Source organism: Acinetobacter sp. YH12117 (genome assembly GCF_013418865.1).
GTDB classification, from domain to species: Bacteria; Pseudomonadota; Gammaproteobacteria; order Pseudomonadales; family Moraxellaceae; genus Acinetobacter; species Acinetobacter indicus.
Map to the genome: position 1 here is coordinate 1 of NZ_VPBF01000016.1, position 57,671 is coordinate 57,671.

At 46.8% G+C, this 57,671-nt stretch carries 49 protein-coding genes, 4 tRNA genes and 1 pseudogene (1 of these 54 running past the window's edge); 17 read left to right on the forward strand and 37 right to left on the reverse strand.

The genetic code is table 11. The features are described from left to right. Positions 1-399 (forward strand): RNA-guided endonuclease TnpB family protein (locus FTU55_RS07490; protein WP_180046667.1); only part of this gene is annotated, 399 nt, incomplete at its 5' end. Positions 400-659: 260 nt separating this feature from the next. On the opposite strand, the gene FTU55_RS07495 is transcribed toward FTU55_RS07490, so the two are convergent. From FTU55_RS07495 to rnr, 4 genes are all read right to left on the reverse strand, one after another. Beyond that, positions 660-1,076, reverse strand: coding sequence for a hypothetical protein (locus FTU55_RS07495; protein WP_160232303.1), 417 nt, complete (start codon positions 1,074-1,076; stop codon positions 660-662). A 22-nt stretch (positions 1,077-1,098) separates the two neighbouring features. Further along, the gene (locus FTU55_RS07500; RefSeq protein ID WP_171065117.1) at positions 1,099-1,308 is read right to left on the reverse strand and encodes a YheV family putative zinc ribbon protein; all 210 of its coding nucleotides are present in this window, start codon (positions 1,306-1,308) and stop codon (positions 1,099-1,101) included. A gap of 40 nt (positions 1,309-1,348) precedes the next feature. Beyond that, positions 1,349-3,388, reverse strand: a complete 2,040-nt coding sequence (locus FTU55_RS07505) for a M3 family metallopeptidase (protein WP_168390912.1) — start codon at positions 3,386-3,388, stop codon at positions 1,349-1,351. A gap of 135 nt (positions 3,389-3,523) precedes the next feature. Further along, positions 3,524-5,956 carry a ribonuclease R gene (rnr, locus tag FTU55_RS07510; RefSeq protein WP_104483961.1) on the reverse strand — a complete coding sequence of 811 codons (2,433 nt, stop codon included), beginning with the start codon at positions 5,954-5,956 and terminating at the stop codon, positions 3,524-3,526. Between the two features lie 265 nt (positions 5,957-6,221). Here rnr and FTU55_RS07515 point away from each other — a divergent pair. The 4 genes from FTU55_RS07515 to FTU55_RS07530 all read left to right on the forward strand — a co-directional run bounded on the left by FTU55_RS07515 (position 6,222) and on the right by FTU55_RS07530 (position 6,835). After that, positions 6,222-6,311: transfer RNA gene (locus FTU55_RS07515), tRNA-Ser, on the forward strand. A 13-nt stretch (positions 6,312-6,324) separates the two neighbouring features. After that, positions 6,325-6,401: transfer RNA gene (locus FTU55_RS07520), tRNA-Arg, on the forward strand. Between the two features lie 49 nt (positions 6,402-6,450). Then, positions 6,451-6,527 (forward strand) — tRNA-Arg (locus FTU55_RS07525). 231 nt (positions 6,528-6,758) lie between these two features. Beyond that, positions 6,759-6,835 (forward strand) — tRNA-Arg (locus tag FTU55_RS07530). Between the two features lie 77 nt (positions 6,836-6,912). Here FTU55_RS07530 and FTU55_RS07535 read toward each other — a convergent pair. Continuing rightward, on the reverse strand, positions 6,913-8,211 hold the full coding sequence (locus tag FTU55_RS07535; RefSeq protein ID WP_180046669.1) for an SRPBCC family protein: 1,299 nt from the start codon (positions 8,209-8,211) through the stop codon (positions 6,913-6,915). Positions 8,212-8,383: 172 nt separating this feature from the next. Between FTU55_RS07535 and FTU55_RS07540 the strand changes: the two genes are divergently transcribed. Both FTU55_RS07540 and FTU55_RS07545 read left to right on the forward strand, forming a co-directional pair. Further along, complete coding sequence (locus tag FTU55_RS07540; protein WP_005180217.1) at positions 8,384-8,881, forward strand: YcxB family protein; 498 nt, start codon at positions 8,384-8,386, stop codon at positions 8,879-8,881. A gap of 36 nt (positions 8,882-8,917) precedes the next feature. Further along, the gene (locus FTU55_RS07545) at positions 8,918-9,559 is read left to right on the forward strand and encodes a fumarylacetoacetate hydrolase family protein (protein WP_180046671.1); all 642 of its coding nucleotides are present in this window, start codon (positions 8,918-8,920) and stop codon (positions 9,557-9,559) included. A gap of 69 nt (positions 9,560-9,628) precedes the next feature. Here FTU55_RS07545 and msrA read toward each other — a convergent pair whose 3' ends face one another. The 9 genes from msrA to lgt form a co-directional block, all read right to left on the reverse strand. Beyond that, on the reverse strand, positions 9,629-10,150 hold the full coding sequence (gene msrA / locus FTU55_RS07550; protein WP_016658546.1) for a peptide-methionine (S)-S-oxide reductase MsrA: 522 nt from the start codon (positions 10,148-10,150) through the stop codon (positions 9,629-9,631). A gap of 65 nt (positions 10,151-10,215) precedes the next feature. Continuing rightward, on the reverse strand, positions 10,216-10,677 hold the full coding sequence (locus FTU55_RS07555; RefSeq protein ID WP_005180208.1) for an META domain-containing protein: 462 nt from the start codon (positions 10,675-10,677) through the stop codon (positions 10,216-10,218). Between the two features lie 75 nt (positions 10,678-10,752). Then, positions 10,753-11,814 carry a DUF4105 domain-containing protein gene (locus FTU55_RS07560; RefSeq protein WP_180046673.1) on the reverse strand — a complete coding sequence of 354 codons (1,062 nt, stop codon included), beginning with the start codon at positions 11,812-11,814 and terminating at the stop codon, positions 10,753-10,755. 28 nt (positions 11,815-11,842) lie between these two features. Then, the gene (locus FTU55_RS07565) at positions 11,843-12,355 is read right to left on the reverse strand and encodes a dihydrofolate reductase (RefSeq protein WP_180046675.1); all 513 of its coding nucleotides are present in this window, start codon (positions 12,353-12,355) and stop codon (positions 11,843-11,845) included. Positions 12,356-12,455: 100 nt separating this feature from the next. Then, complete coding sequence (thyA, locus tag FTU55_RS07570) at positions 12,456-13,298, reverse strand: thymidylate synthase (RefSeq protein WP_005180203.1); 843 nt, start codon at positions 13,296-13,298, stop codon at positions 12,456-12,458. A gap of 201 nt (positions 13,299-13,499) precedes the next feature. Beyond that, a complete protein-coding gene (locus tag FTU55_RS07575) occupies positions 13,500-13,991 on the reverse strand; it encodes a lipocalin family protein (protein WP_075167417.1) in 492 nt (163 codons plus the stop codon). A gap of 184 nt (positions 13,992-14,175) precedes the next feature. Further along, the gene (locus FTU55_RS07580) at positions 14,176-14,550 is read right to left on the reverse strand and encodes a hypothetical protein (RefSeq protein WP_005180197.1); all 375 of its coding nucleotides are present in this window, start codon (positions 14,548-14,550) and stop codon (positions 14,176-14,178) included. Then, positions 14,551-14,928, reverse strand: coding sequence for a hypothetical protein (locus FTU55_RS07585; RefSeq protein WP_016658550.1), 378 nt, complete (start codon positions 14,926-14,928; stop codon positions 14,551-14,553). It lies immediately after the preceding gene. 83 nt (positions 14,929-15,011) lie between these two features. Further along, complete coding sequence (lgt, locus tag FTU55_RS07590) at positions 15,012-15,821, reverse strand: prolipoprotein diacylglyceryl transferase (RefSeq protein ID WP_016658551.1); 810 nt, start codon at positions 15,819-15,821, stop codon at positions 15,012-15,014. A 94-nt stretch (positions 15,822-15,915) separates the two neighbouring features. Between lgt and FTU55_RS07595 the strand changes: the two genes are divergently transcribed. Beyond that, the gene (locus FTU55_RS07595) at positions 15,916-16,698 is read left to right on the forward strand and encodes an NRDE family protein (RefSeq protein WP_180046691.1); all 783 of its coding nucleotides are present in this window, start codon (positions 15,916-15,918) and stop codon (positions 16,696-16,698) included. A 57-nt stretch (positions 16,699-16,755) separates the two neighbouring features. On the opposite strand, the gene FTU55_RS07600 is transcribed toward FTU55_RS07595, so the two are convergent. From FTU55_RS07600 to tatA, 4 genes are all read right to left on the reverse strand, one after another. After that, the gene (locus tag FTU55_RS07600; RefSeq protein WP_104505419.1) at positions 16,756-19,002 is read right to left on the reverse strand and encodes a PhoX family phosphatase; all 2,247 of its coding nucleotides are present in this window, start codon (positions 19,000-19,002) and stop codon (positions 16,756-16,758) included. A gap of 180 nt (positions 19,003-19,182) precedes the next feature. After that, a complete protein-coding gene (gene tatC, locus FTU55_RS07605; RefSeq protein WP_171431653.1) occupies positions 19,183-19,965 on the reverse strand; it encodes a twin-arginine translocase subunit TatC in 783 nt (260 codons plus the stop codon). After that, complete coding sequence (gene tatB / locus FTU55_RS07610) at positions 19,962-20,408, reverse strand: Sec-independent protein translocase protein TatB (RefSeq protein ID WP_016658555.1); 447 nt, start codon at positions 20,406-20,408, stop codon at positions 19,962-19,964. Before tatB ends, tatC begins: the two co-directional genes overlap by 4 nt. A gap of 19 nt (positions 20,409-20,427) precedes the next feature. Further along, positions 20,428-20,652 carry a Sec-independent protein translocase subunit TatA gene (tatA, locus tag FTU55_RS07615; RefSeq protein ID WP_005180185.1) on the reverse strand — a complete coding sequence of 75 codons (225 nt, stop codon included), beginning with the start codon at positions 20,650-20,652 and terminating at the stop codon, positions 20,428-20,430. A 160-nt stretch (positions 20,653-20,812) separates the two neighbouring features. On the opposite strand from tatA, the gene FTU55_RS07620 reads away from it, so the two are divergent. Further along, complete coding sequence (locus FTU55_RS07620) at positions 20,813-21,694, forward strand: permease (protein WP_180046677.1); 882 nt, start codon at positions 20,813-20,815, stop codon at positions 21,692-21,694. A 195-nt stretch (positions 21,695-21,889) separates the two neighbouring features. Here FTU55_RS07620 and rdgB read toward each other — a convergent pair whose 3' ends face one another. The 9 genes from rdgB to FTU55_RS07665 all read right to left on the reverse strand — a co-directional run bounded on the left by rdgB (position 21,890) and on the right by FTU55_RS07665 (position 33,601). After that, a complete protein-coding gene (rdgB, locus tag FTU55_RS07625; RefSeq protein WP_104494687.1) occupies positions 21,890-22,516 on the reverse strand; it encodes an RdgB/HAM1 family non-canonical purine NTP pyrophosphatase in 627 nt (208 codons plus the stop codon). A gap of 105 nt (positions 22,517-22,621) precedes the next feature. Continuing rightward, positions 22,622-23,212 (reverse strand): tetratricopeptide repeat protein, encoded by a 591-nt coding sequence (locus FTU55_RS07630; protein WP_075167424.1) that lies wholly within the window; start codon positions 23,210-23,212, stop codon positions 22,622-22,624. Then, positions 23,209-23,802: a methionine biosynthesis protein MetW gene (gene metW / locus FTU55_RS07635; RefSeq protein ID WP_016658558.1), complete on the reverse strand. Its 594-nt coding sequence runs from the start codon at positions 23,800-23,802 to the stop codon at positions 23,209-23,211. Before metW ends, FTU55_RS07630 begins: the two co-directional genes overlap by 4 nt. Further along, complete coding sequence (locus FTU55_RS07640; protein ID WP_005180176.1) at positions 23,802-24,962, reverse strand: homoserine O-acetyltransferase; 1,161 nt, start codon at positions 24,960-24,962, stop codon at positions 23,802-23,804. Before FTU55_RS07640 ends, metW begins: the two co-directional genes overlap by 1 nt. A gap of 84 nt (positions 24,963-25,046) precedes the next feature. After that, on the reverse strand, positions 25,047-26,744 hold the full coding sequence (gene leuA, locus FTU55_RS07645; protein WP_005180175.1) for a 2-isopropylmalate synthase: 1,698 nt from the start codon (positions 26,742-26,744) through the stop codon (positions 25,047-25,049). Positions 26,745-26,999: 255 nt separating this feature from the next. Next, positions 27,000-28,112: an alpha-hydroxy acid oxidase gene (locus FTU55_RS07650; protein ID WP_373685461.1), complete on the reverse strand. Its 1,113-nt coding sequence runs from the start codon at positions 28,110-28,112 to the stop codon at positions 27,000-27,002. Then, positions 28,109-28,792 carry a Fe2+-dependent dioxygenase gene (locus FTU55_RS07655; RefSeq protein WP_104499714.1) on the reverse strand — a complete coding sequence of 228 codons (684 nt, stop codon included), beginning with the start codon at positions 28,790-28,792 and terminating at the stop codon, positions 28,109-28,111. Before FTU55_RS07655 ends, FTU55_RS07650 begins: the two co-directional genes overlap by 4 nt. A 107-nt stretch (positions 28,793-28,899) precedes the next feature. Beyond that, positions 28,900-31,134 carry a catecholate siderophore receptor Fiu gene (locus FTU55_RS07660; protein WP_180046679.1) on the reverse strand — a complete coding sequence of 745 codons (2,235 nt, stop codon included), beginning with the start codon at positions 31,132-31,134 and terminating at the stop codon, positions 28,900-28,902. A 328-nt stretch (positions 31,135-31,462) separates the two neighbouring features. After that, a complete protein-coding gene (locus FTU55_RS07665) occupies positions 31,463-33,601 on the reverse strand; it encodes a TonB-dependent receptor domain-containing protein (protein WP_180046682.1) in 2,139 nt (712 codons plus the stop codon). 245 nt (positions 33,602-33,846) lie between these two features. Here FTU55_RS07665 and tig point away from each other — a divergent pair, with 245 nt between their 5' ends. From tig to FTU55_RS07685, 4 genes are all read left to right on the forward strand, one after another. Continuing rightward, complete coding sequence (gene tig / locus FTU55_RS07670) at positions 33,847-35,178, forward strand: trigger factor (RefSeq protein WP_075167430.1); 1,332 nt, start codon at positions 33,847-33,849, stop codon at positions 35,176-35,178. 191 nt (positions 35,179-35,369) lie between these two features. After that, a complete protein-coding gene (gene clpP / locus FTU55_RS07675) occupies positions 35,370-35,975 on the forward strand; it encodes an ATP-dependent Clp endopeptidase proteolytic subunit ClpP (protein ID WP_005180162.1) in 606 nt (201 codons plus the stop codon). A gap of 27 nt (positions 35,976-36,002) precedes the next feature. Continuing rightward, positions 36,003-37,313: an ATP-dependent protease ATP-binding subunit ClpX gene (gene clpX, locus FTU55_RS07680; protein ID WP_075174636.1), complete on the forward strand. Its 1,311-nt coding sequence runs from the start codon at positions 36,003-36,005 to the stop codon at positions 37,311-37,313. A gap of 168 nt (positions 37,314-37,481) precedes the next feature. Then, positions 37,482-38,195: a DUF2846 domain-containing protein gene (locus tag FTU55_RS07685; RefSeq protein WP_160240957.1), complete on the forward strand. Its 714-nt coding sequence runs from the start codon at positions 37,482-37,484 to the stop codon at positions 38,193-38,195. A 71-nt stretch (positions 38,196-38,266) separates the two neighbouring features. Here FTU55_RS07685 and FTU55_RS07690 read toward each other — a convergent pair whose 3' ends face one another. The 7 genes from FTU55_RS07690 to FTU55_RS07715 form a co-directional block, all read right to left on the reverse strand. After that, positions 38,267-39,793: a fumarate hydratase gene (locus FTU55_RS07690; protein ID WP_005180157.1), complete on the reverse strand. Its 1,527-nt coding sequence runs from the start codon at positions 39,791-39,793 to the stop codon at positions 38,267-38,269. 531 nt (positions 39,794-40,324) lie between these two features. Beyond that, positions 40,325-40,711: a hypothetical protein gene (locus FTU55_RS07695; protein WP_257222767.1), complete on the reverse strand. Its 387-nt coding sequence runs from the start codon at positions 40,709-40,711 to the stop codon at positions 40,325-40,327. Between the two features lie 12 nt (positions 40,712-40,723). Continuing rightward, complete coding sequence (locus FTU55_RS15130) at positions 40,724-40,906, reverse strand: hypothetical protein (RefSeq protein WP_228721957.1); 183 nt, start codon at positions 40,904-40,906, stop codon at positions 40,724-40,726. A 118-nt stretch (positions 40,907-41,024) separates the two neighbouring features. Then, positions 41,025-43,163 (reverse strand): phosphate acetyltransferase, encoded by a 2,139-nt coding sequence (pta, locus tag FTU55_RS07700; RefSeq protein WP_168395473.1) that lies wholly within the window; start codon positions 43,161-43,163, stop codon positions 41,025-41,027. A 50-nt stretch (positions 43,164-43,213) separates the two neighbouring features. After that, on the reverse strand, positions 43,214-44,434 hold the full coding sequence (locus FTU55_RS07705) for an acetate/propionate family kinase (RefSeq protein WP_005180151.1): 1,221 nt from the start codon (positions 44,432-44,434) through the stop codon (positions 43,214-43,216). 314 nt (positions 44,435-44,748) lie between these two features. Further along, positions 44,749-45,153: a hypothetical protein gene (locus FTU55_RS07710; RefSeq protein ID WP_005180148.1), complete on the reverse strand. Its 405-nt coding sequence runs from the start codon at positions 45,151-45,153 to the stop codon at positions 44,749-44,751. Between the two features lie 115 nt (positions 45,154-45,268). Next, positions 45,269-46,534 (reverse strand): glutamate-5-semialdehyde dehydrogenase, encoded by a 1,266-nt coding sequence (locus FTU55_RS07715; RefSeq protein WP_180046684.1) that lies wholly within the window; start codon positions 46,532-46,534, stop codon positions 45,269-45,271. A gap of 307 nt (positions 46,535-46,841) precedes the next feature. Here FTU55_RS07715 and FTU55_RS07720 point away from each other — a divergent pair, with 307 nt between their 5' ends. After that, positions 46,842-48,164, forward strand: coding sequence for an alpha/beta fold hydrolase (locus tag FTU55_RS07720; RefSeq protein WP_168398965.1), 1,323 nt, complete (start codon positions 46,842-46,844; stop codon positions 48,162-48,164). Positions 48,165-48,237: 73 nt separating this feature from the next. On the opposite strand, the gene FTU55_RS07725 is transcribed toward FTU55_RS07720, so the two are convergent. Both FTU55_RS07725 and nagZ read right to left on the reverse strand, forming a co-directional pair. Beyond that, positions 48,238-49,092 (reverse strand): class I SAM-dependent methyltransferase, encoded by an 855-nt coding sequence (locus tag FTU55_RS07725; RefSeq protein WP_180046686.1) that lies wholly within the window; start codon positions 49,090-49,092, stop codon positions 48,238-48,240. 97 nt (positions 49,093-49,189) lie between these two features. Next, positions 49,190-50,212, reverse strand: a complete 1,023-nt coding sequence (gene nagZ, locus FTU55_RS07730; protein WP_016658574.1) for a beta-N-acetylhexosaminidase — start codon at positions 50,210-50,212, stop codon at positions 49,190-49,192. 195 nt (positions 50,213-50,407) lie between these two features. Between nagZ and FTU55_RS07735 the strand changes: the two genes are divergently transcribed. Next, on the forward strand, positions 50,408-52,600 hold the full coding sequence (locus FTU55_RS07735) for a carboxy terminal-processing peptidase (RefSeq protein WP_016658575.1): 2,193 nt from the start codon (positions 50,408-50,410) through the stop codon (positions 52,598-52,600). 279 nt (positions 52,601-52,879) lie between these two features. Then, the gene (locus FTU55_RS07740; RefSeq protein ID WP_163145422.1) at positions 52,880-54,940 is read left to right on the forward strand and encodes a bifunctional diguanylate cyclase/phosphodiesterase; all 2,061 of its coding nucleotides are present in this window, start codon (positions 52,880-52,882) and stop codon (positions 54,938-54,940) included. A 128-nt stretch (positions 54,941-55,068) separates the two neighbouring features. Here FTU55_RS07740 and FTU55_RS07745 read toward each other — a convergent pair. Continuing rightward, a pseudogene (locus FTU55_RS07745) lies at positions 55,069-57,139 on the reverse strand (TonB-dependent receptor). A gap of 453 nt (positions 57,140-57,592) precedes the next feature. Between FTU55_RS07745 and FTU55_RS07750 the strand changes: the two are divergent. After that, positions 57,593-57,671, forward strand: partial view of a peptide chain release factor 3 gene (locus tag FTU55_RS07750; RefSeq protein ID WP_005180132.1) — the 5' end (the start) only. 1,511 nt of this gene lie beyond the right edge of the window; only the first 79 of its 1,590 coding nucleotides appear in the window; its start codon is at positions 57,593-57,595; its stop codon lies off the right edge, out of view.

The window sequence follows — 57,671 nt, forward strand, 5'->3', positions numbered from 1 at the left end:
TCTCGCCTGCACTATAAAATTGTCTGTCTACGCAAGAATAATCTTCATCAAGTCACAACGGATTTGGTAACACGTTTTGATGTGATTGCAATTGAAGATTTGAATGTTAAAGGCATGTTGAGGAATCATAAACTCGCAAGAGCTATATCCGATATGGGTTTTTATGAGTTTAAAAGGCAGTTGATTTATAAAGCCAAACAGCATGGAAAATCGGTACTTTCGGTTGGTCGATTCTTCCCAAGTAGTAAAATGTGTTCGTGCTGTGGTGAATTAAATCAATCTCTCACACTTTCTGCGCGAGAGTGGAAGTGCTTAGTTTGCCAAACCATCCAAAATCGTGATGTTAATGCATCAATTAATATCCTGCGATATGCGGATAAAGATTTAATCACTGCATAAGTGGTGATTAAGGCGGTGAGTTACACCGTGACAGCCTATGGAATTGAGGTAATCCCTAAAGCAAATGCTTTAGGTTCTTGATGGTGAAGTAGGAATTAAACATCAAACCCACATTGAGTAGGTTTGAGTAGGTTTTAAATAACGGTGAGTAAGCCAATGGCTTTGATCAGATCATGCTGAGGCGTGGAGGCAGTCATCATCAACCCGGGCGAGGAATAAGGATGTATTCTAGCCGATTTAACGCAGACTGCCGGTCATAATTATTGCTGTTTGAGCTGGGCTTCGAGCAGCTGAATCTGTTCTTCTTTCAGGCGAATCAGTTCATCAGCATCGGCGTGCTGGGCATTGAGCAGTGCGGCCTGATCATCCAGCTGTGCCTGCAGGTCTTCTAGTTTGGCCATTTCTTCTTTGGCCAGGGTCGCGTTGGTAGCAACCGGCTGTTTCAGAATATCTTCACTCACCAGTTGCTGTGGCATTTCTTCCAGCTGCACCGCTGGTTCTGCTTTGGCTTTGGCAGCCGGTGCGGCCGGCTGACTTAGCAGCTGGGCTTCAGGTGTTACCTCTGCGCTCTGGTTTTGGCTCATCCATTGATAAGACAGCACCACAAGTACGATTACGATCAGGCCCCCAATAATGGCCCATAATAGTTTTGAGCTATTTCTCTGATCAAGCGTCATGAATAAATGAACCTTAATTTTTTTACTTAGGATGACGTGGTTTAAATTGAATCACACCCACTTCATCAGGCGCTGCCGGTGGCTGAGGTTCATCGACATGGGTCGGGCGATTTTCGCTATAGCCACAGTCGATACATTCAATCCATTCATCATCACCTGAGGTCAGCATGACCACCCGATCCATAGCCTGGCATTTTGGACATTTTGCGCCTGCAATGAAACGACGTTTGATGGTCATCATACTGATCCTGTGTTCAAATTAAGGCCCTAGTTTAAGCGTTTTTAATTGGCTTCGTCCAACCTTGATGACGCAATAATGCATCTATTTTTGGCTCGCGTCCGCGGAAATTGATAAACGCGTCAAGTGCTGAATCTTTTCCGCCAACTGCTAGAATAAACTGCCTGAACTGCTTTCCGGTGTCGGTGTTAAATACCCCTTCATTTTCGAAGCGATCGAAGGCATCGCTGGCCAAAACTTCGGCCCATTTATAGGAATAATAACCGGCCGCATAGCCCCCGGCGAAGATGTGACTGAAGCTATGCTGGAAGCGGTTGTAATCGGTGGTTGGCACCACCGCATATTTATACCGGATTTCATTCAGCACATCCTGAATCTGGCTGGCGGTCAAGGCTGGGGTCATGCGGTGAATATTCAGGTCAAACAGGGCAAATTCCAGCTGGCGCAGGGTCTGCATGCCGGACTGGAAGAAGCGCGCATTCAGTAGCGCCTGTAGTAAATCATCCGGCAGGGTGGCCTGTGTGTCGATATGCTGACTGAGTACATCCAGGCTTTCTTTGTCCCAAGCCCAGAATTCCATAAACTGGCTTGGCAGTTCCACCGCATCCCAGGCTACGCCGTGAGTGCCGGCCACCGCAATGTTGTCGACTTCCGTCAGCATATGATGCAGGCCATGCCCAAATTCATGGAATAAGGTCAGTACTTCATCATGGGTCAGTAAGGCCGGCTGATCCCCCACGGGCGGGGTGAAGTTACAGACCATATAGCAAATTGGCTGTTGCAGGCCCTGGCTTTGCTGCATGCGCGAACGGAAACCGCTCATCCAGGCGCCGCCGCGTTTGCCCTGACGGGCATACAGGTCAAAATAGAAACCGCCAATTACCTGACCCCGATCTTGCAGTTCAAAATAACGGGCGTCTGGATGCCAGACCGGTGCTTCACGCTCGATAATATCGACATCGTATAGACGCTTGACGATGCTAAATAAGCCGTCAACCACTTTCGGCGCCGGGAAATACGGTTTCAGTGCTTCCTGAGACAGATTGAACTGGGCCAGTTTCAGCTTTTCTGAATAGAAACTGGTATCCCACGGTTGCAGCTGCTGAATACCATCTGCTGCGGCAATGGCTTTCAGTTCGGCAATTTCCTGTTCAGCTGGCTGACGGGCATGTTCGGCCAGCTCAACCAGGAACTGCTCAACTGCTTCGACACTTGGTGCCATTTTGCTGGCTAATGACAGTTCGGCATAGTTGTTAAAGCCGAGCAGCTGGGCCATTTCCTGACGCAGGCTTAAAATTTCTTCCATCACCGCGGTATTGTCAAAGGCCTGATCGGCCGACTGGTCAGAAGCACGGGTGGTATAAGCCTTATATAACTCTTCACGCAGGCTGCGATCTTCAGCATAGGTCATAATGGCCAGATAGGACGGGAAATCCAGCGTCGCAACCGGCTGCTCCAGCTCACGTTGCTGGCCATACTGCTTGAGTAATTCCACACTGCTGGCAGGCAGGCCGGCTAGTTGTGCTTCTGTGAGCGGTTTAAAGTAAGCCTGTGTTGCATCCAGTACATGGTTGGAAAAGTCAGAGGACAGCTGCGACAGGCGCGCTGAAATTTCCGCATAGCGTTTTTTCGCTTCACCTTCCAAGGCCACACCTGACAATTTAAAGTCACGCAGCGCCAGTTTAATTGCGCTTTGTTGCGCTGCGGGTAAGTCATTAAACGTCACTGCATCATGAACCTGCTGATAGGTCTGATACAGCACCGTGTGCTGACCGAGCTGGGTATAGTATTCGCTCAGGCCAGGTAACAGTGCCTGATAGACTTCACGGGTTTCGGCATTGTTCATCACCGCATTCAGGTGCGAGAGTACGCCCCAGCTTTCGCTTATCTGGTTTTCCAGGTGATCGACCTGTGCTAGAACTTGTAGTTGTGCATCGCTGCTGGCCGGAATGTCTTGGAGTTGCTGTAAAAAGGCCTGCCCTTGGGCGATGGTCTGTTCAACCTGTTGTTTTAATTGGGGCAGCGTAATCTGGTCAAACTGGGGTACTGGCAGGGTTGCCTGTTCTAATGTCATTTCTTTTTCCATGTTGAAGTCCTGTCTTAGCAATAGATGTAGGGCCTCCAGCGTGGGAAATCAAGCGGTGTGTACAGAATTGCTCAACTTCATACAAAAAAGAGCGCCGTGGCGCTCTGTTTCTGATCGGGCTGCTTAGTCCAGCTTGGACTTGGCATTGGACTTTTTCTTTTTCACTTTGGCTTTTTTCTTGACCTTGTCTTTGCTTTCAGCCTTGGCGGTGACTTTTTTCGCCGGCTTTTTGCCATAAGAACTCGGCTTGGATTTGGCCTTTTTCTTCTTCAACGGCTGTTCGCCATCTTCACTCACGGCAAGCTTGACTGGACGATCATGAAAGATTTCTTCGGTGGCTTCAGCACGCGGCGCGGCTTTGGCCACGCGTGGTGCACGGCTGCGGATCGCACGACCGGCATGGGTCAATTGTTTGACCAGCTCGAAATCAATCTTGCGTTCTTCCAGGTTGACTCCGGCCACTTTAACTTTGACTTCATCGCCCAGACTAAAGGTCTGACCGCGTGACTGACCGACCAGTGACTGGCTGGCCTGATCAAACATAAAGAAGTCATCGCCCAGCTGGCTGACGTGAATCATGCCATCGACATACAGATCTTTCAGCGTGACAAACAGACCAAATTCGGTCACGGCAGAAATCACCCCGACAAATTCTTCGCCTAAATGCTGCTGCATATAATGACATTTCAGCCACATGGTCACAGAGCGGGAAGCTTCATCGGCACGACGTTCGGTTTGCGAGAAATGCTCACCGGCATCATCCAGCGCGGCACCCGAAATCGGATATGGTTTCTGGGCCAGATGCGCTTTAATGGCACGGTGCAAGAGCAGATCCGGATAACGGCGAATTGGCGAGGTGAAGTGAGTATAGGCTTCATAGGCCAGACCATAGTGGCCGGCATTGGCCGCGCCGTAATAGGCCTGCATCATCGAGCGTAATAGCACCGCATGAATACTTGGCGCATCAATGCGGTCTTTGGTGGCATCAATCACGGCCTGATAATCGGCCTGGGTTGGCTGTTCCGGGAAATTCAGTCCCAGCAGTTTTACAAATTCACGAACTTTCTGAATCCGTGAAAACTCAGGTGGCTCATGCACACGGTACAGCATCGGAATATCATTTTTGAGCGCAAATTCTGCTGCCGCCACGTTGGCCAGTAACATACACTCTTCAATCAGTTTATGCGCATCATTACGGGTTCGTGGCAGGATTTCCTGAATCCCGCCGAGTTCGTCGAAGGTCATATAGGTTTCGACGGTTTCAAATTCCATGGCATGACGCTGGGCACGTAAACCTTTGAGTACCTGATACAGCTGGAACAGGGTATTCAGCGATTTGCGTACATCCCGGTCTTCCGGAATGGCAGCGCTGTCGCCGTCAAAATATTGCGCCACCTGGGTATAGGTCAGACGGGCTTTGGAATGCATTACCGCAGGATAGAACTCGAATTTGGTTACCCGGCCGGCACGGGACAGGTTCAGGTCACAGACCATACACAGACGATCAACCTGCGGATTCAGCGAACATAAGCCATTTGATAAGGCTTCGGGTAACATCGGCAAGACAAAATGCGGGAAATAGACCGAAGTGCCGCGTTCCTGGGCTTCATCATCCAGCGGTTTGCCCGTGCGGACATAGTGGCTAACATCGGCAATCGCGACCACTACGCGGTAACCACCCCCTGGACGTTTTTCTGCATACACCGCATCATCAAAGTCGCGGGCATCTTCACCATCAATGGTGACCAGAGCTAAATCACGTAAATCGACCCGGCCCTCACGGTCTTTGGCTGACGGTTCTTTAAAACTGTCGGCATCTTTTAAGACATTGTCCGGAAATTCATACGGCAAACCAAACTCTAAAATGGTTTGTGGAATGATGATTTCAGTGTCGGCTTTATCGGCCATCGACTGCACCACATGGCCGGTGGCAAATTCTTCACGGCTTGGATAGTCATCAATGGCGACGCGGACCGAATCGCCCAGATTCAGTTTGGCGTGTTCAACCAGCTCTTTTTCTAAAGTCACCGGCTGATGGCTGTTCGGATTGCCCGGCTGAATAAAATATTCACCGTCATACATCGACAGTTTGCCAATGATCTGTTTCACACGGCGCTGCTGGACTTCGGTAATAAAGCCCCAGGCTTTGCCTTTGCGATCGACCGAGGTCTGGCGCACTTTGACGCGATCGCCATTAAACACCAGACGCAATTCACGCTCGGGTAGCAGGATGTCATTTTGTCCGTCAATATGGGCAGAACCCAGACCCTTGCTATTAATGTAGACCGTGGCTTCATGGGTAGGCTGCTCGGCGGCAAGCTGGAACTTGAATCCGTCTTTCATGAGCTGGCCATCACGCACCATGGCAATTAAGCGGTGGCTCAGGGCATCAATACTTTTCTGATCGGCAATTTCAAAATATTCAACCAAGTCGGCATGCGACTGGGCCTGTTGCAGTTTTTCAATACTTTCAAGAATCAGTGTGCGACTTGGAATCGGATTATCGTAACGTTCGGCTTCAGCTTTTGCTTCAGGATCGACCCAGTTTTTCATCATGTCTTTGGCTTCAAGTCAGAAGATAGGTTTAGCATAAGTCATGCAGCGTCAGACTGCACGTAAATGATTGCAATAATGTGTTTTAAGTCTTTATTTTAAGATGATTGCGAGTAGATAAAATCACATTCCCCGTAAATTTGCAGAAAATGCCAGGCTAGAAGCAATAAATTGTTTAAAAAATATTTAATTGAGCAAAAAACTGCAAAAAATAGAGTGACTGCGCTTGCAGTGCTACAGTTAAATTTGTATTATGGCGGCACGTTACGGTGAGATGGGTGAGTGGCTGAAACCACGTCCCTGCTAAGGACGCATACGGGCAACTGTATCGAGGGTTCGAATCCCTCTCTCACCGCCACTTTACTTATGTCGCGCTCATAGCTCAGCTGGATAGAGCACTTGGCTACGAACTAAGGGGTCGGGAGTTCGAATCTCTCTGAGCGCACCAATAAGTAAACCAGGAAATAACGCAGTCTAATATAGACGACACAAGTGACGCGCTCATAGCTCAGCTGGATAGAGCACTTGGCTACGAACTAAGGGGTCGGGAGTTCGAATCTCTCTGAGCGCACCAACTTGAACAATTAACCGCACATGTTGCGGTTTTTTTGTGCCTGCAATTTGGCTAATCAGCTGCATCTGCCGGCTTCCTTATTTGTTACAATTTCAACTGCAATTTAAAATTTGTATAAAATCAGCGCACAAATACATGATTTGTCCAATATCTATCCATTTGGTTGCATTTTTATGAAATAAGACTTAACAAATACCGAAAAGCCCGTATAATGCACCCCATCAAGACGTCGCGCTCATAGCTCAGCTGGATAGAGCACTTGGCTACGAACTAAGGGGTCGGGAGTTCGAATCTCTCTGAGCGCACCAATCTTGATAAAGAATTCTGAAAAAACCGCACATGTTGCGGTTTTTTTGTGTCTATAATTTACTAAAACATTCCCGCATTATTTGATCTTCTGTTGAATCTTTAAGGTCAGCACGGTATTGCCACCCAATGCCGGCAGCAGCTCGTGATACGGCATACTGCGCATGGCGCGTAATAAAAACGGTGCCTGCGCATCAATGTTCATGGCGCTGGTCACATTCAGTAAACTGCCCTCGGCTTGCGGCAAAATCTGCATGCCGCCTTGCACATAGCGTAAATCTCCCCCCACCGCCTGAAACTGCTGCTCCAGAGTGCCTTGTGCCTGAAAACGCAGTTTAAAATCAAACGGAATCTGAATCACGCCCAGCCCGACTGAAATTTTATAGTTGGCATCCAGTTGCCGGGCAGAGGGTTGTTGAATCTTGACCTGTTTAATTTGCCGTGGAAATAGGCGCTGGTAGGCTTGCGGTTCAAGCCAGGGTTTTAGCTTGCTTGCTGGCTGGGCATAGTACTGATAGCTGCTGCTAAAACGCATAACTTCCTGCTGTGCACCATAGGACACCTGATAGGCCGGTAAAATAAAGGATACGGGTTCTTGCGATTTCTGGCTGATCTGCCGGATTTTGTTCATCTGGTTGGTACTTAATTCAGGTGCTGGCACCTCGCCGGCGGGTAGGGCTCGGGGTGTGGTGTTTTTAAATTTACGTTGCAGTGCTTCCAGAATAAAGGCATTGGTGCCGGCCGGCAGGCCCAGTTTGGCATCGGGCAGGGCATTTAGAATAGTACGAAATAAAAAACCTTTGGGCTGCGCCAAATCTCCCCAGTGGGTGACTGTGACCAGCGTCTGATGGGCCGACAAGGCAAACCATTCTATTTTTCCGGCGCCATACGGAATGGGCGCGTCAATCACCAGGGTTTCAATACTGTTGTCGGTGCGCTGATGTTGCAAGATCACATCATCTTTAAAGTTCAGCACCGGAATAGGTGTGGGAATATGAATCCGGTATTTGACCTGACTGATGTGCTGACGCTGCTCCAGCATCTTGGCGCTTTTGAAGGTCGGAAACAGCTGGGCATAGCCTGAATAATCACTCAGCAGCGCCGCAACTGTGTGACTGGGCACTGGCAGCACCACCGCAGCACTATAAAATTTGCCACGTTTTGTAGATGCGAAGGTTGGCAGCTGAATCGGTTGCGCGGCATGCGCATAAATCAGAATTCCATCTCCGGTCAGCGCGGCCAGCTGTTCGGCACTGCCGCCATAGCCTTGTAAACTGCCTGGTATTTTTCCTGTCCAGCGAACTAAACTGGCCCAGGCAGAAACCGGCAGCAGCAGACTGCAAAGCAGGGCGATCAATCGGGTGTGCGTCTGTGGCATAAAACATCCTGTTTTTGCTGTGGAGATGAGCGAATCATCCCGTTTTGAATAGGGTTATTTTTTGAATGGTGGTTGCAGCATCATCATGACAGCACTGGCGAGAAAAAGAATAAGGAAATCACCTATTCTGGTGTAATATTTAGCGTAATTTAACTGATTTGATGATGAGCCGATGTCGGAACTCAAGCCTGCCTTGTCGCTACGTTATTTTTTAAATCTGGAAGAATCTCAGGATGGCTTTGCTCTGGCCACCTTTGGTAAAAAACAGTTTACCCGTTTTATTACCCCGTTAATCAGTGTCGGGATTATTGCCTGGGGCATTTATTTGGGCCTCGATGGTGTAGGTCGTTACTATCTGGCGCTGGGGGTATTTTTTCTGGTGCTACAGATGCTGATGCGCTACTGGTTCCTGCCGATGATGTTTAAGCGTCAGTTTGTCAAATACCAGTTTGGAAAAAGCGAACAGGGCATTGCGCTGTATCAGGATTATGCCGAGATTTCTGCCAATGGCCGTGACAAAGTGGTGCACTATAACGAAGTTCAGAATTTTGCTTCAGGCAAGCTGACCTATATGATTGAGCTGAAAAACCGCATGGTGATTATTGTGCCAAAACGCGTGTTTGAAAGCACAGCCGATCAGACCCTGTTTGAAAATACCTTTAAAAAATAAGCCTGTTAAAACCATCACATCATAAGAGGGAAGATCATGAATACACGTCCATCCAAAATTGTCTGTGTGGGTCGCAGTTATGCGGATCATGCCAAAGAACTGGGCAATGCGGTTCCTGATCGTCCGGTGCTGTTTATTAAACCGCCGAGCAGCCTGCGTCCGTTATCTGCCGGGATTGCCTGGAATCCGGCCTGGGGCAGCTGTCATTATGAATGTGAACTCAGCCTGCGTATTGACCAGCCCTTAAAGGCAGAAACCGATCCGCAAAAAGCCTTGCAGGCCGTGGGGGCGGTGACTTTGGGGCTGGACCTCACTTTGCGTGACTTGCAGGATGAACTGAAACAGAAAGGCCATCCATGGGAACGAGCCAAAGCCTTTGATGGGGCTTGTGTACTGGCAGACTGGGTCGATGTTGCAGAAATTAATGACTGGAAAGATGTGCACTATACGCTGCATATTAATGACGAACTGCGTCAGCAGGGGCATACCGCGCTGCTGATTTTTGAAATTGGTGCGCTACTGGCTGAAATTAGCCACAGTTTTAGTTTGGAGCCGGGCGATGTGGTAATGACCGGTACTCCGGCCGGGGTGGGTGCCTTAAAGGCCCATGACCAGTTAAGTATGCGTTTGCAGGGCAAAACCCGGGAATTTGTCTGGAGCACTTTTGTTCAGGCTTAACCGCCTCCCCAGACGACGAGGACTGCAATTGCAGTCCTTTTTTATGGCGCTTTTCGAGCCTTCCTGGTTTCAGTCTTTGAGTAAATCCTGAAACTTGCTATGCAGCTTCATCAGTTTGGGTGGAATTACAAAGTTGCAATAGCCTTGGGTTGGGTTATTGGCAAAGAAGTTCTGATGATAGGCCTCTGCCGGATAAAAACGCGGTGCAGCGGTCACTTCGGTGACCACAGCAATGCCCTCGGCTTTGAGCTGCTGGATCATCTGTTCGGCCTGTTGCTGCTGCTCCGGATTTAAATAATAAATCACCGAACGATACTGGCTGCCGACATCATTGCCCTGACGGTTAAGCGTGGTCGGGTCATGGGTGGCAAAGAACACATTTAACAGCTGGGTATAGCTGATTTGACTGTCATCGAAATCAATCAGAATGACTTCAGCATGGCCGGTATCACCATTGCACACCGCTTCATAATTTGGATTGTCCATCTGGCCGCCGGCATAGCCACTCACCACTTTGGCCACACCGCGCAGTTGGAGAAATACCGCTTCGGTACACCAGAAACATCCACCACCAAAAATTGCCTGTTGCATAGGGTCAGCCTTCTGTTTTCAATCGTTCATAAAAAAGGCCTGCAAAGGTGCAGGCCGGTGCAGTATTAACGCGGTTGTACGGCACTTTCCAGCTGAATCAGCAAATTGCCATAACGATCCAGCAGTTTCAGGGTTTTACCAAAGACCTGATAATGGGTCACTTTGGCCAGTGCTTCATTGAATTTCTGATCAATGCCATTGCTGTTGAGGCAGGCCATACGGGTGCCAGCCATTTGGCTTAGCGTTAGCGTGTCACGGCCGGCGCTGTAGCTGCCCATAATCCGGTTACAGCCATCGGCACCGCTAACGCGTTGGGTGGCGCTATCAAATTGCAGGCTTGGAATATTGTGGGCAGTCGGTTCGGTGCGAACCGCGGTATTGCCAATCTGGGTCACAATCCAAGTGCGGTTTTGCAGCTGGACAAGATTGGCAGTTTCAACGGTAGCACCCGGGGTTGGTAAAGTTTCACAGCCGCTAAAAACTAGGGCTGAACCTAAAAGGGCAACGGCAGCAAGATGTTTAAGCATATGGATTTTTCTTTATTTTAAAGCTGATGGATGTATCTAAACAAATTTTAAATTTGATCGCCAGTTAAAATTGTATCATTGATTTGACTGGGCGCCAGGAGCGGGCAAACCCTGCCGGATTAGTGCTGAAAATTGTGCACTGTCCAGCCGGCCCGGCTGTTCCACACGCGGATTGATATAAGCGCGCTGATACCAGCTTTCAATGCTTAAGCTCTGATCAAGCGCCTGTAAATCATACAAATAATTGGGTAAATAACCCGAAGCTAGCAGGCGATAATCGGTGGGCAAGGTCTGGTTGGATACTGCCTGCACCATGTCAAAGACCAGGGTAGTGCAGTTACTGGTCAGGGTGTTATACCATTTGGGCTGTTGTGCCAGTTCATCGGCTTTGGCCAGATATTCTAGAAACAGGGCTTTTTGCATGTCCCGTGGCATCTTCAGCGGGAAAAAATAGACCTGTTCGCCGCGAATATTACTGCGGGTATAGATAATATCTTTTTCATCCGCTGCCACCAGACTCAGTTCATATTTGCGGAAGAATCCGCCCAGCGAAGAAAATTCTTCATGGCGTTCTTTGCGGATTTCAATCGAAAAAGTCAGCGGTGCGGTATTGGCAAAATCGAAACTGACCAGGGTGTGGGCAATTTGTGGTCCCATCCAGTAGGAAGTGATGATGTTGACGCCCCGAATCTGGTTCAGGTCATAATGGCGACTTTCCCAGCGCTGCCCGTAGGAACCATCGCTGTGCCAGTTAAAGTTACGCACATTGTGCAGAATGACCTGATCGCCGTGACGCTCGGAATGTAACAGCTGCGCCACTTCGGGATTCCAGTCGCGGTCCTGGCGAGGTGGCAGGCCAAAATACCAGAGCTGGCTGCACAGAAACACCAGCAGATAAATCAGCACATCCAGTTTACGGCTAATCAGATGCCGGCTGATATAGATGCCCAGAATGCTCATGGCAAAGGCAATCCACAGGCCAATCAAGATCCGGCTAAAAAGCAGCCCAAACGGCTGCTGAAACCACAAAATCAGCACCAGCCAGATCGAGCTGCCAATTACAAACAGGCTAAACAGGCCATGCAAACTGCCTTGAATCAAACGCTGTGCCAGCTCGGGCTGTTGGGGTGTCTGCATGCTGATGAATTCATTCAGAAAATAAGCTTTATTTTCGGTAGCTGGCAAACTCAAATGCAATGCCAGTTTTGTCATCCAAATGTTGCTCGGCACTGACTTTCTGGAAGGCTGCCGGAATTTCCGGATAATGCGCATCGCCCTGCACATCCAGCTCGACATGGGTCAGTTCCAGACGGTCGGCAATATCCATGGTCTGTTTAAAGATTTCACCACCGCCAATAATAAAAATACTGTCCGGCTTTTCTGAAGCCTGCACATCAGCTACGGCCTGAGTTAAAGCTTCCTCAATAGAATAGGCGATTTTGGTGCCCTCAAAGGCCCAGTTTGGATCTCGGGTAATCACCCAATTGACACGTTTCGGTAAGGCACGCCCCATTGATTCCAGGGTTTTACGGCCCATCACCACCACGCCGTCTTGGGTGATTTCCTTAAAATGTTTTAAGTCGGCAGAAATATGCCACGGCAAATCATTGGCCTTTCCAATACAGCGCTGCTGATCCATGGCCACCACGTGTACGACTTCTAAACCTTGAAATGCCATGCTGTTTCATCCATATCTCATGCGAAAAATTAACCCTATTAAAATGTAAAATCCCCCTCGATGAAAGGGGGATGGGGCATTTGTCCGGAATTAATTGGCTTTAAACCGCTACCGGGGCCTTAATTGCCGGATGTGACTCATAACCGACAATTTCAATATCTTCAAATTTAAACGCGAACAGATCTTTGACGTCCGGGTTCAGTTTCAGCTGGCACAGCCCCAGCGGTTCACGACTGAGTTGCAGTTGTGCCTGTTCAAAATGGTTGGCATATAAATGGGTATCGCCGCCGGTCCAGACAAAATCACCAACCTCTAGATCACATACCTGGGCAATCATATGGGTCAGCAGCGCATAGCTGGCAATATTGAACGGCACGCCAAGAAATACATCGGCACTACGCTGATACAGCTGGCAAGAGAGTTTGCCGTTATGAACAAAAAACTGGAACAGGGTATGACAAGGCGGTAACGCCACCTGACCGGCTTCCTGCGGATTCCAGCCCGATACAATTAAACGGCGTGAATTCGGGTTGGTTTTAATCTCATTGATTAGCCAGGAAATCTGGTCAAAACCATCCTGATTATAGCTGTTATCGGCATTTTTGCTGGCGCCAAAGTTACGCCACTGATGGCCATATACCGGACCAAGCTCGCCTTCAGGACGGCCGAAACGCGCCGTCTGTTCTGCCGTTGACCATTCATCCCAAATCGTAACTTTGTTGTCCTGCAGATACTGAACGTTGGTATCACCTTTCAGGAACCATAACAGTTCAATCACAATTGAACGGAAATGCACTTTTTTGGTGGTTAACAGCGGAAAACCCTGAGACAGATCAAAGCGCATCTGATGACCGAATACAGAACGGGTTCCCGTGCCGGTACGGTCGCCTTTGTCGCCGCCGTGGTCAAGGATATGTTGTAACAGGTCAAGATATTGGCGCATGAAATTCTCTCAATCAAATAGTGATGTGGCTCCTGTGTCGACCTTCATTGCAGCGCAAAAGGCTGGCTGTATTGAAGATCTTGGCTTTAAATGAGCACATAAAAGTGCAGCCATCATAACATTGATGCCGGGCCGAGATGAATATTCATCATCATTAAAAAAGGCATCTTAAAAAAGATGCCTCAGCAAAATAGTGGCAGCTTATGCGGTTGGCCGGCCGGTGTGCGGGGTGTAAATCAGATCACTCAGGTCATAACCCAGACTTTTGGCCTGCGCCAGATATTCATTTTGTGTGGCTTCATCCAGCTGTGGATGACGATGCAGCAACCATAAATATTTGCGGCTCGGGTCACCGACCAGTGCGGTCTGATACTCCGGATCAAGTTTTAAAATCCAGTAATCACCTTTGGTAAACGGAATCCAGCGCAGGCCTTCTGGCAAGAAGCTGACTTCCAGTTTGCCATGTTCAGCATCGACTGGGGTGGCTTCACCAATCGATTCATCTAGTTGACCTTGACCATCCAGACGGCGGTTTTGTACGCGCACTTTACCATCTTCATTCAGGTTGTAGGTGGCGGAAATATCGGTACTGTCTTCGGGTTCATGGCGCATTGGCAAACGGGCAATTTCGTACCAGGTGCCCAAATAACGTTGCAGGTTAAAACCGGAAATGGTGTTCAGTTCTGAATTCATAAACAACTTCCTGAATTATTTTCATAAAGACTGCAGTTATTCTAAGCAGGCTGAACGGGATTCGGGTTATTGTTGTTAGCGCTCCTGTTTCGGCATGTATGCAGTGTAAATTCAGCCCGGTTTTCTGTGCAGCAACTGCTACACAGGTTATTAAAATGCAAAAAATTGGACAGGAAAATAAAGCTTAGGAGTCAAACCGTTTGGCACGTTGCTGGTAGATCGACACCATAAACAGTCCTACCAAGATAAAGCCGAGTGCTTGCAAGGCCATGGCCCAAAGTTGCATTTTCGGTAGAAACAGCAGCAATACGGCCAGCAGGAGCAGCGGTGCCAGATTCAATCCCCCGTACATCAGTCTGCGCTGATGTTCTGGCCAGGAACGACGATTGCTCCATTGATACAGCAGATGTAAGCCCATGCCCAGAATCAGACTGAGGATGACCCAAAACGGTGGCAGCTGTGCCTGCGTCGAGGCCAGATAAATCAGCAGACAGGTACCAATACAGATCATCAGTTTGAGCTGACGATGACAACGCGCGGAATACCAGAAACTGAGCATTTATGCCTGATCCTGATGTTGATGCAGCAATGACAGTGGCGAGAACAGACAAATTGCCAGAGCCATAAAGCCAAGTCCTTGTGCGCCCGGTAATAAAATTTCACCCTGTTGCATATTCATGAAAATTAGTGCCAACAGCAGGGCAATCGGAATCCAGGTCAGCAGGCGATACAGTAAACCGGTGGGACGTTGTGCCGCAAAATGAATTTTGCAGTAACGGCAAATCAGAAAAATAATTCCGGTGCCCATAAACATCAGGATGGCATCATAGGCCAGCGGTTGCATCCAGTATAAAACGCCGGTGACCACTGCAATTAGAATAAACAGCATGAGTTTTTGCAGTACGGATACGTTGGGATTAAACCAGAATTCGAGCATAGCCCACCAGATGAATTGTGCAAGGGTGCATGCACTTTAGCAAAAATGGCATAAAAAAAGCGAGGCCAATGCCTCGCTCCGGTTTAACTATTTTTCTGTGGGCCCCAGTCATAGATTTTTTTCTGGTAGGCGTACCACATCATCCAGAGACCGACCAGAATCATTGGCAGACTCAGGAATTGGCCTTTACTCATCCAGGCAATAAATAGCTGACCATTGTCCGGTTCGCGGAAGAATTCCACCACAAAACGCGCCAGACCATAACCAATCAGGAACAGTGCCGAAACCGCCATACGTGGACGCGGTTTGGAACTGAACCACCACAGCAGAATAAATAACAGCAGCCCTTCAAACAGCGCCTGATACAACTGTGATGGATGACGTACCAGCTGTAGTGGATCGGTCGGGAAAATCATGCCCAGTGCAAAGTTTGGATCAGTGACCGGACGGCCATATAACTCGCCACCAATAAAGTTGCCGATGCGTCCAAACATCAGCCCGGTCGGGACACAGGGTGCAATAAAGTCCAGGGTTTGGAACCAGGTCATCTGGTATTTTTTGCACCAGAACAGCATGGCCAGCATGACCCCCAGGAAACCACCGTGGAAACTCATGCCCCCGGTCCAGACTTGAAACAGCCACACCGGGTTAGCCAGAAACTGCTCAAAGCCATAAAAGAACACATAACCGACACGGCCGCCAATGACTACACCCAGCGCGCCGTAAAAGATCAGGTCCGAAACCATGTCCGGCGTCCAGCCACGCTGCTTGGCGCGATAGGTGGCCAGACCCCAGGCAAATAAAAAGGCCAGTAAATACATCAGTCCATACCAGTGGACTTGTAAGGGACCCAGCGATATCGCCACCGGATCAATATTTGGATAGGTCAGCATTCCTGTTCCTTGTCATTCTGTTTTGCACAGATTTTAGCTGAATAAGATGAAAAATGTTGTACATTCAATGTGTAAAGATAGCGAGCAGGAAATTATGTGTATTGTGGCCTTTGCCTGGCAGGTTCTGGATGAGCTGCCTTTATGTTTAATTTCAAACCGTGATGAGTTTTATCAGCGTCCAACTGCGGCGTTGCATGCCTGGGAAAATAGCCCGATTTATGCCGGACAGGACTTGGAGTCGGGTGGCACCTGGATGGGCGTGACCGCCAGAGGCCGCTGGGCCATTGTTACCAATTTTCGTAATGGACAGGATCAGCACAATTATCCGACCTCACGCGGGCATCTGATTCAGGATTTTCTGGAATCTGAATTAAGTCCAATTCGCTTTGCGCAAGCCTTGGAGCCGCGCCAGTGCGATTATGCCGGCTTTAATTTATTTGTCGGCGACCGGGAACAGGCGGTGTATATGAGCAACCGAGGGGAGGCGCCGCAAGTGCTGGCCAAAGGGGTATATGTGGTGTCCAATGGCTTAATGGGCGAGCATTGGGAAAAAACCGGCCATTTGCGTAAACGCTTTACCCAAGAATTTTTACCGATGTTACAGCAAGCCCAGTTGCCAGAAGCAGATCTGCAGCATGCTGCCTGGGATATTTTGGAAGATGAACGCAAGGTGATTGCAGATTTATTGCCAGAAACCGGCATTTCTGTCGAGCTGGAAGAGTTATTGTCGTCGACCTTTATTCAGAGTCCGGCGTATGGTACACGCTGTTCCAATATTTTAAGATTAAATGCTCAGCAATGGCACTGGTTAGAGAAAAGCCAGCAGGGTGAAACCGCCGGGCAGATCGTGGAGCTGAATATTCCACTACAGAAATAAAAAATACCGGCATCAAGCCGGTATTTTTAAGTTTAAGGATGCTTAAGAGAAAGCGTTTTATGCTTGCTCTAGTGCCTCACCTGCAATCGGACCACCGTCTTTACGGGTGATGACCACAGTAGCTGAACGAGGAACTTTACCTAACGCACTGTAGCGGGTACTTTGGTTTGCTGGCCAAGCACCACCTGGATGCTGAACATTGACAAAGATCGCTTTATAGTCAGGTGTAATGGTTACCCCGGTAATTTCACAGCCAGATGGACCAACCAGGAAGCGGCGGACACGGTCATTAGAAAGCTGTGCGCCCACAATTGTTTCTTGACCACCTGCTTTGGTACTTGCTGCAATCGCGGTACCGCCATCACCGACTGAACCTGGAAGTGCTGCAAGCATCATACAGTTGGTTTCATCTGTATATTGACCATCATCGGTTTGAATCCAAAGGATACCACGTGGGTCAAACCACATACCATCCGGGCTAGAGAAGTCGTTCATATCGTCTAGACCAGACAGGTTGATGTTTGACTCAGCGCGTGCTTCAGCACCAAATAAGAAGATATCCCATTTAAATGCTGTAGCGGCTACCGTGTCGCCTTCTTCACGGAAGCGAATAATATGGCCATTCATGTTTCCGAAACTACTTGCGCTTGTGCCCTTGAAGTCAATATAGCTACGTGGGTTAGCGGCATCAGTTGGATACGAACGACCACGGCTGCTGTTATTGGTTAAGGTGACATAAACTTCGCCATTTTCAGGGTTCACTGCAACCCATTCTGGGCGGTCCATTTTGGTTGCACCAACGTGGTCTGCAGCAAGACGGGCATGAACAACGACATCATCCTGACCGGAGAAAGGATAGATTGCATTCGCAGAGGTGAGGCCATTCTGGTTATGCGACAGTTCTAACCATTCACCGGTACCATCATCATTGAACTTGGCAACATATAATGTACCGTTATTCATATATTTGTCGCCAGCAGCATAGCCGCCGTTGACATCTTTAGGGTCCCACACTGCATCTGATACGAACTTATAGATATATTCACCTGTCGCATCATCACCCATATAGAACGCTAATGGCTGACCAGGGATCGGGTTACTACAACGACAATCTTCATGTGCAAAACGGCCGAGTGCAGTACGTTTTACTGGACGTTCAGTTGCGCTAAACGGGTCAATTTCAACAATAAAGCCACAAGTGTTCATGACATTACGGTAGTCTGCTAGCGCGTTTTCACCTTTAACTGAAATATCCCAACGATCATACAGATCTTTGTCACCAGTTAACTCGGCAACTGGAGTATTCCATAAATATTGCGAAGAACGGGCATTAGCACCACCACGACCATAACGTGATAAGGCAATTTCTTCTTTTGCAATGGCACGTGTGTCATTGGCTTGACGAGCGAAATAACCGCTCCAGTTTTCTTCTGCAGTCAGATATGTCCCCCAAGGTGTATAACCGTTACCGCAGTTTGCAAATGTACCACGTGTTAAAGTACCGTCTTGAGAGAATCGGGTTTTAACCAGATCAGAACCGCGCGCTGGACCACGGATTTCCATTTCAGTTGCGGCAGTAATACGACGGTTAAATTCAGAATTTAAATTAATTTTAACGTCTTGGGTATTTTCATCTTTGCTAATTTCAACAACAGATACACCGTGAGCATTTACTTCACGTAAAACCTGATCTTCAGGGCGGATGCCATCTACTGAAATCGTGCCCACAGGGGTATGTAACTGAGATTGCTGCAGATACTCATGGTTTAATACCAGCAAGCCTTGTTTTGATTCTTTGGCAGCATAGTTTTTGTTGGTTGGATGCATACCGAAGAAGCTCATACCATCATGGTTATCGCCGGCACGGAATTGATAAGATGCACCTGATGGTAGTTCAGCATCGGTTTTTTCTGGATAAGTAGGGTTAATTGGATCGCCTACTGCATATAACACTTTTAGCTGGTAACCTGCAGGAACACTGAAGAAGTTCGCTGTATTTTTTCTCACAGGTTCAAAGGTTAATTTATTCGGGCGGGCGTTCAGATCGCTCCACTCATGCTGATCAGGAGAGGTTGTGTCTGGAGGAGTAGTTGGATTTTCACCTGAATTAGCAGAATCATTATCATCATCTGAACAGCCGCTCACGCTTGCTGCAAATGCTAATGCCATTGCCCCACTTGTAGTTTTTGCAATAAAACCACGACGATTCATATGTTGATCAAGAATCGTTTGAAAATGCGTATTATTTGAAGTGTTACTATCTTCGGTCAGATCCTGACACGGAATCATTTCATCGTTGTTCATTTAAAAGTCCTAGCTTTTCTTTAATGGCTTGGTTGCTGCTTAAAAGCTAGAAATAAACTACCCGCTGAATATGACAGTACCTTGAAGAAAATATTTCAAAAAAGTTAAATAAGAACAATGGTTTACTAAAATAAAAAAGAGCAGCCGGAGCTGCTCTTTTTTAATCGGGTTTGTAAAAACTTATTCTGCAGCCAGCCGACGCTTCTCAATCAGCTTGCCTGCAAATAAGCCCAATTCGAATAACATCCACATTGGAAGAGCCAGCATAATCATCGACAGTGCATCCGGTGGGGTAACAAACATCGAAACAAAGAAACAGCCAACAATAATAAAGCGGCGTTTCTCGACCAGCTGCTGGGTACTGACCACACCAATTAAAATCAGTAATAGGGTAATAATTGGAATTTCAAAGGTAAACCCGAACACCAAAAACAGCTTCAAACAAAAGGTCAGATAGCTATTAATATCCGTCATCGGGGCAACCGTTTCCGGCGACACACTGATGAAAAAATGCAAAATTGACGGCAGTGCAATAAAGTAAGCAAATGAAATCCCAATATAGAACAGGGCAATACTGCTTATGAGCAACGGCAATGCCAGGCTTTTCTCTTTTTCATATAATGCTGGTTTTACGAAAGCCCACAGCTGATAAATAATAAACGGCATCGCAATCATCAACGCCACAAAAAAGTTCAGCTTAAACGGTGCCATAAAGGTGGCCGTGACATCGGTAGCAATCATGGTCGATGAAGTCGGCAACTGCGCACGCAGCGGCTCAGATAAAATCTGATAGGTGCGATTGGCAAAAGGCAATAAGCAGAAAAACAGCGCAATAACCAGGCCCACAATCTTAAATAAATGCTTGCGCAGAATCACCAGATGTTTGGTGATCGGCATTTCTTCTAAAGCAGCTTGCTCGCCCACTGTCGCCGCTGGCAATTGAGAAGGAGAACTTTGACTCATACAGCCACCTTATAATCGGTAAATTGTGATGTGGTCGGAGGGATAGCTTCAGTCGCGGTTAGCGGTTGATGCTGAGGACGCAGCAACAGCGAAGGTTGCGGGGCAATAAAGGTATAACGCGTCGGCAAATTTTTATTATCCGTTGCAGCGGTCTGGTTCGGTTGTTCTTCCGCGAATATTTTTTGTTGTTTTAGCTCATGCATCTGAGACTGCATTTTTTGCTCAAGTTCCTGAATACGTGCCATTTCCTGTTGCATCTGTTCACGCAGTTCAGAAAGTCGAAGTTCCCGATCAATATCATTTTGCACATTGCTGATGGTACGTTTAATTTTGCCGTACCACTTTCCAACAAAACGTGCAGCTTCAGGCAGCTTTTCTGGACCCAGCACCAATAATGCAATGATGCCGAAAAACAGCAGCTCCGTCATTCCAATATTGAGCATAACAAAATTACCTGAAAAATTATTGTTTTACAGTCGTGTTAACATCAGATGATGTCGCCTGATGTTCAATGGTCCGTGGCTCGTTCAGGGCCGCAGTGGTCGTTTCATCATCTTTAATTGATTTTTTAAAGTCTTTAACCGCACCGCCCACATCTTTACCCAGGTTTTTCAGTTTAGATGTACCAAACAGAAGAATTACCACAATTGCAAAAATCAGAACGTGCCAGATCGATAAACCAGCCATAATATTTACCTCTTTTTAATTCAAGACATATCTCAACAGGTCTAGATGACAGCGAGGTGACAGGAATATTGCGATTCAAAGACAACAGATGGGCTAAAAGCATGTTTTGCCATCAATTATGTTAGGATAATCACCACTTTTTACCTTTCTGTGTACCCGCATGGTGCTGCTGCTTCCGTTAATTTCATTTCTGATTGGATACTTCGGGGTCGCGTATTTAAAGCCGGTGCGTCCGGTGCTAGCGATGTTACTGGCCCGGCTGTTTATTCCGTTACTGATTATCTACAACATGGTGTTTTATCAGGACGGCAGCTTGTGGCTGATTGGTTTTAGTCTGATCAGTTCCATCCTTTTCTTTGCGGTCTTTTATATCTTGCAAAAAGATAAACTGATCGCACTGTGCTTCAGTTATTTAAATGGGGCCTGGCTGGGTTTTCCCTTTGCCTTGGCCCTGTTTGGACCTGCGGCCAGCAGTATTATTGTGGCGCTGTATATTGGCGGATCCTTATTTGGCAATGTTTGTGCGGTGATGGCGGTGAGCCAGACCCGGCAAGAATTAAAGTTTATTGTTAAAAATGTGCTGCTTTCACCGCCGGTGATTGCCCTGAGTCTGGCGGGTATTCTGTCTTTTTGGGATGTGAGCCAGTTTGAACATCAGACCTGGCTACAAGTCATTTACCAAAGCAATAAAGTACTGGTGACCTTTGCCGGCATGTGTGTGCTGGGGATGTGGCTGAGTAAAGTCCGGATTGGCTGGGCTGACTTAAAACGCAGCTTGGGTTTACTGGTCGCACGTATTCCGCTGGCCTTGTTGCTATGTGCTGTGGCGTACTGGTGTTTACCCATTCCGCAGCAGACCTTGATTTATGCCGTCATGCTGATGTTTTTCCTGCTGCCACCGGCTGCCAATATTGTGGCACTAGAAACCCATTATCAGGGCACCGGTGATTCTGCCAAATATATTGCCTCAGGAACGATTGCCAGTGCGATTTTGATTGGCGTATATGGCGTGGTGGTGCATGCGGTGGTGCCGGGTTTATAAATCAAAAAGTTCTCTCTCCCTTTGGGAGAGAGTTAGAGAGAGGGTATAAAAGTTTTTGAAAGTCCTTCTTTATTAAAGAGGGGGATTTACGGAAACCCTTTGTAGAAATGAGCAATATTTTAGCGTCAGAAGAAAGATGTATAGAAGAATCTCTCCCAGCCTCCCTTTTTCAAAGGGAGGAGTTTTAAAAGGATGTTACTTCTCCAAACTCGCTTTAAACAGCTGCATCGCCTGACCTCGATGGCTGATCTTATTTTTTTCTTCCTTGCTCATCTCGGCGCTGGAAATACCCAGCTCCGGTAACCAGAACAGTGGATCATAACCAAAACCATTTTCACCACGTGGTGCATCCAGAATTTCACCTTGCCAGATGCCCTGGAAAATTTGTGGCAATGGATCTTCGGCATGCTGCACTAGGGCCAGCACACAAACAAACATACCTTCAATCGCTGTTCCATCTTTGCGTAAAGGCAGTAAGTCTGCCAGCAGTTTTTCATTATTGGCGGCATCATTGCCATGTGCGCCGGCATAACGGGCAGAGTAAATTCCCGGTGCGCCGTCCAGTGCCGGTACGCAAATCCCGGAATCATCAGCAATCGCGGGTTTGCCAGAAATTTTAGAGGCATGACGCGCTTTAATAATCGCATTTTCAACAAAGCTCAGGCCATCTTCAATGGCATCTTCAATATTAAGCTGGCCTTGCGGGATGACATCAACCGGTAAATTCAGTTCTGCAAACAGTTTTTCAAATTCCGCAATTTTGCCTTTGTTATTGCTGGCTAGAACCAGGGTGCCTTGAGAGAGCCAAGCAGGTGCAGTCATCTCGAATTACTCATGATTGAAAACATGCCGGCTAGTTTAACCGAAAACCACCAGACAGCAGGCATGAAAAAAGCACCCGAAGGTGCTAGTGTTTTTGAACCTGGCTTATTGCGCCTGAATCCATTTGTCGGCACGGTCACGCGCCTGACGAATCTGTTCCTGGGTCAGGTTGGCAGCTAAAGCCGTTTTTTTGCCTTCAGATAAAGAAATCACTTTATTGTCGAGCATGCCATCACGGGTAGACAGTTCATACCACTGATAAGCACCCATATAGTTTTTCTTTTTCTCTTCCATCATCGCCAAGTTAAAGCTGGCGCGATTATCACCGCGGCTGGCCGCTTTTTCAAAATACTGACGGGCCAGGACTTCATCTTTTTTGGTGCCAATGCCATCAGCCAGCATACGGCCTACGTTCAATTGGGCTGAAGACAGTCCCTGATCGGCAGCGGCTTTATACCAGGCAAAGGCCTGACGTTCATCTTTGGCGACATCCTGACCATGCAGATATTTGGTTGCCAGATAGAACTGCGCACCGGCCTGACCGGCTTTGGCAGCTTTAATCAAACCCTGAATGTCCATCACCGAATACTGGGCGGCCTGGCTCGATACCGAACTGCCTGGTGCCACATAATCTGCATGCACCTGCAGGCTAAAAAGTCCAACCAGTAGCGTCGTGCTTAATAATAATTTTTTCATAGAGCGCTCACTCGATAAATTGCGACTTCACCAAACAGATTCGGGATATGTTTACTGAGTAAACTAACTTGTTGATCCCCATTCACAGCGAGTCGATTAATAATACGGATATTGTTTTCAGCACAGAGTGCTTCGAAATCACGGAAAGTACAGAGGTGGATGTTTGGGGTGTTGTACCACATATACGGCAAAGCTTCTGAAACCGGCATTTTTCCTTTCAGTGCCAGGAAAGAACGGGCCTTCCAGTGGGCAAAGTTCGGAAAGGTAATAATCGCCTGTTTTCCGACACGCACCATATCACGCAATAATACGTCAGGTGCATCTACAGCTTGCAAGGCTTGTGCCATGACCACATAGTCAAAAGACTGGTCGGCAAAGCGGCTTAAACCGAGGTTTAAGTCTTGTTGGATGATATTTAACCCCCGACTGACGGCAATTGCAATCTTTTCTTGGTCAATTTCCAGGCCGTAAGCACGAATATTGTGCTTTTTACTCATGTGGGCCAGCAGTTCACCATCACCACAACCGAGGTCTAAAACGCGGGAACCGGGCTTAATCCACTTTTCGGCAAGTTGCTGATCAATACGCATTACACAGCCTCCTGCGGGGTTGCCTTGAGGTGTTCTGCACCTCCCAAAAATGCTCTTAAAGATTTGACATATAACGGAATCGGGAACAGGAAGGAGTCATGGCCCTGTTCGGCATCAATATCTAAATAGCTGACCGGTTTATGGTTGCTAATCAGCGCATCGACAATTTCCTGCGAACGCGAAGGCGAGAAACGCCAGTCGGTGGTAAACGAAATCACCAGGAACTGGCATTGGGTATGGGCCATGGCCTGTACCAGCGACTGTTCGTATTCACGCGACGGATCAAAATAATCCAGCGCCTTGGTCATAATTAAATAGGTGTTGGCATCAAAGTTACGGCTGAACTGTTCACCTTGATAGCGCAAATAGCTTTCCACCTGAAACTCGACATCGAAACCGTACATGAATTTGCCCAGTTTCAGGTCACGGCCAAATTTCTGCTTCATGGCTTCTTCAGACAGATAGGTGATGTGTCCGACCATCCGCGCCAGAATCAGGCCACGTTTTGGATAGCTGTCATGTTCCAGATAACGGCCATGATGAAAATCAGGATCTGAAAGAATCGACTGACGCGCGACTTCATTAAAGGCAATATTCTGTGCCGACAGTTTTGGCGCACTGGCAATAATCACACATTTTTCCAGACGGTCCGGATAATCAACCGACCATTGCAAGGCCTGCATGCCCCCCAAAGAACCGCCAATCACTGCATACCATTTTTGAATGCCTAAGCGGTCTGATAGCATGGCCTGGGTTTTGACCCAGTCACGCACCGTCACCAGCGGGAAATCCGGACCATAAGGGCGGTTTTCATTTTCCGGGTTGGGTGAGGTTGGACCGGTCGAACCATGACAGCCACCAATATTGTTCAGTGCCACCACAAAGAATTTAGAGGTATCAATGGCTTTGCCCGGACCAATACAGCTGTCCCACCAGCCAGACTTTTTATCATCTTCATGATGATAGCCCGCCGCATGATGATGCCCGGACAGGGCATGGCAGATTAAAATGGCATTGGATTTGTCGGCATTCAAGCTTCCGTAAGTTTCAACCATCAGTTCAAAACGTGGCAGAATGCGTCCACATTCCAGCTCTAACGGCTCTTCAAATTGAAACTGTTGTGGCGTTACGACACCCACAGAGTTAGCAGGGAAAGACACAGGAATAATTCGCCTTAGAATCTTTAGAATGAATAAATAAAAAGGATACCACTTGGGGTATCCTTTCTAAAGTACTTTATGTGCTTAAACGGCAGCAGCAACCAATTGTTCTTTGCTTAATACGCCCTGATCAATCAGACGGTTAGTGCTGGCAATAATGGCTTCAATGGATGAAGTCACAATGTTGTCATGCACCCCGGCACCAAAGGCAGATTTACCGGTACCTTTCACCTGCAACTCAACCAAGGCCAAGGCTTTGGCATTGGCACCCGAGCTGATGCCGCGTTCTTCATAGTTCAAGACATCAATTGGTAACTGCAAGGCATCCAAAATGGCCGAGATCGGACCGTTACCTTCACCGCGCAACTGCTGTGTCGAGCCATTCACCACCACTTCAAGTTCAATTACCTGTTTGCCATTGTCATCAGACAATTTATAGCTCTTGGCAGAATAATGTGAATCTTTGGCATCGACATAGGTTTGCTGGAACAATGACCAGATTTGCTGTGCTGAAATTTCAGTGCCTTCTTCATCGGTCACTTGCTGCACCACTTGCGAGAACTCGATTTGTACACGACGCGGCAACACCACGTTGTAGTTCGATTCTAACAAGTAAGCAATCCCGCCTTTACCTGACTGCGAGTTCACCCGAATCACGGCATCATAGTCACGGCCCAAGTCTTTCGGATCGATTGGCAAGTAAGGCATATCCCAGATTTCTTCGTTTTTCTGGTATTCAAAGCCTTTTTTAATCGCATCCTGGTGTGAACCCGAGAACGCCGTGAACACCAAATCACCGGCATATGGATGACGTGGATGCACAGGTAAACCGGTACATTCTTCTACGGTCGCAATAATTTCGTTGATGTTAGAGAAATCCAATTCTGGTGCCACGCCCTGGGTGTACATGTTCAAGGCAATTGCTGCCACGTCAACGTTACCGGTACGCTCGCCGTTACCAAACACACAACCTTCAACACGGTCAGCACCGGCCATAATTGCCAATTCAGAGGCAGCAATACCACAGCCACGGTCGTTATGACAGTGAACAGAGATGATCACCCCGTCACGACGTTTGATGTTGCGGTGCATCCACTCGACCTGGTCGGCATATACGTTTGGAGTCGAAACTTCTACAGTCGCAGGCAAGTTTAAGATGACTTTGTTTTCAGGAGAAGCTTCCCAGATTTCAGTCACGGCGTCACAGACATCTTTAGCCACTTCCAATTCAGTTGCGGTGAAACATTCCGGGCTGTACTGGAAAATCCAGTCGGTTTCAGGATATTGCGCTGCGTATTCTTTCACTTTTTCAGCAGCGTTAATGGCCAACTGTTTGGCACCCGCGACATCAACATTCAAGACTTTTTGACGGAAGGTTGGCGAGTTGGAGTTATAGATATGTACAATCGCGCGTTTTGCACCTTCCAATGCTTCAAAGGTACGCTGAATCAAATGGTCACGTGCCTGAACCAAAACCTCGATATACACATCATCTGGAATGTGGTTTTCTTCAATCAATTTACGGGTGAAATCGAAGTCAATTTGTGAAGCAGACGGGAAGCCAATTTCAATATGCTTAAAGCCAATTTTCACCAACATCTGGAACATTTTGAACTTCTGTTCAATGCTCATTGGTTCGAAAATTGCCTGGTTACCATCACGCAGGTCGGTGCTCATCCAGATAGGCGCTTTTGTAATTTCGTTGTTCGGCCATTGACGGTCTGGCAAGTCAACACGTTGATACATGCGACGATATTTTTTACTTGGATCAGCCAACATCATGAGGTAACTCCTTGTGAAGCATGGGTTGCTTAAGCTTATAAAAAAGCAACGTACTACTTATATAGATGGTATCTATGGTATCAATTTACAAGCGTATTTCCGGAAAATATTAGGATCAGTCCACATTTTCAGAAAGAGTTGCTACCTGGCTGGTACCGTTCGCGGTCTTGCAAATTCCTAAGATAAATATAAGCCAACTGAAGTGGAAATTATTCTCTTAATTTGCATCATTACATGTTGTGGAGATAAAAAATTTCACTGGATCTGGTTTTTGTGAAAAATATAGCGACTATTGATCTCTTGCAGGCGCGCCGTTCCCATTAAAGCCATGGTCACTTCCAGTTCTTCCCGCAAAATTTTAATCACATGCGCCACACCTAACGCACCGGCTACTGCCAGACCATAAATATACGGCCGGCCAATCAGCACGGCGGATGCGCCCAAGGCCAGCGCCTTAAAAATATCGGAGCCGCGGCGGATGCCACCATCCAGCACTAAGGGAAAATTTGCCGGCAGTTGTGTGCGTATCATCTGTAGAGCTGTCAGTGGGCTAATGCAGTCATCTAGCACCCGGCCACCATGATTGGAAATGACCAGTCCCTGTACACCGTATTGCAATGCCAGTTGAGCATCTTCAGGATGCACAATGCCTTTGAGCAGCACCGGTAAAGACGTTTGCTGTACCAGCCAGGCGATATCTTCCCAGGTCGGTGCCTGTTGCATCAGACCATCAAACAGGGGATGTTGCTCTGGCCTGAGGATGGGGGATGTAAAGGAAGATAGATGCGGATGAGGCAGATGCGCCGGCACTTGAAAACCGGCCCGACGTTCACGGTCACGAACGCCGCTATGCGGTGAATCGACGGTCACCACAATGGCTTTAAACTGTTGTTGCTCTGCCAGTTGCACCAGTGCCAGCGATTGTTCGCGATTGCCTTGCCAATACAGCTGAAACCATTTAAGAGAGGTTGTTGGCGCAACTTCACGCAGATCGGTAGTACTTAAATGACTCAGGACCAGATTACTGCCCACTGCTTCTGCTGCGAGGGCAGTGGCCAGTTCGCCCTGTGGATGAAACAGTTGCTGATGGCCAACCGGGGCTAGAAAAATTGGATGGGGAAATTCCTGCCCGAACAGTTCGCAGCGGGTATGGCCTTGGCTCAGGTCACGCAGCATTCTGGGCAGCAGTTGCAGCTGCTGAAACTGGTCCAGATTCTGTTGCAGGCTGCGCTCATCCATCGCGCCCCCTTGTAAATAGTGCCAGGTGGTCGGCGTTAAATGCTTGCTGGCCTGAGCTTCATAGTCGGCAATAGTTTGCAGATAAGCGGGAATCTGAGTAAGCGGCGGCAGTGGCTGGGCAGGCATCATAGTTCGCCCCATTGACGTAGCAGATTATGATAATGCGCGGTCAGTTGCAGCACTTGTTCATTATCGCCAAGTTGCTGGCGTAGTTGGCCGATGGTCATATCCAAATTAAACAGCATGCTGCGCTGCCAGTCATCGCGAATCATGCTTTGTGCCCAGGTAAAGGCGGCAATGCGCCGGCCGGCAGTAACCGGTTCTACCCGATGCAGGCTGGTGGCGGGATAGAGAATCACATCGCCGGCATCCAGTTTAACCTCATGTGCGCCATAGGTATCTTCAATCACCAGTTCGCCACCTTGATATTCTTCCGGTTCAGACAAAAATAAGGTCATGGAAACATCAGTACGAATCAGCTGCTGATGTGCAGCCGAATAATGCACGGCGCTGTCGACATGATTGCCATACGTCCCTTGCTGCTGATAGCAGTTAAACATTGGCCGCAGAATATGTTTGGCTAAGGTCGCAGATTGTACCAGTGGATGCTGTCTCAGTGCCTGTTCAATCTGTTCAGCCAGCGCTGGATACACCAGATGCTGTGGGTCAAATTGCAGATTGTGTTTGCTTTTCTTGGCCTGTGGCCCGGCACTGTGCTGGCCATCAATCCAGGCGGTGTGCTGGTCGAGCTGCTGACGGATGTCAGCCACGGCCGCTTTACTGAGAACTTGAGGAACATGCAGCATCATGAGACTTGAATCATCCTTCAGACAGAGCGCTGTCTGTCATCATAAAGCCAAATAAAAAATGAAGCAGCATTTCAGATAAATGCTGCTTCAACAGAACAAAATAAAACTTAGAACTTATAGTTAAAGGTCAGGCTGGCACTGCGCTCCTGACCAAGCGTCATACGCGAACCGCCGTTGTTCAAGGTGCTGATGTATTCTTCATCTGCCAGGTTATAGACATTCAGGTTCAGTGAGGCATTTTCATTGAACTGATAACCGGCCATGGCATCAAATACCACATAGCTTGGAATGCTTGGCATATTGGCTGGAGCAGTGCTGTCGGTGACGACACGTTTTTGCTCATCGACATAACGTGCACCCAGACCCAGTTTAAAGCCGGCAATGTCATAGGTGGTCCATAATGAGGCGGTCCATTCCGGTGACCAGCGCACGCTATCGGTACGGGTCATGACATTGTCACGGAAACTTTGCTGATCTTCCTGTTTGGTTTTCATATGCGCCACACCGGCAGAAATATTCCAGGCATCGGTAATCTGGCCGACTGCACTCAGCTCAACCCCATCGACGATGGTTTTGCCTTCCTGGATGGATTCCTGTGTAATCGCATCTTGGGTAAACTGGTTTTCATTTTCCGTGCGATAGACTGCGGCATTCAGGGCTAGACGGCCATCAAGCAGATCCCATTTGGTACCCAGTTCATAATGATGGGTTTCTTGTGGTTCTGCCGCTGCGCTGTTAATGCCCGACTCAGACATTACAAAGTTGGCGCTGCCCGGTGGGGTTAAGGATTTGCCATAAGAGGCATAAACGCTGCTGTAAGCAGTTGGTTTGTACAGACCGCCAAGTTTCCAGCTCAGCAGGGTGTCATGCGCGCTGATATCTGAAGCTACAAGGGCATTTGTGCCGCGAGGTAAAGATAAGCCTTGATAGTCGGTTTCGTAATAATCTACCCGTACTCCACCGTTTAACTGGAAGCGTTCGCCAAATTTTAAGGTATCAAACAGATAAGCCGCAGCCGTCTGGGTTTCACCATCGCTATAAGCACCGTTATAGATCAGGTCGGCCATTGGATCATTGGGGTTTGGGTTATACAGGCTGGCTTCAGTGGTGGATACTGCAGGCTCATCCGGCATTTGGGTGGCCAGATTGCGGGTGTATTGCTGCTCTTTTAAAAATTCCAGGCCAGCTATCACATCATGTTCAATAGCACCGGTTTTCAGGTTCAGGTTTAAAGTGGTCTGGTTGGCCAGAATTTTATTTTCCTGATCGACGCCCTGACGTGAACGGCTGATGGTCCAGTCGGCTGGATTGGTCGAATCATGTGCAGAAATGGTGTTGATCCCGGTCAGGACTCGGTTCATCTGGGTTTGACCCAAACGGGTGATATTGGTCAGTTTCAGATTATCTGCCAGATCACTTTCAATTTTGGCAGTGAACATGTCGGCATCGACATCTTCGTAGTCATCTACATGGCCATAATAGTTTTCACGATTAACCTTACCAGCTTGGGCAATATCCGGATTGGCATTCCAGAAGCCTTCCATGCCAATGGTTGGAATACCACCATCAGGGATATTACGCTGACGGACGTGTTGTGAATATAAATACAGGCGGGTCGGGGTGTTCAGGCCAAAGGCAACAGATGGGGCAATGGCATAGCTGTTGTTTTCGAGCACATCACGGCCTTGCACGCCGCCTTCTTGTCCCATGACATTGAGACGAAAAGCGGTATTGTCATTGATGGCCTGGTTGATATCGGCCGAGAGGCGGGCATTTTCTGCGGTATTGTAGCTGGCAGAGACTTCGCTACTGTTTTGCAGATGCGGCAGTTTGCTGATCAGGTTGATATAACCGGATGCTGAACCACGACCGGCTTCGGCACCGGCCGGGCCTTTCACGACTTCAACCTGTTCCAGGTTAAATACATCGCGGCTGACTGCGCCCAAATCACGGATACCATCGACATAGGTAGAGGTTTGGGTAGAGAAACCACGCATCTGGAAGGTATCACCAGCGCTGGTATTGCCGTTTTCACCCATTTGTAAGGTAATGCCCGGAGTATTGCGTAGCGCTTCGACCAGTGATGTCGCGCCTTGTTCTTTTAATAAGGTTTGATTAATAACAGAAACTGTTTGTGGGGTATCGACCAGTGGCTGGGTCTGTTTCGCGGAGCTGAGCTGATTGGTTTTATATTTATTTTCAGCCTGAGATTTCACCGTGATTTCAGGAAGCTGGGTGACTTCTTCGGTCGCTGGGGTTGCATGTGCCATGAGCGGCAGGGTGGCTGCAAGGGCAACGAATGATGCAGTGCGTTGATGTTTACGGCTCTTAATCTGTGCCATGGTGGTGTATTTCCTGATATGAATGACAAAATTCCCTTACCACAATGATTTGAGTGCGCAGTTCAAATGCAGAGTAATGATGGACTTATTGTATGTTGTATACGCTCAATAAGTAATGCGAATTTTAGTGATAATAATTCTCAGTAACAATATGGAGATTGGTTAAAACAAGCTAAACAATCAAGAAAATATTTATGGATTGCTCGCATTTAATGAAATAAATCAATAAGAATATTTGAATAATCGTATTTTTGATTTAATTTGATCGGTTTTTAGAATTAAAAAACCCTGCCGGGGCAGGGTTTTGGGTTCTTATGTGAAATCAGGATTAGAAGTCATAAGAAATAGACAACCAGTAGTTGCGGCCTGGGAGGTAAGTACCAGAAGTGCTACGGCCCGTAGATAAGTATTTATAGCCCGTAACACCATTATTGGTTTGATGTTCTGTAAAATCTTTATCTAACAGGTTGTTTACAGCCATATTCAGGCGCAATTGATCATTCACTGTATAACTTGTACCTAAATTAAATAGGTTATATCCGGCGAATTTATTGCCATATATTTTGTAGACTTCTAGGTTATCTCCAGAGGTCGGAATGCTTGAAAAGCGTGTACGACTTGACTTGTACTCATGTTGCAACCAAATATCAAGTGCTGGATTAACATGCCATGTTGAGGTTAAGTTAAATGCATTTCGAGGATTGTTGTTGTAGTACAGGCCTTCATCTTCACCATCAGTAATTTCACTTTTTGTATAAGTGTAAGCCGCTTTAATATCCCACTCAGGAATAATACTATATTGAAGGGTCGTTTCCGCACCGTAGACTTTCGCTTCTTGAGCATTGATGTCTTGTGAGCAGTTTGTGACAGGGCATATTGGTTGTCCAGATAAATCGTTGCTTACGATTGCATCTTCAATCTGGTTATAAAAGCCCGTTGCAGTAAAGTTAATTTGATCATTTGGTTGAAGATTAAAGCCAAGTTCATAGTTTGTAGATGTTTCTGGCTTTAGGTCTGGATTACCAAAAATATAAGTTGAGCCTTGACCACTCATATCAATCAAGCCGTTTTCGAGATCTTTAGCGGTAGGAGCTTTATAACCTGTAGTGATACCACCTTTGATGGTTAAAATATCATTGGTATTCCACACTAGGTATGCACGTGGGCTGAAATGACCACCAAAACCTGAGTGATCCTCGTAACGACCACCAAATGTTAGTCCTAGCTGATCAGTGAGTCGCCATTCATCTTCTGCATAAATAGCCCAAGAATTCTTGTCGAATTTATTTTTGCCTGTAATGTGCTGGGCAATATTATCTTCAATTTCTGAGTTTTTAAATTCTAAACCGGCAGTAACTTTATGGCCACCAAGCTGTGAAATAATATGGCTATCTGCTACAAGGTCAGTACTTTTTAAAGTACGGTCAGAGCCGATTAATGGGTCGGTACTACCTTTTGGGAAAGCCTCAGTTGGTAGTGTTCTTCCTTCTGTTTCAGTTTCTGAGTGGCTAATATAAGTTTTCCATAGACCAAAACTATAGTCACCTTCATGACCTATAGCCACTTGGTTACGTGAGAATTCCAGCTCATTTTTATAACCACTGGCTTTTTGTGCATTATCTTGTGTGCCTAAACGGTTATCGGTATTGTCATAAGTTTGAGAAGATTGAAAGCCATCTAACCAAAGAGAGTTTTGACTATCTGCTTGGAAAGTCAGTTTTGCACCAATATCGTAGTTTTCAGCTGTTGTTGGGCGCGGATCTCGGGAAGTGCCTTCACCAATACGTTCAGATTTATTACGATCGTAATAGCTGCCACGAAGTTGCAGGCCTAATTTTTCATTTAATAGTGGGCCGTTCAATAAGAAGCTTGTTTTCCAAGAGTCAGCTTCGTCATTATTTTCCATCACGTTACCACTGACAGTAACGTTGCCATTCCATTCATCAGATACTTTTTTAGTAATAATATTAATTACACCACCCATGGCATCTGAACCATACAGGGTAGACATTGGTCCACGGATGACCTCAATACGTTCAATTGCTGAAAGTGGTGGCATGAAACTTGTCGCTGCTTCAGCAAAGCCGTTAGGCATAATATTATCACTAGCTGTCGTTTGACGGCGTCCATCAATTAGGATCAGGGTGTCAGAAGCTTTCATACCACGCATGCTGACATTTAATCCACCCGTTTTACCAACGCCATTACGCACGTCGATACCCGGAACATCTGCTAACAAATCAGCAATACTGGTGGCATTTTTCTTTTCAATATCTTCTTTTGTGACCACGCTAATAGAAGCAGGTGCATTTTTAATATCTTGTTCAAAACCTGCCGCAGAAACCACAATCGTAGATAATTGATGTGTCGGGTCAGCTGTTGTTTCAGTGGTTGTATTTGCAAATGCGGAACTAGCAGAAATTCCAAGAATCGCGAGCGAAAGCGGGCGAAGGTTAAAGGTGCGCATAACCGAATTCCAGTATTGGGATATAAGAAGAATAGTTAAAAATATGAGTTAAAAACCATTGAATATTAATGATAGTACTTATCATTTGCAACAAATATTAGACAATAGACAAAAATAGCGAAGGGAATATGAAGAATTTAAGCCGAAAAATTGTTCTGATCGCTTGTTATTTTGTATATCTTTAAATGTTGTCATATAATATGGCACTTTTTTAAAAACTGTTATTACTAAATATCGAGGAAGCCATGCAAGTAACTTCTGAAGCGGTTTCGGGCGTTGCCCGTCGTTTAAATGTATCTGTACCGACGAGCCGTATTAACGAGCAGTTCGAAGCTCGCTTAAAACGCACAGCTAAAACTGCGAAGATTAACGGCTTCCGTCCAGGTAAAGTGCCTGTAAACGTTGTACGTCGTGAATATGGCGCGGGTATCTATCAAGAAGTTGTAAACGACATCATTCGTGACACCGTATTTGAAGCAATCCAACAAGAAAAAATCAATGCTGTTGGTATGCCAAACATTGAAAAAACTGAAATGAAAGACGACGCTTTAGTATATGAAGCGACTGTTGAAGTTTATCCAGAAGTTGAAGTGAAATTCGAAGGTCTGGAAGTTGAGCGTAAAGCATCTGAAGTTAGCGACAAAGATGTAGATCAAATGATCGAAAACCTGCAAAAGCAGCGCGCAACTTGGGCTGAAACCAAAGGCATGGCGAAAAAAGACATGCAAGTCACTTTTGATTTCGAAGGCACAGTAGATGGCGAGAAATTTGAAGGTGGTTCTGCTGAAGACTTCAAACTGGTATTAGGTTCTGGCCGTATGATCCCGGGCTTTGAAGACGGCATCGTGGGCATGAAAAAAGGCGAAGAGAAAGTTATTGATGTAACTTTCCCGGAAGACTACCAAGCTGAACAGCTGGCAGGTAAAGCAGCTCAGTTCAAAATCAATGTAAAACTGGTTGAAAAACAAAAACTTCCAGAAGTTGATGCTGAATTCTTAAAAATCTTTGGTTTAACTGAAGAAGAAGGTGTTGAAAAGTTAAAAGCTGACGTTCGTAAAAACATGGAACGTGAAGTGAAAAACGGTCTTCGTAACCAGGTGAAAGGTGCAACGTTTGATGCACTGGTTGCTGCGAACGAAATCGAAGTTCCTGAATCTATGGTTAAGCAAGAAATTGACCGTCAACGTCAACAAATGATCCAACAGTTCACTCAGCAGTTTGGTGCGCAAGGTGCGAAAGCATTTGACTCAAGCATGCTTCCAGACGAACTGTTCAAAGAACAAGCTGAAAAATCTGTAAAACTTGGCGTATTGGTGAGCAAAGTTTTAGCAGACGCGAAACTTGAAGTGGATGCTGCACGTGTTGATGCTTACATCGAAGATATGGCATCTTCTTATGAAGATCCAAATGAAGTAATTGAATACTTCAAAAATGACAAACAGCAACGTGCTCAAATTGAAGCAGTTGTGTTAGAAGACCAAGTGGTTGATCACATTCTTGCAGCTGCAAAAGTGACTGACAAACAAGTCAGCTACGAAGACTTATTGAAAGAGCAACAAGCTCGTCAACAAGGCTAATTTCAGCTGAAGTAAAAAAGGCGCCTAAGGCGCCTTTTTTATATAATATAAAAACTTGGATGGTTTTAAAGTTTACAAAGCTTATGCAAAAAATATCCATGAATTGTGGGTGAATATTTTGCAATTTAGATGATTATCCCTCATATTGTGATCATGGGTGAACTCACAAGAATTTAGGAATAAATAAACGTATGTATGTTCCATCAATTGATAACGCATTGGTTCCAGTAGTCGTTGAGCAATCATCTCGTGGTGAGCGTTCTTTTGATATTTATTCACGTCTTTTGCGTGAACGGGTGATTTTTTTAACGGGTGAGGTTGAAGACAACATGGCCAACTTGATTGTGGCGCAAATGTTGTTTTTAGAGGCAGAGAACCCAGATAAGGATATTCATTTATACATTAACTCGCCAGGCGGTTCAGTCACTGCCGGTATGGCGATTTATGACACCATGCAGTTTATCAAGCCAGATGTGGTGACTTACTGTATGGGGCAGGCAGCGTCAATGGGTGCATTCCTGCTGAATGCCGGTGCCAAAGGCAAACGTTACTGCCTGGAAAATGCCCGGGTCATGATTCACCAGCCTTTAGGCGGTTTCCGTGGTCAGGCCTCTGATATTGAAATTCATGCGCGTGAAATCCTGTTCATTAAAGAGCGCTTGAACCGTTTGATGGCAGAGCACAGTGGCCAGGACTATGAAAAAGTGGCCAAAGATACCGACCGTGATAACTTTATGACTGCACAGCAGGCCAAAGAATACGGTTTAGTGGACGAAGTGTTATCTAAGCGTCCATAAGTTTTAAAGATTTAAATTGGAGAGAATATGTCCGAACATCCTCAAGGACAAAAACATTGTTCATTTTGCGGTAAAACGCAGTCTGAAGTCGGGAAGCTGATTGCAGGCGAGGACGCATATATCTGTAATGAATGTGTGGACGTATGCCTGGATCTGGTTCAGACCAGTCAACAAGTTGAGTCGAGTGACTGGGCCGCCCGTCCGTTGCCAAAACCGCATGAAATTCGCGCTGCACTGGATCAATACGTGATTGGTCAGGACCTGGCGAAAAAGACCTTATCAGTGGCAGTTTATAACCACTATAAGCGTCTGAAAGTGACGCATAACGGTCAGAAAACCAATGATGCAGTCGAAATTGCCAAAAGTAATATCCTGCTGGTGGGTCCAACCGGTTCGGGTAAAACCTTATTGGCACAGACTTTAGCGCGTTTGCTGGATGTTCCGTTTGCCATGGCCGATGCCACCACCTTAACCGAAGCCGGTTATGTGGGTGAAGATGTTGAAAACATCGTGCAGAAGCTGCTGCAAAAAGCCGATTATGATGTCGAAAAGGCGCAAAAAGGCATTATCTATATCGATGAAATCGACAAGATTACCCGTAAGTCTGAAAACCCGTCGATTACCCGTGATGTATCGGGCGAGGGTGTGCAGCAGGCCTTGCTGAAAATGATTGAAGGCACAGTGGCCTCTATTCCACCGCAGGGTGGCCGTAAGCATCCGCAGCAGGAATTTATCCAGATTGATACTTCCAACATCCTGTTTATCTGTGGTGGTGCATTCTCGGGTCTAGAGAAAATTGTGCAGCAACGTCAGGAAAAAGGTGGTATTGGCTTTACCGCTGAAGTACGTAACAAGGATGAAAGCAAAAAGCTGTCTGAACTGTTCCGTCAGGTTGAAGCAACAGATTTGGTGAAATTCGGTTTAATTCCGGAATTTATTGGCCGTTTGCCAGTCATTGCAACACTGGATGAGCTGGATGAAGACGCATTAATGCAGATTCTGACCGAGCCGAAGAATGCCTTGACGCGTCAATACGAATATCTGTTCGAGATGGAAAATGTCGACCTGATCTTTGATGACGCTGCATTACGTGCGGTGGCGAAAAAAGCCTTGGAACGTAATACAGGTGCGCGTGGTCTGCGTTCAATTCTGGAAAATGCCTTGCTTGAAATCATGTATGACTTGCCAAGTCGTAGTGATGTAGGCACGGTTATTATCACGGAGGCAGTGATTAATGGTCAGGCCAAGCCAGAATTAAAACCGGAACGTCAAAGTAAAGAAGCTGCGGTAGAACAGCCGAAAGCCGATTTAAAAGTCGTGAATTCAAAAACGGCTTAAGACGCTATTCGTCAGAAACGTGCGGAAATCAACGGTTTTCGCACGTTTTTTATTTGAAAAAACAAGACAGAGTGCTAATCTCTGCATCAGGGCCTGGATGCCAAACCCAATAAAAATATTGAAAAAGTGTTAAGTGTAAAAATAAAAACGAAGGAATGAGGGATGTTCATGCGTGCTATATCAATCGTATTTCTGGCTGTCGCATTGGCTGGCTGTCATGGGAAGTCGTCAACCGAGGCGCAACTGCCGCCCACCTCTACGTTAAAAGCTATTGATCAGAACGAAAAGCCGAGTTTGCTGGAACAGTACCGCTTTGGCATGTTTACCATTGGCGGTTGGGTCAATCAGAAATTGGGTCAGCGCTTTCAAGCCATTCAGCCGCAGCATGATCAGGCCGCTGTGGTGTATTTATATCGTCCGGATTCACGCTGGAACCGTCAGGAAATTGTAGCCTCCAGCCTATTTATCAATAGCGAACGCATCCCAAGCCTGCTGCATAATCATTATTACTGGATTGAATTGCCTGCCGGGGATTATCGTTTATCTACCAGTCGTCCTTTAGGTGTGCAGCATTTCCAAAAGCCGAAGTATCTGGATTTTTCCGTTGAAGCAGGCAAGTCCTATTTTATTAAATATGATGAAGAAAATAGCAGTACCCGCCGCACGATTTCTGGTCCCTTAATCATGATGCCGGAAACGGTAGGCCTCAATGAAATTGCTTTTACTCAATTGAAATCGCACAGTTATAATTTTGTGGCTGAAGACCAGAGCACCGGTAAAATTCGCTCTAAGGCACAAAAAATCAAACATGCCGATTATGACCCGGCCAGCGATGTGCAGTTGACCAAGCCATTTAAATTGTGGGACCCACGCACCTGGTAAAAATGCTTGATATTGAGAAATAAAAAAGCACCCAGATTTGGGTGCTTTTTTAATCGCTTCAACAGCATTCATTAGCCAGCAGCGGCATCAACCACTGGAATCTTGCCAATTTTAGCTTGCCAGATTTTTGGCGCAGTCGCGTGTACAGAAGTACCGTTTACGTCAACTGCGACAGATACCGGCATGTCTTTTACTACAAACTTGTAGATCGCTTCCATACCCAAGTCTTCAAAAGCAACCACTTCAGCTTCACGGATTGCTTTAGATACCAGGTACGCAGCACCGCCCACAGCCATTAGGTAAGTTGCTTTGTTGTCTTTAATCGCTTCAATGGCTGCAGGACCACGGTCTGCTTTACCAATCATGCCATAAAGGCCAGTCGCTTCTAGTACTTGACGTGTGAATTTGTCCATACGAGTCGCTGTTGTCGGACCTGCAGGGCCAACCACTTCATCACCGACTGGATCAACAGGGCCTACGTAATAGATGAACTTGCCTTTCAAATCAACCGGTAATTCTTCACCGTTGTTGAGCATGTCAACCATACGTTTGTGTGCAGCATCACGGCCGGTATAGATGGTACCGTTTAGCAGCAGTGTATCGCCTGGTTGCCAAGAGTTCATTTCTTCTTGGGTGATGTTGTCGAGGTCAACACGTTTAGACGAAGATGAGTCCCAAGTAACTTCAGGATAATCTTCAAGACGTGGTGCCTGAATATGGGCAACGCCTGAACCATCTAAAGTGAAGTGTGCGTGACGTGTTGCAGCACAGTTCGGAATCATACCGACTGGTTTGCCCGCAGCGTGGCAAGGATAATCTTTAATCTTGATGTCAAGTACAGTGGTTAAACCGCCCAGACCTTGTGCACCAATACCCAGCGCGTTTACTTTTTCGAAGATTTCAATACGAAGTTCTTCAAGTTTATTTTGTGGACCACGACGAAGCAGTTCGTCCATGTTGATCTCTTCCATGAGTGCTTCTTTGGCCAGCATCATGGCTTTTTCGGCAGTACCACCGATCCCGATACCAAGCATACCTGGTGGACACCAGCCTGCACCCATGGTTGGAACAGTTTTCAGTACCCAATCTACGATAGAGTCAGATGGGTTGAGCATTGCCAGTTTAGATTTGTTTTCTGAACCGCCACCTTTGGCTGCAACAGTAATGTCGACTTTGTTACCTGGAACCAGTTTGTGGTAAATCACCGCAGGGGTGTTGTCTTTGGTGTTCTTACGACCAAATGCAGGGTCAGCAAGTACAGATGCACGCAGGACGTTCGAATTTTCTAAGTAACCTTGGCGTACACCTTCGTTAATTGCGTCGTCTAAGCTCATTGTTAAATCAAATTTAACATCCATGCCCACTTCAACGAATACGTTGACGATACCGGTATCTTGACAGATTGGGCGGTGACCCTCTGCACACATACGAGAGTTAATTAAGATTTGTGCAATCGCATCTTTTGCAGCTTTGTTTTCTTCACGGTCATACGCACGGCTCATCGCTTGGATGAAATCTTGTGGGTGATAGTAAGAAATGAACTGAAGCGCATCTTTAACCGATGTGATCAAGTCATCTTGCTTGATAATAGTTGTCATATCAAAATTCTCTTGAGCGGGCTGATAGCTAGCGGGCTAAATTATAAGACAAAATGACGGCATTGTGGGCGTTTTAGAAGCGGATTGGCCGAAAGTTTATAGTGGTGCTTTTACGCGGGATTTTGGGTGATTTTTACTGTATTTGGCAGGAGGTTTTGTCATATTTGAGCTGAAATTAATGTCATATTACAGCTTAAGTTTAGATAAAATTTTATTAAGTTGTTGAATTTTAATTATTTAATAAAATTTAAATATTTCAGCTTTGTCATATAACTGTCATAAAACTTTCGCATAATTGTCACATCCAAAAACGAGACCTTAAAGATGACAACAGGTATTTTGATGGTTGCGGGCTTTTGTGTATATATCGCTGCAACTTGGATGTATGGCCAAAAAGAAGATCAAGCTTAAGCTTTATCTTCTTTTTTCATTTTAGGCTGATAAAAATAATATTTTTCTCAATTCTCAATTCTCAATTCTCAATTCTCAATTCTCAATTCTCAATTCTCAAAATTTGTTTATAGCTTTGCTTTATCCTCCTTTAAAGAAGGCAAGTTCTAAAGCTCGATATGCTGAAATCTGATACCCCACTTTGTCTTGCATTAAACGATAAAAACTTTCAAAAACCGCCTCATTTTTTAATTCGTCCAGAAGCGTTAGATATTCCAGATAAGTTTCAGGACGTTTAAATGCGAAGTTATGGGGTTCGTTGCCGCTTAAGAATCTAAATACACGGCTATCCCAAATCGCATAGTGTTCAGGATGAATAAAGTGCAACAATTTAGATACACCGACAAGAGAGTTATTGAATGCACTTTTGAGTGTTTGAAGTTCTGGTACTGTTAATTGATGACCTTGTTTTGCTTTGTTAAATATTTTGATCAGATCATCTGCTGCAGTTAAATCAATTTTTTTCAAAATAGTCGGCATCTACGAATAGGTAAAGCTGATGCCGATAACAATGTCATCCAAGGTGAGTACATCTGTCTTTTTGGAATAATTTAAAAAATGGGAATACGCAATGAGATAATTTTCTTGCTCTTTGTCAAATTGATTGGCGATTTCAAAGATCTGTTTAAAAACTTCGTTGTTATTTTTTAATGTTAAAGGCATGTGATTACCACCTAACCTATACAGAAAATGAGATGTATTTGATACGTCTGGTCTAAATTAAAAAACCACCCTATCTTTCGACAGGGTGGGTGAAGCGGAGCTTGTTAAAAACAGTTGTTTAAGCAGACTGCTGTTCAGCCTGAATTGCAGTTAGAGCAATGGTAAACACAATATCATCGACCAATGCACCGCGTGACAGGTCATTTACCGGCTTGTTCAAACCTTGCAACATTGGGCCAACACTCACCACATTGGCAGAACGTTGTACTGCTTTATAAGTGGTATTACCTGTGTTCAGGTCAGGGAAAATAAATACATTGGCACGACCAGCCACCTGAGAGTTTGGCGCTTTAGAACGACCAACGCTTTCAACCGATGCAGCATCGTATTGCAGCGGGCCATCAATCAGCAGGTCTGGACGGCGCTGTCTGGCAATTTCAGTCGCTTGCGCTACTTTTTCTACATCGGCACCGGCACCTGAAGTTCCGGTTGAGTAAGAGATCATGGCAATACGCGGGTCAATACCAAAGGCTTTGGCCGAGTCAGCAGATTGAATGGCAATTTCAGCCAGTTGTTCTGCATCGGGGTCCGGGTTAATCGCACAGTCACCATACACATAAACTTCATCTGGCAGCAGCATAAAGAACACTGAAGATACCAGTGAATATTCAGGTGCGGTTTTAATTAGCTGGAAGGCCGGACGTACGGTATTGGCCGTGGTATGTACTGCACCAGAAACTAAGCCATCAACCTGATCCAGCGCCAGCATCATGGTACCTAAAACCACCGTATCCTGAAGCTGTTCGCGTGCCTGTAATTCGTTAAGTTTGCCTTTACGCAGCTCAACCATTTTCTCGACATAGTTTTCGCGAATCAGGTCTGGATCAATAATTTCTAAGTCATGCGGCAATTCAATACCACGGGCTTTGGCCACTTCAACCACGGCTTCTGGTTTGGCCAGCAAGATGCAGTGTGCAATACCACGCGATTGACAGATGGCCGCAGCCTGAACTGTGCGTGGCTCATCACCCTCAGGTAAAACAATGCGTTTTTTCGCCGCAATTGATTTTTGTACCAGCTCATGACGGAAGGCAGAAGGTGATAAACGTGGGCTATGCGCACCGCTAATCAGCGAGTTTAACCATTCCGGATCAATATGGCTGGACACAAAACGGGTCACCTGTTCGGCGCGTTCAATATCATCGACTGGAATTTCATTACCGAAAGTCGAGAGTTGTTGCGCAGTTTCAAAGGTGGTTAAAGGGGTATGTAGTACAGGCAAACCTTGCTTGATGGCAGTTTGACAGAAATTTAAGGCCTGTTCATTCGGTTGATGCTGCTCGGTTAAGACTAAGCCTGCTAAAGGAATGCCATTGCTGTTTGCCAGACTGCTGGCCAGTAGTACATCGGTACGGTCAGCTGCGGTAATAATCAGTTCACCGGCCACAAACTTGTGCAGTTCATGCTCGATATTCGAAGTAATCAGGCTGCTATGTAACACACGGCGTGTATTGGCTTCGCCTTCATGAATCCACTGGGCAGAAATATGCGCCGCCAGATCAGACAGGCGCGGCACGCTCAGGGTATTACTAAATGGTACCAAACCAATCACTGGCAGTTTTTCTGTGCCAATGTAGCTATAAGTTTGCTGAATGCTGGCCACAAACTTGCTGGTGTCTGACAGTAAACGCAGGTTTGGATCAATCGTCACAGGAATTTGCGCAGAATCTTCTGGCAAACCTTTGGTACGCATAAACAGCACACCGCGTAAACGGTTCGATTCTGCACCACCGAAGTTACGAATCTGGTGTTCAATTCGTTCAGCAGAGCGAAGCGGATTGTTGATGTCGGCACCGCTGACAATCACTACCTGTGCATCTAGGGCTTGAGCCAGCAGGGCATTCAGGTCATCTGCGAAGCTGTCACGGAAATTCGGTAACAGGCCTTCGACAATAATCAGGTCATGCTGTTTGGCCACTTGGCGGTGTAAGCGAACCGCTTCTTCTAGTAATTCATCTTGCTGGTCATGGCTTAGTTGATGCACCACCTGTGCATAAGGAATGGGTTGAACCGTTTTGGTTTTAGAGACATGCTCAAACAGCGCTGTCGTCCGTTCGTTTTCAGGCTGTAATTCTTGAGAGAAAGGTTTGACGAAACCGGGTTTAATGCCCTGGCATTCCAAAGCATACACCAGACCTAAACATGCAGATGTTAGACCAACACCTTCTCCAGTTGGGACAAGTAGAATTGTTTTCATAAGGTATTATTCAAATCAGCCAAAAGTAAACAGGGTAAAACTACGATTGCTTAAGCAATCGCAGTTTCTAATTCAGACTTTTTTGCCGGAGTTGCTCCCAACTCAGACTCCACCACCGCGCTGGTTTCTTTGGCGATACGGCCTTCTTCATCGGTTGGAACTACCCAGATTTGTGGACCGGTACCGTTATCGATACGACCTTCGGTGCCACGTTTCAGGCTGTCATTCTTCTCTTTGCTAAAGTTAAAGCCGAAGTGTGGTAAGTAAGACAGGGTTTTTTCACGGATATAAGCCGAGTTTTCACCAATACCACCTGTGAAGAACAGGCCATCTAGACGCGGTAAGCCACAGCTTAAGGCTGCTAAAGATTTCGCTAAACGGTAGCAGAATACTTCAATCGCCAGAGCTGCATCTTCATTGCCTTGTTCAGAAGCTTCAATCAGGGTACGCATATCGTTAGAGAGGCCAGATAAACCGAGTAGACCGCTTTGGCTGTTCAGCATCTTGTCAATTTTGTAGATATCCCAACCCAGGTTGCTGGCCAGGAAAGTGTGTAAAGATGGATCTACATCACCACTACGGGTACCCATCACCAGACCTTCAAGTGGGGTAAGGCCCATAGAGGTATCTACACTTTCACCGTTCCAGATGGCACAGGTCGAGCTACCATTGCCCAGGTGCGCTGTTAACCAGCCGCCTTGTTTCAGGCTGCCGGCCAGTTCTGAACCACGTTCAGAAACATAGGCATGGCTGGTGCCGTGGAAGCCGTAACGACGTACGTTATGATCGGTGTACAGGAATTTTGGCACAGCATAACGATAAGCATGTGCTGGCATGGTCTGGTGGAATGCGGTATCAAATACAGCAACCTGAGGTAATTCAGGGAATAAACGCATGGTCGCTTCAATGCCTACCAGGTGCGCCGGGTTATGTAACGGTGCCAGTGGGGTTGCTTCACGAATGCGTTGAATAATTTCTGGGGTTAAGCGCTCGGCTTTGGTCAAGCTGCCGCCATGTACCACACGGTGGCCAATCGCTTGAGGATTGTATTGTGACAAGCGCGATAAAATGGTTTCTAAGGCTTTTTCATGATCTGCGTGCGGAATAGAAAGTTCGAGTGGTTCACCTCCGACAGTGATCCCTTTAATACGTGCCTCGGCAGATCCTAAATTTTCAGCCAAACCAAAAATACGGTCTTCGCGACGTTCAGAAACAAGCGCGTATTTAATTGAAGAAGATCCGCAGTTAATTACTAATACAGTTGTAGACACGTTGTTTTACCCGAATTCTAATTGAAATATTTGTATCCCGTATTGATCTGCACCTGTTCCAACACGGTGCAATCTTGATCAATAACTAATTTTTATCATGGGATGGGTATCGCTTCTAGATAGACTTTAGGAGATTAGACTTAAGCACTATCGACCCTTTCGGGAATAATAACTAAAATTTATCGGTTGATAGATTTCATTTATTAATAAAATAGTAGTCATGTCCAGTCGCGTTGTTCTTCTCTTTACCATAACACGCCTTGAATCAAAGCATCTGACAGAACTGTTTGAAAATATTTCTTATTCCTTCATATTCAAGGTTTCTGATACTTCATTTCCGACCAGCGCACAATCACATAGGCAAATAGCGCCACCATGAAAAATACCAGCATCATCCAGGCCAAGCCTTGCAGGGTTTCAATTAAGGTGCGGTAAATTTCCAGAAACCAGCGTTCCTGCGTCAGTTCAATAATAATTTTCTGGTCGTTTTCGCTATAGGTGAGCGGGGTAATGTATTTTTCCATGTCATAAATCCGGATTCCGGAGGATGTTCCAACCACCATGCCGGCAAATTTGGTATATCTGGCCCAGGCTTCATGAATCGGATCATGAATAATACGCGCCAGAATACGGTTAATGGAACTGGAAAAAATACGCATCACCACAAATGACACCAGCAGTGCCAGAACAAATGTGGTCACAATTAAATAATAGAACATTGTCCACCTCTTATTCTCATTCTTAAGACAGTGTACGGTGGAATAGACAGGGAAAACAGCAGAAAAATGTTCAGCCTCCGCAAAGGCTGAACATTCATATATTTAGAGAAGTGAGTTATTGGCGAATCTGGCCATCTCCAAACACCACCCATTTTTGCGAGGTCAGACCTTCCAGACCGACTGGGCCGCGGGTGTGGATTTTATCGGTAGAAATACCAATTTCCGCCCCTAAACCATATTCAAAGCCATCGGCAAAGCGGGTAGAGGCGTTAATCATCACTGAACTGGAATCAACACGGGCCATGAACTGACGTGCCAGACTGAAGTTTTCAGTAATAATGGCATCGGTATGATGCGAGCCATATTTATTGATATGGGTAATCGCTTCATCCAGACCCGACACCACTTTAATGGCCAGAACCGGACCAAGATATTCGGTATACCAGTCGCCTTCGGTAGCCGTTTTAACGCTATCGCCTAAAATGCGCTGGGTTTCGGCGCAGCCACGGAGCTCGACCTGTTTTTCTGCATACAGCTCGGCAATGCGCGGTAAAAACTCATCTGCAATGGCTTCATCCACCAACAAGGTTTCCATGGCATTACAGACGCCATAACGATGGGTTTTGGCATTCAGGGCAATCGGTAGGGCTTTTTGCAAGTCAGCCTGTGCTTCGACAAAGACATGACAGTTACCATCCAGATGTTTAATTACCGGAATACGGGCTTCATTGGTGATGCGCTCGATTAAGCCTTTACCGCCACGTGGCACAATCACATCGACATATTCCGACATGGTAATTAACTGGCCTACAGCGGCACGATCCGGCGTATTGATGACCTGTACCGCCGTTTCTGGCAAGCCTGCAGTTTTCAGACCGTGCTGAATGGCTTCGGCAATGGCTTTATTCGATTCCAGCGCTTCTGAACCACCACGTAAAATAATGGCATTGCCTGATTTTAGCGCCAGCGAAGCTGCTTCTAAGGTCACGTTCGGACGGGATTCATAAATCATGCCGACCACGCCCAAAGGCACACGCATTTTGCCAATCTGAATACCCGACGGACGATAGGCCATATCGGTAATTTCACCAATTGGGTCAAGCAGGCCAATCACATCTTTCAGGCCCTGTAACATGCCTTTAAAGCGCGGGGGAGTCAGTTCTAAGCGATCAAGCAGGGCGCTATCCAGATTGTTGTTGCGACCTTTGGTCATATCAATCTGGTTGGCAGCTAAAATTGCTGTTTCACTGTTTTCAAGCGCAGTGTAAATAGCAGATAAAGCATGGTTTTTTGTTTGGGTAGAAGCACTTGCCAGAACTGCGGAAGCTTGGCGCGCTTGTTGTCCTACCGTTTGCATATATTGTTCAATAGACTCGTGCATAGCGGTTTGATCACTTAGAAATTTCTCCTCGATATTAACAGTCTAGGTCGGGACAATGAAGCAGTTTGATGGAATTTTCCGCAGGAAAGCCGGAAAAGCGCTAAACATTTTGAAATTGTTTCCTGTTTAAAAGCAGACAAGTGGTTGCAGAAGAGGTTGCGTGTCAAAACGACACCTGTATAGAATGAAACACGATGGACATTGAAGTCATACAAATAACAATGAAAGAGCAGGATGCGATTTTTGCTCAATTTTAGAAATCATCTCTTGCACAATAAAAATAAGCGCGAGAATGGAGGAAAGGAATATGAATTCCATTATCCAAATGGACTCGGAAGTCGGGCAGTCAAGTGCTCACTTTGGTTTTTTTGATCTTTACGATAAGCACAGTTTCAAACAGCCAGCGCGTACAACCTGGATTGACGGTTGGAAGATTGAATACATGGCGATTGCTCGCCCAGACACCTTGCACATGACGCCGATGGTGATTATCGGGGGCGCTTTTCAGAATTTTAACTCCTATAAATACTGTGTTGAACAACTGTTTGATGCCGGCCCGATTATTCTGATTGACTTACCTTCCATGGGCGCCAACCAGCAAATCAGCAATGTCGATACTGGCATATCTGCCGGTACGCTGGAGCTGGAAGATCTGGCAGCCATGCTCGGCCGCTGGCTGGATATCGTTGGCTTGAGTCAGGTCACGGTATTGGGCATGTCCCTTGGTTCTGTGGTGGCATCCTGTTTGGCGCATCAGCGTCCGGAACTGATAGACCGCATGATTCTGATGGGTGTCATGCAAAAGACCCGGAAAAGCTGGCGTATGCTGCTGGAAGAATCGCTGCATTTAATGAAAGAGCAGCGTATGGATGAGTTTGGTCAGGCGGTAATTTTATATCTGGTCAATCATGCCAAGCTGGAAGCGACCCGCATGTCGCCAACCGCCAAGCGGCTGTTCTTCCGGCAAATGGCCGAATTCACCGCCACCGAACAGGAACGCTATGATATCAATTGTAATCGTCTGCTGCGCCTGACTCACGTTCCTATTCCGCAGTGCAAGGTGCTGGTGGCCTGTGGTCAGTATGACAGTTTTACCTTGCCACATGAAAATGCCAATTTTGCCCTGCAATGTCCGGACATGGAGTTTGCCATGATTGCCAATGCTGATCATGTGCCGCAGTTGCAGCGCCGTAAAGAAACCATGCGCCTGTTTGCCACCTTTTTAAGAGATGAGCCGATTCAGTCGTTAGAAGGTATTATCCCCATGACCCGTGCCCAGCTCTTGACCATGGAGCGCCGTGGAGAAGAACGCATTGCTGTACAACAGCCATTTAGTCAGTTAACGCACCGTCATTCCGATTTAAGCTTTGCCACGGAAATTGTCGATCTGAACTTTTTTGGCGTATTGCTACGTTTTGAAGACGGACAGGCAGAACGGGCTGCGCAGTATGAGCGTGATTTGGCCCTGACACTCCAAGATGAAGAGGGTAGTTTCCAGATTGAGTGCCTGATTTTTGAAGTGCAGGATCAGCAGATTCGCGCTTTATTAAAACATGGTAGCTTTGATATTGCCGAGCGTTTGCTGCGTTATATCCAGCGTCAAAAAGGTTGTCTGGCAGCAATTGCCTAAATTGAGGTATCTAAAAATAAAACAGCGCAAAGGCGCTGTTTTTTTATGGGCTGATGAGGCTCAGAACTCTCTTTTAGGCACTGGGCTGTTTATGGCAGGCGTGCAGCACCCAGACAATATCACCCAAATGTTCTTCAGGGGCGGGCAGGTCCGGAGTGTGGAAATAGTGCTGCGGCTGCAGAATATCGACCCGCTCAAAACCGCTGGCTTTAACAAAGTCACGGACTTCACCCGGACTTTGAAAATGAAAACTAAAGGCGCTGCGAGACATGACTTTCAGTAATTTACTGCTGGTCCATATAAAGCTGGCCAGTTTGTTTTTCACCGGTTCAGGATAAATATCACTCAAGTAATGCAGTTCCTGAAAATGTTGTCCATATTGATAAATCCCATGCAGCAGTTTGCTGAGCATCGGCTTGTCGAAATAATTGATTAAGCCTTCACTAATAATTACCAGCGGTTGCTGCGGGTCAAAATGCTGAAAAATCTGGGCAAATTCTTCACTGAAAATATCGGCACTCAAGACTTCCGGTGCCTGCTGGTCCAGTTGTTGCAAGGCGGCGGTTTTCACCTTGGCCATATCTGGTAAATCCAGCTCGCGGTAATTCAGTTCAGGATATTTCTGGCGGAAATTCCAGCTCCGTGGGGACAGGCCGCAGGCAATTTCCAGCACCTGGGTACGAGGATTGCGGGCAATCAGCTCGGTCAGTTGCTGGTCAATAATGGTGTGGCGTTCTTTCAGGGTGGTGCGCATGCTGCCACCGACATATTTTTCGGCCCAGCTTTCCAGCGGATGGACCAATTTGGCCAGAAACTTGCCTTTTGAAGTAGCAAATACCGGATGCGAGATGCCCATTTGAAACCAGATATAGCCGGTATAGTGGGCAGTAAAGGATATATGGCGATGTTCGGAAAGCGGTTGGCTCATGCAAGGTCCTCTATTCTTTTTATTTATTCGGGGGGTTGGATTTATGTATTTGCATCATAAAGAAAAAGGAACAGCTTGTCCTGTTCCTTTGTCGGTATTACTGGCCGCTGTCTTTAAAGCGGACAATACGGTCGCGTACTGCCTGCCATTCCGGGCCGAGCTCCAGTACATCACCAATTTGAATTTCTGGAATCTGGCCGCGCATACGTGCTAAACGGGCCTGATTTGGTAACGGTAAATCCTGAATGCCGTCCAGTGCCAGACAGGCGGCGGCACGGTCATTACAGACCAGTCCCATATCACAACCGGCGTTTAAGGCCGCTTGAATGCGGGCATCGGCACCACCTGCCACACAGGCGGCCTGCATGCTTAAATCATCCGAGAACAGCACGCCATCAAAATTCAGCTGTTGACGTAGCACGGTCTGAATCCAGTACGGAGAGAAACCGGCCGGGTTCGGATCGACCTGATCATAAATTACATGCGCAGGCATTAGGGCATCCAGTTGGGCTTGCAGCTGGATAAAGCTTTGCATGTCTTTTTGCTGAATCTCTGCATAAGAACGTGAATCAATCGCAGCGGCCACATGCGAATCGGCCTTGACCGAGCCATGACCGGGGAAATGCTTGCCGGTGGTGGCCATACCAGCGCGCTGCATGCCACTTAAGAAGGCGCGTGCCAGTACGATAATATCGTCCATATTGCGGGCAAAACTGCGGTCACCAATGACATCGCTGATGTCATTTAAATCCAGCACCGGGGCAAAACTGAAATCAATACCGACCGCTAATACTTCGGTGGCCATCAGCCAGCCGCACTGTTCAGCCAGCTCGACCGCCAGTTCCGGCTGCTGCTGATACAGCTCGCCAAAACGGCCCATGGCCGGCAGTAGGGTGAAACCCTGTTTTAAACGCTGCACCCGGCCGCCTTCCTGATCGACTGCAATTAAAATATCCGGACGTACCTGACGCATATGATCGGTCAGGGCGCGTACCTGCCGCGGTGATTCGATATTTCGACCAAATAAAATGACGCCACCGACTTGCGGAGCTTGTAAGAGTTGAATATCTTCTTGAGTAAGTGCTGTGCCAGCGATGTCGAGCATCAATGCGCCAATCATATCGGTTCCGGATTCAAATTTTTATCGAAAAACAATACCTGAATTCTGCAATGATTTGCTACATTTTGTCAGCACAGAATATGATAAAACTACACGACATAAACAGATTAAGTTGTTTAAGATTTTGAATCTGCTTGATTCGTCGCTAAGCAACCTTGTACTACTGGTCGAAAACCAAGGAAATACACATTATTTATGAAACTTCAAACGATAGCTTGTGCAGTTGCCGTGGCAACTGGGGGATTCTTCTTTAGTCACGCAATCAACGAAGCCATTGCTGCCAATAATACTGCTGCTGTTTCCAATACCATTGTTCCAACCCGGGAACAGGCCTTGGTGTCACGCCAGTTAGCGACCTTGGTTGACCGTCAGCATTACCTGAACCAGCGTTTAGACAGCAACACCTCCAATCGCATTTTTGATTTTTACATCGATAGTCTGGACCCGGAGCACACCTTGTTCCTGGCCGATGAAGTCGAACAGTACAAGAAAAAATATGGCGCCAATTTTGGAGCCGCCTTAAAAGCCGGTGATTTATCGGGCCCGTATCAGATTCATGCGCATTATCGTGAACGCATGCAGGCCTTCTATCAGTTTATGCTGGCCGAGCTGAAAAAACCGCAGAATTTAAAACAGCCGAATGTCACCATTGAGCTGGATCGTGAAAAAGCGCCGTTCTTTAAGACCCAGGCCGAGCAGCGTGCCCACTGGCAAAAAATGCTGGTGTCCCAGCTGATTAACCTGACCATCAGCAAAGAAGAAGAGCAGGCCAAACAAAAAGCCCTCAAGGAAAATCCAGAACTGGCCAATGGGCAAGATTTATCCGGCCCGGAAGATATGACGCCGGTGGAAACCCTGACCAAGCGTTATACTCGTCAGCTGGAACGCATGAGCCGTCTGAAAAGCGACGATGTGCTGGACAAAACCTTAAATGCGATGATGCTGACCTATGATCCGCACAGCAACTATTTCCCGCCTGTTGATGCAATGGAGCTGAACCGTCAGACCACCTTGCAGCTGGAAGGGATTGGGGTGTCGATTCGTCCGGATCGCAGCAATGAAGATTACACCAAGATTGAAACCATTGTTGAAGGCGGACCGGCGAGTAAATCTGGTCAGGTCAAATCTGGCGACCGGATTATTGGTGTCGGTCAGGATGGCGAGAAAATTGTGGATGTGATTGGCTGGCCAAGCAATGAAGTGGTCGGTCTGATTCGCGGTAAACGTGGCACCAAAGTGACCTTGCGTTTACTCGGTCCGGGTGCCTCGATGAGTCAGGCACGTACCGTGACGTTGGTCCGTGACATTATTCAGGAAGAAGATGCCGGGGTGCGTAACCGAACCGTGCAAATTCAACGTGATGGCAAAACCTATACCTATGGCGTGATTGAAATTCCATCATTTTATCTGAACTATCGGGCGCGCCGTGCCGGGGTGGAATACCGTTCGGTATCGGAAGACACCAACAATGCCTTGAAAACGCTGGCTGCCAAAAATGTCGACGGGATTATTGTCGATTTACGCAATAACCCGGGCGGCTCACTTGAAGAGGTGGCACGTATGCTGGGTCAGGTGATTAAATCGGGTCCGGTAGTACAAATCCGTGATGGCAATGGCAACGTGAGCGTGTTTGAAGACAATGATGGCGGTGAACAGACCTATGCTGGCCCGCTAGCAGTCCTGATTAACCTGGCCTCGGCTTCTGCCAGCGAGATTTATTCAGCCGCGATTCAGGATTATGAGCGCGGTATTGTGATTGGTAGCACAACCACCGGTAAAGGGACAGCACAGGTACAATTGGACACTCTGGCCTATGGTCAGGCCACGCTTACCCAGCGTAAGTTCTACCGGATTACCGGCGGCAGTACCCAGAACAAAGGGGTGATTCCGGACATTAAACTGGTAGATATCTACAATGAAGAATTTGGTGAGCGTAAGGCCAAGAATGCGCTGAAGTGGGACACCATTGCCACCGCACCATTTAAACGTGAGGGTGTGGTGCAGTCTTATGTGCCGCAACTGGCCAAATCTTCGCAGACCCGGGTCAGTATTGATCCGCAGTTCAAGTATCTGACTGAGCGTAAAAATATTGCCAAACAGGCAGAAGAGCGCAAAACGGCGGTGCTGGATTTAGATCAGCGCCGTGCCGAGCTGATTGAGCTGGAGCGTAAAACCTTAGCCGCTGAAAACGTACGTCGTCAGGCGACCGGTTTGGCGCCGTATCCAAACTGGGAAAGCTATCAGGCCTCACTGGAAGCGCAAGCCGAGTCACGGGCCAAAATGAAAGCCAACCAGCGTCCACCACTGCCGGAAGAAGAAGTCTTTGTGAGCGAAGCGGCCAATGTGTTACTGGATTATAGTCAGTTACAATCAGGCACAGCCAAATAAGACCTTGGATGTGAGAAAAAGGCCGGTAGATGTACTGGCCTTTTTTGATGCTTTTGAGTTGAATAACTCAAGATCCAGATGAGCCGGCAAATCAACATGAAAAATGACGGTTTTCAGGGCGGAAAAACCGCATTTAGGCTTGACCTCAATGCGATAGTATAAGATTCTAGTTTGAGTTTTAATTCCTTGTTTTATCTTTATCTTTTAAAGCGGCAAATTCATGAGTATTTAGCGTTGAGTATAGTAACAACAAAAAAATAACCTATACGGAAGCTTTTTATGGTTCATATTCACTATGACTTTAGCCTGGTGGTAGGTTCAATTGCGGTTGCAATTCTGGCCAGTTATCTGGCTATTTCAACCCAGCAGTTCCTGCTCGGGGGAATCCGCCAGAAATCTGAAAAAGCCATGCTCTTGCTCAGTGGCCTATGCCTTGGCGTTGCTATTTGGGGCATGCATTTTGTCGGGATGCTGGCTTGCCAGTTACCAGCCAATTACGCGTTTAATCTGCCGCTAACCATTTTTTCTGGCGTTATTGCCTTTATTGCTTCCACCTTTGCCATCTGGCTGACCACCAAACCCACCCTGCCTTTTGCCCGTCTGGTGATTGGGGCAGTGTTAATGGGGCTCGGAATTTCCGGCATGCACTATACCGGTATGCTGGGCATGGTCGTAGAGAATCACCGGACCTATTATGATCCGCTACTGGTGGTGTTTTCGGTGCTCATTGCCATTAGTGGTTCCGGCCTGACCTTCTGGCTGGCGTTTCGTTTTAAAAATACCTTGCTTTACTATCGTCACTATAAGGTGATGATTGCCATTATGATGTCGCTGGCCATTGTCGGAATGCATTATACCGGCATGGCTTCGGTTTCTTACTATCCGATTGATACAGAACGTCTGGATGCGATCTATAAAACCGGTAATGGCATCTTGCTGTTTACCGTGATTTTTGTGACCAGTCTGGTGATGGTTGCCGCCTTTAGTGTGGCCGTGCTGGAGCAGCGTCTGGAAGAACGTAACCGCCAGCTGTCGCTGGTTAACCGTGAGCTGGCCAATCAGGCGGTGCAGGACAATCTGACCAAATTACCGAACCGTTTATATCTGGCTGAATATGCGCATTTGCTGTTTAGCGCCCAGCGCATCAATCAGCAGAATGTCGCGTTTTTATATATTGATCTGGACCGTTTTAAGGCGGTGAATGATGTATTTGGCCATCATGTTGGTGATCAGTTGCTGATTCAGCTGACCACACGACTGCATCAGCAGCTGAAATCGCAGGAAAAATTATTAAGAATTGGCGGTGATGAGTTCTTGCTGGTGTTGGAGCAGGCCACGGTTGAGGATGCGATTCAGGCGGCAGAAAATGTGCTGCACAGTGTACAGGAGAGTTTCCTGATTGCCGGCAAGAGTATTAATATTTCGGCCAGTATTGGTATTGCCATGTACCCGGAGCACGGCAACAACCTGCAAGATGTACTGATGAATGCCGATGCCGCCATGCTGACTTCAAAATATCAGGGCCGTAACACTTATTCGGTGTTTAATTACAGCATTGACCAGCAGGAAACCAAAAGCCAGACCAAGCTGCTGAATGATTTATATAAAGCTGTCGATGAACAGCAGTTTATTCTATTTTACCAGCCCAAATTTACCACCAGCACCCGGCGGATTTGTGGCGTCGAAGCATTAATTCGCTGGATGCATCCGGTGCATGGTCTGTTGACCCCGAATATGTTTATTAAAGGTGCGGAGAAGTCCGGCCTGATTATCCAGATGGGCTATTGGGCCCTCGAGCAGGCCTGCAAACAGATTCAGCAATGGGAACAGCAGGGACTGAAACTGTTTCCATTAGCAGTCAATCTGTCGGCGGTACAGTTCGAACATAAACATCTGTTTAGCACCTTAGAAAACTTATTCCGCCGTTATGCGATTGACCCGAGTCATCTCATGATTGAAATTACCGAAACCACTGCCATGCATCATGTGGAATCGAGTATTCGTAGTTTTAGACGCTTAAGAGAAATGGGCGTAAAACTGGCGATTGATGATTTTGGCACGGGCCATTCCAGTTTCCTGTATTTAAAAGATCTGCCGGTGGATGAGCTAAAAATTGACCGTGCGTTTATTAAAGACCTGTATCGCGATTCCAAAGAAGAAATGATTCTGGAAAGTATTATCCAGCTGGCGACCAAACTGGGATTGACGGTTACCGCAGAAGGGGTGGAAACGCCATTACAGGCCGAAATTCTGGCGCGTTTGGGTTGTCAGCAATTACAAGGTTATTTGCTGTCGATGCCGGTTGAGGTCAAGCGTTTGGAAGACTTGCCGCAAGTATAAAATGAAATTATCGGGTCTGATTAAGGTACTGTTTTTAGATAGCCAGATGTTTCAAAAATCACGGTCGATGTTGCAAGAAAAAAATGGTTTGAAAATGGATGCTAGATGACATCCATTTACCCCACATATTAAAAACGATAACGAAGCGCGAGCTGTGCATTCAGTGGGTCGCCCATCATATTGGAATCGTTTCCTTCACCATGTCCTGAGATAAAATAATCACGGTCAAACAGGCTGTTCAGATTCAGCGCTACATCATACTGCGCGGTCTGATAACCCAGCGCGGCATTGAAAACCGCATAGCCCGGCAAGACATTTTTATTGTCCGGCGCACTGAAGCGGGAGGATTCTGCCCGGCCACCCACTGCAGCAAACCAGTTTTTATCCAGTTGATACTTTAACCAGAGATTGGCGCTGTTTTTGGGCGTTAATGCGGCCTGTTTACCGGCCAGACCGATGGTCGATTTTTCAATTTTTCCATCCATATAGGCATAACCCGCCAACAGGGATAATTGATCGCTGAGCTGACCGGTCAAGGACACTTCAACGCCTTGCGTGCTTTGTTCCCCAGCCAGCATCGCCAGCGGCGGATTACTGTCCGGAATTTTATTTTGGATATTGCTCTGCGTCATTTCAAATACGGCCAGGGTCATATTCAGCCGATCATTGATGTCCCATTTGGTCCCGACTTCCAGGTTTCTGGTTTTGGTCGGTTTCAGGTCGGCACTGTTGCTATAAAACACGAATGAATCTGCAAGTGGCTGAAACGACTGATTATAGGCGGCATATAAGGATAAATTTTTGGTCGGTTGATAGACCACGCCCAGGCGAGGGGAGAGGGTCTGGTCATCGCGCTGGATGCTGCTGTTATTTTTCTGATCATGCCTGTATTGGGAAAGATGATCATAACGTACCCCGGCCAAAACCTTGAGCTGTTCATTCAGGCTGATCAGGTCTTGTACATAGACAGCATAATTTTCAAATTTGCTGGCGGTATTGACTCTTGGAGTGACAGAGGTATCGACCGGTGACCAGTGCGGCAAGACCGGATCATACAAATCGGCCGTGGCTTTTGACCCTAACCAGAATATCTCATCTTTATGCTGCTGGCTGTATTCAGTGCCGATTAAGGTATCGTGTTTGATTTGACCAGTATGAAAGACGCCAGATAATTCATTCTGCAAGAAGATGCCATCTTCATCGCGCATGCGTTTAATCTGGCTGAGCGTGATCTGATCTGCTGCTGGACTGGCGTTGCCGTATTCCCGGTCTAAGGTATAATTCTAATGCCGGGCGACATCGCGATATTTCAGCTGATCATTGAACTGATGTTCTAGCGTAATCGTTTGGCTGGATACTTCAGTATCGACATTGCCTACATCCTTTGCGTTGGAGGCACCATAGAATATTTTTGGATTGGTACGTACCGGTCAGCGGGTCCATGGGAAAGCCTTGGTCGGCCAAACGGTCATCGTGCAGATAATCGGCTTGCAAGAGCAGAGTGGTTCGATCTGAAATATCCCATTGTACAGACGGTGCTACAGTTTCCCGATTGACGAAACTCTGATTGTGATAGCCATCTGAGTGTTCGACCGCACCGGTCAGGCGGACTTTGAGCTGGTCATTGAGAGCATCGGCAAAATCAAGTTTGGCACGTTTTTGCCCCAGGCTGCTGCCGATCAGGCTGATTTCATGCAGTGCTTCATCCAGAGGCTTTTTATTGATCCGGTTGATCAGGCCGCCTGCTGAACCTCGGCCATATAACACCGACCCGGGCCCTTTTAGCACTTCCACCCGTTCTACATTCGACAGATCACGATAATACAGCGCGTCATCGCGTACCCCATCGACATACTGATCGGAAATGGCTGAAAAGCCGCGAATCATGACCTGATCACGCTGGCCATCTCCGACACTAAAACTTAAACCGGTCACATTCTGCAATGCGCCTTGCAGGGAGGTCACATTCTGTTCTTTTAAGACTTGTTGCGGAACCACATTCACAATTTGAGGAATATCTTTCAGTTGTGCCATACCTTTGCTGGTGGTGGAGGCTTGCTCTACTTGTGTTTTCAGGCTAAGGCTTGCCTGTGCCGAAGAGTTGAGTGTGGGTAAAGTCACAGCACTGGCTGTTTCGTTGGCATAGGCTTGCGCTGTCATCAAGCCGATTGAAGACAGCAAAAAAAGAGAAGATTTCATAACACGCTCTGGATGGACCCTGAAAAAAAGTGCATGCAGTGTGGGGAATAAATAGCCTGCCGTAAATGATATTGAATATCACTCTCTATTGATGGTAATTATTATTTAATTGGCTTTAATGAGATATTTAAATCAAAAATATCCGCAGAGAGGATGCTGATTTTTCCTGATTTTTCCAAATGATAAAGAAATATGGTGAGTTCTGTTCTGCGGTGAAAAGGCTAAGTATTTTAAAGTGAAACAGATGCGGGGATTGTTTGTTTTTATCGCAAAGTCGCGATCTCCAGATACTTTTATTTTCCACTTAAAATTTAAACCGATTCCGGCCCAAGTGCTCTAATGATTGTTGGCTGAAATCTGCTACAATTGCGCCAATTTTAAGTTATCCCTTCACGGCTTGGATTTACATGAAAATGTGTGTCGCAAACTGTGTATATATTGAAGATTTCCCTTATGTTTAAAGATCAACTCGCGAAAGAAGTCGCGGCGCGCAGGACCTTTGCGATTATTTCCCACCCCGATGCCGGTAAAA

Bases quoted from the DNA above. Each gene is read 5' to 3' on its own strand.
- FTU55_RS07495 (WP_160232303.1), bottom strand. From the start codon at position 1,076: ATGACGCTTGATCAGAGAAATAGCTCAAAACTATTATGGGCCATTATT.
- FTU55_RS07505 (WP_168390912.1), bottom strand. From the start codon at position 3,388: ATGACATTAGAACAGGCAACCCTGCCAGTACCCCAGTTTGACCAGATT.
- rnr (WP_104483961.1), bottom strand. From the start codon at position 5,956: ATGATGAAAAACTGGGTCGATCCTGAAGCAAAAGCTGAAGCCGAACGT.
- FTU55_RS07535 (WP_180046669.1), bottom strand. From the start codon at position 8,211: ATGCCACAGACGCACACCCGATTGATCGCCCTGCTTTGCAGTCTGCTG.
- FTU55_RS07540 (WP_005180217.1), top strand. From the start codon at position 8,384: ATGTCGGAACTCAAGCCTGCCTTGTCGCTACGTTATTTTTTAAATCTG.
- FTU55_RS07545 (WP_180046671.1), top strand. From the start codon at position 8,918: ATGAATACACGTCCATCCAAAATTGTCTGTGTGGGTCGCAGTTATGCG.
- msrA (WP_016658546.1), bottom strand. From the start codon at position 10,150: ATGCAACAGGCAATTTTTGGTGGTGGATGTTTCTGGTGTACCGAAGCG.
- FTU55_RS07555 (WP_005180208.1), bottom strand. From the start codon at position 10,677: ATGCTTAAACATCTTGCTGCCGTTGCCCTTTTAGGTTCAGCCCTAGTT.
- FTU55_RS07560 (WP_180046673.1), bottom strand. From the start codon at position 11,814: ATGCAGACACCCCAACAGCCCGAGCTGGCACAGCGTTTGATTCAAGGC.
- FTU55_RS07565 (WP_180046675.1), bottom strand. From the start codon at position 12,355: ATGGCATTTCAAGGTTTAGAAGTCGTACACGTGGTGGCCATGGATCAG.
- thyA (WP_005180203.1), bottom strand. From the start codon at position 13,298: ATGCGCCAATATCTTGACCTGTTACAACATATCCTTGACCACGGCGGC.
- FTU55_RS07575 (WP_075167417.1), bottom strand. From the start codon at position 13,991: ATGAATTCAGAACTGAACACCATTTCCGGTTTTAACCTGCAACGTTAT.
- FTU55_RS07580 (WP_005180197.1), bottom strand. From the start codon at position 14,550: ATGCTCAGTTTCTGGTATTCCGCGCGTTGTCATCGTCAGCTCAAACTG.
- FTU55_RS07585 (WP_016658550.1), bottom strand. From the start codon at position 14,928: ATGCTCGAATTCTGGTTTAATCCCAACGTATCCGTACTGCAAAAACTC.
- lgt (WP_016658551.1), bottom strand. From the start codon at position 15,821: ATGCTGACCTATCCAAATATTGATCCGGTGGCGATATCGCTGGGTCCC.
- FTU55_RS07595 (WP_180046691.1), top strand. From the start codon at position 15,916: ATGTGTATTGTGGCCTTTGCCTGGCAGGTTCTGGATGAGCTGCCTTTA.
- FTU55_RS07600 (WP_104505419.1), bottom strand. From the start codon at position 19,002: ATGAACAACGATGAAATGATTCCGTGTCAGGATCTGACCGAAGATAGT.
- tatC (WP_171431653.1), bottom strand. From the start codon at position 19,965: ATGAGTCAAAGTTCTCCTTCTCAATTGCCAGCGGCGACAGTGGGCGAG.
- tatB (WP_016658555.1), bottom strand. From the start codon at position 20,408: ATGCTCAATATTGGAATGACGGAGCTGCTGTTTTTCGGCATCATTGCA.
- tatA (WP_005180185.1), bottom strand. From the start codon at position 20,652: ATGGCTGGTTTATCGATCTGGCACGTTCTGATTTTTGCAATTGTGGTA.
- FTU55_RS07620 (WP_180046677.1), top strand. From the start codon at position 20,813: ATGGTGCTGCTGCTTCCGTTAATTTCATTTCTGATTGGATACTTCGGG.
- rdgB (WP_104494687.1), bottom strand. From the start codon at position 22,516: ATGACTGCACCTGCTTGGCTCTCTCAAGGCACCCTGGTTCTAGCCAGC.
- FTU55_RS07630 (WP_075167424.1), bottom strand. From the start codon at position 23,212: ATGAAAAAATTATTATTAAGCACGACGCTACTGGTTGGACTTTTTAGC.
- metW (WP_016658558.1), bottom strand. From the start codon at position 23,802: ATGCGTATTGATCAGCAACTTGCCGAAAAGTGGATTAAGCCCGGTTCC.
- leuA (WP_005180175.1), bottom strand. From the start codon at position 26,744: ATGATGTTGGCTGATCCAAGTAAAAAATATCGTCGCATGTATCAACGT.
- FTU55_RS07650 (WP_373685461.1), bottom strand. From the start codon at position 28,112: ATGATGCCTGCCCAGCCACTGCCGCCGCTTACTCAGATTCCCGCTTAT.
- FTU55_RS07655 (WP_104499714.1), bottom strand. From the start codon at position 28,792: ATGATGCTGCATGTTCCTCAAGTTCTCAGTAAAGCGGCCGTGGCTGAC.
- FTU55_RS07660 (WP_180046679.1), bottom strand. From the start codon at position 31,134: ATGGCACAGATTAAGAGCCGTAAACATCAACGCACTGCATCATTCGTT.
- FTU55_RS07665 (WP_180046682.1), bottom strand. From the start codon at position 33,601: ATGCGCACCTTTAACCTTCGCCCGCTTTCGCTCGCGATTCTTGGAATT.
- tig (WP_075167430.1), top strand. From the start codon at position 33,847: ATGCAAGTAACTTCTGAAGCGGTTTCGGGCGTTGCCCGTCGTTTAAAT.
- clpP (WP_005180162.1), top strand. From the start codon at position 35,370: ATGTATGTTCCATCAATTGATAACGCATTGGTTCCAGTAGTCGTTGAG.
- clpX (WP_075174636.1), top strand. From the start codon at position 36,003: ATGTCCGAACATCCTCAAGGACAAAAACATTGTTCATTTTGCGGTAAA.
- FTU55_RS07685 (WP_160240957.1), top strand. From the start codon at position 37,482: ATGCGTGCTATATCAATCGTATTTCTGGCTGTCGCATTGGCTGGCTGT.
- FTU55_RS07690 (WP_005180157.1), bottom strand. From the start codon at position 39,793: ATGACAACTATTATCAAGCAAGATGACTTGATCACATCGGTTAAAGAT.
- FTU55_RS15130 (WP_228721957.1), bottom strand. From the start codon at position 40,906: ATGCCTTTAACATTAAAAAATAACAACGAAGTTTTTAAACAGATCTTT.
- pta (WP_168395473.1), bottom strand. From the start codon at position 43,163: ATGAAAACAATTCTACTTGTCCCAACTGGAGAAGGTGTTGGTCTAACA.
- FTU55_RS07710 (WP_005180148.1), bottom strand. From the start codon at position 45,153: ATGTTCTATTATTTAATTGTGACCACATTTGTTCTGGCACTGCTGGTG.
- FTU55_RS07715 (WP_180046684.1), bottom strand. From the start codon at position 46,534: ATGCACGAGTCTATTGAACAATATATGCAAACGGTAGGACAACAAGCG.
- FTU55_RS07720 (WP_168398965.1), top strand. From the start codon at position 46,842: ATGAATTCCATTATCCAAATGGACTCGGAAGTCGGGCAGTCAAGTGCT.
- FTU55_RS07725 (WP_180046686.1), bottom strand. From the start codon at position 49,092: ATGAGCCAACCGCTTTCCGAACATCGCCATATATCCTTTACTGCCCAC.
- nagZ (WP_016658574.1), bottom strand. From the start codon at position 50,212: ATGATTGGCGCATTGATGCTCGACATCGCTGGCACAGCACTTACTCAA.
- FTU55_RS07735 (WP_016658575.1), top strand. From the start codon at position 50,408: ATGAAACTTCAAACGATAGCTTGTGCAGTTGCCGTGGCAACTGGGGGA.
- FTU55_RS07740 (WP_163145422.1), top strand. From the start codon at position 52,880: ATGGTTCATATTCACTATGACTTTAGCCTGGTGGTAGGTTCAATTGCG.